Source organism: Candidatus Sericytochromatia bacterium (assembly GCA_035285325.1).
In the GTDB taxonomy this organism is placed as follows: Bacteria; Cyanobacteriota; Sericytochromatia; order S15B-MN24; family JAQBPE01; genus JAYKJB01.
The window spans coordinates 1-55463 of sequence record JAYKJB010000085.1 but is presented as its reverse complement, the minus strand read 5'-3'; the positions used below and the strand labels follow the sequence as shown (position 1 = coordinate 55463).

Below are 55463 nucleotides of genomic sequence, written 5' to 3'. Positions count from 1 at the left end.
GTTCGAAGGCCTGACGGTCCTGCTGAAACTGTCGCACCAGTGCGAACACCAGCAACTGGCCAAAGGCGTAGGCGTAGTCATAAAAGGGGTGGTTCAGGATGTGGTGGAAGGTCAACCATTCCCAGGCGTCCCACTCGCTGCGACGCACGCTGTCGCCATAGAGCGAGGCCAGGCGATCGTCCCACATCACGCAGAACGTCTCGGCGGGAATCACCCCCTGTTCCCGACGCTTGTAGGCTTCCAGCTGGAAGCGGGTCAGGGCGACCGACTTGAAAATCTTCAGGATCGCCGATTCGAGCTGGTTGCCCAGCAGGGCCTGACGCACCTCCGGTCGAACCTCTCGGTAGATCAGGCGTTGAAAGGTGAGCGTCTCGGCAAAGGTGGAGGGCGTCTCCATGAACAGGGTCATGCGGTCACTGTTGGTCAGATTGTGGTGCCGCCCTGCCACCACGTTATGCACCCCGTGTCCCAACTCGTGGGCGGTCGTGATCACGTCCTTCAGGGTGAAGTTGTAATTGAGAAACAGGTAGGGGTGGAAGACCGGCCCCGCGCTCAGGCAATACGCCCCCGCCCGCTTGCCGGTGCGGGAGAAGGCGTCGATGTAGCGGGCTTCGAAGAAGTGGGCGGCCACCTGGCCGAGGTCGTCCGAAAAGGAGGCAAAGGTGTCCAGGACGATGTCCCGTCCCTCCTCGTAGCTGATGAAGCTGTTCTGCCCGCTGTAATTGGCGCGGATGTCGTGACTGGCAAAGTCGTCGTAGCCGAGCAGCCGGGCTTTGCCGCGAAAGTAGCGCTGGACCAGTTCGTGGCGCGATTCAACGGTCTCGATCAGCGTCTCGATGGTCTCAGGCGTGACCGCCTCCTCCACCAGCAAGGGCGAGAGGGGGTGCGCATAGCCTCGCAGCAGAATGGTGTGCCGCCAGTTCTCGAACAGGGCATTGTAAACCGGGGTCAGCACCCGGGACTGTTGCCTGTGCAGCCTGAGCGTTTCGTTGAAGGCCGCCTCCCGCTCGTGACGTTGGCCGGTTTCACGCACGGCATAGGCCTGGGAGAGCGTCATTTCCTCCGGGTGTTCCGGCAAGCCGAGATGAACCCGAAAGTCGGCCGTGGTCTCGTAGTAGAGCTGGGTCCAGGCCTGGGAACCCGTGGCTTCCTTCATGTTGAGAATCTTTTCGGCCAGCTCGTTCAGGGCATGGCTGGCCAGGCGCCGCATCCGGCGCAGGTGGTCGTGGTAGCTGGCCAGTTCGGGAGCGGCCAGCAGCGCATCGAAGCGTTCCTGACTCAGGTTCTGCAGTTCGAGTTCCAGCCCCACGATTTCCTGGCGGATGTCGGGGATCTCGCTTTGAATGCGCGCGTAGAGGCGCTTGTTGTCCTCGGTCTGGGTATCGGCGGAGAACAGCAGGTAGGCATACCCGAAGAGGCGGGCAGACAGGCTCGCGATCGCATCCAGCCCGTCCAGCAGGTGTCGGATCGCGCTGGGCTCCGCCTGGGCGATGCGACCATGGTAGTCTGCCTGTAGCGCCTTGGCCTGGCTGCGCGCCTGCTCCAGCTCCGCGTCGATGCGGGGGTCGGCAGGCGATTCGTACAGCCGGGACAGGTCCCATTCGTGGGACGTATCGTGCGAATCTGGCTCGGTGGCGGGGGACGTTGTCATGGGGGCTTCACAGGGCGAGGCTGCCTGGCTGAGGCAGCCTTGCTATTGTTCCCTGTCCCGGGCGCTTCCCCACGCAAGTGGGGCAATGCCCCCAGGGGCGCGCGGCCGCGAGTGAGCGGTTCGTTCGACCAGCGGCCCCCCTCAGGAGGCCGCGTCGCGGAACAAGCGGGCCCGTGCCGCCAGTAACGCTTCCTGACGCTCGCAGACCATCTCGCACAGGCCGTAGACACTGGGGTCGCCGATCGCATACCAGGCGTGTGTGCCCTGCTTCCGTCGCACCACCAGCCCCGCTTCCAGCAGGATTTTCAGGTGTTTGGAGGCATTGGCCTGGTTGCAATCGGTGGCCTCCATCAGTTGCATCACCGTGCGCTCCCCTTCGAACAGGGCGTGCAGCAAGCGCAAGCGCACCGGGTCGGCCAGCACCTTGAAGAAGGTCGCGATCTGGTCGAACCCCTCGGCCGTCAGTTGCTTTCTGCGCGGGGATGGCGCGTCTTGTGGCATGGCTGATCCTCTAGGTTCGTTGTACCCAGGCTTGACAATGTGAATTATATAACTATATAGTAATATAGTCCAGTGAGACACGGAGGTGAGCCTTGACTTTGTTCAACAACCAGTCTGTCGTGACCACCCAGCAGCTCCACGATGCGCTCGAACATGGCCACACGGCCTTCGTTCTGCTCGATGTCCGCAACGCCGAGGAGTTTGCGAGCTGGCGCATCGAGGGCCGACACGCCCCAGCGGCGGTGCGTCATATCCCTTATTTTGATTTTCTCGAAGACGAAGCAGCTGCGGTCGCGGCGTTGGAGGCCGATCGGGCTTTGCCCATCGTCGTGGTGTGCGCCAAGGGCGGTTCCAGCGAATTCGTGGCTGACCTGTTGCGGGAGCGAGGCTTCCACGTGAGCAACCTGGAGGGCGGCATGAGTGCCTGGGGCGATCTGCTGGTCGAGGTCGATGTGCCGACCGGGACCTCCCTGGTGGTGAAGCAACTCAAGCGTGTCGGGAAGGGCTGTCTGGCCTACGTGGTGGCGGATGGCGGTCAGGCCCTCGTGATCGACCCTCATCGACACGTGGACGCGTATCAGGCGATCGCCCAGCGACTGGGGGCCCGCATCACCCACGTCTTCGACACCCACTTGCACGCGGACCACATTTCGGGTGGCCAGCGTCTGGCAGAGGCCACCGGAGCGACCTATCTGATCGACGCGCATGATGCCGAGGGCGCGAAGTTCGACTATCGGGCGATTCAGGCCGGCGAGACCATCATGCTGGGTAACACGGCGATCACCCTGATGCCCCTGTACACACCGGGGCACACGCCCGGCAGCGCCTCCCTGCTGATCGACGGACGCTTTCTGATCAGCGGCGACACGCTCTTCGTGGCCTCGATCGGACGTCCCGACCTGGGGGGCAAGCTCCAGGAGTGGGGGCGGATGCTGTATCGGACGCTGGGACCAGGGGGCGAACTGGCCAGGCTGGGCGACGACGTCTTGGTGCTGCCAGCCCACTACGCAGGCCTGGAGGAGGTCCGGGCCGATGGCCTGGTCGCCGGCACGCTGGGGGCGATTCGCCAGACCAACGCAGCTCTGCGCTTGCAGTCGGAGGCCGACTTCGTCCGCTTCCTGGAAGAAAACCAGCGCGAGGCCCCTGCCATATACCAGGAAATTCGCAAGGTCAACCTGGCCTGGTTGCAAATCGACGAGGAGCGTGCGCGCGAGCTGGACCTCGGCAAGAACGAGTGCGCCGCGAGCAAGGCGTGTGCCAGCGCGCAGAGACATTGAAAGTGGCCAGGGGGGCGTCAGATGGCTTCAGGGGGGTGCCGATTCGATCAGAAATGGACGGCTGCCTGAAGGGGCCACTGGCAACCGTGGGAAACTGACAGCCAAGGACCCGATTCGCGTGTATCGCAAGGTGCCCGCGCTGACTTGAACACTGAGAAGGAGACAATCATGAGTGAAGCCAATATCACGGAACTCGACGTGCGCGGCGTCAAGTGCCCCATGCCGATCGTCAAGGCCAAGAAGGCGCTGGACACGCTGCCGGCAGGGCACACGCTGAAGGTGGTCGCGACCGACAAGGGCTCGGTGCTCGATTTCCAGGGCTGGGCCAAGACCAACAAGGCCGCCGACCTGACCCGGCAAGAGACCCTCCAGGAAGGTGGGACAGAGGTGTACGTGCACTACCTCACCAAGAAGGCTTAAGGAGGCCCCCGATGGACACGATCACCACTGCTCAGGCCAGCGTGCCCGATGCCCAGGCCATCTTGGCCCGACTCTCGGCCTTGGAGCAGGCCACGGCCGAAGCCCAGCAAAGGGCCTCTTCCGCCGAGCAACGCGTGGCAGAACTGGAGGCGCGCCTGCCCAAGGACAAGCTCAGCATGGTCGTGTTTTCGGGCGACCTCGACAAGGTGCTGGCCGGTTTCGTGATCGCCTCCGGCGCCGCGGCCATGGGGCTGGAAGTGACCATGTTCTTCACATTCTGGGGCCTTGCCGCGATCCGTCAGCGCAAGGACTGGGGAGGCAAGGACATCAAGGAACTCATGCTGCAGGTGATGACGCCGGGCGCTTCGACCGGCTTGATTCCCTCCAAGCTGGGCTTTCTGGGGGCGGGTTCGCTCATGCTTCGTCAGATGATGAAGGAAAAGGACGTGGCCTCGCTGGAAGATCTGATCGCGCTGGCGCGGGAGAGCGGGGTGCGTTTGGTGGCGTGTACCATGAGCATGGATGTGATGGGGGTGCGTCAGGAGGAACTGATGCCTGAGGTCGAACTCGGCGGGGTCGCGATGTTCGTCGGCGAAGCCCAGGAATCGAAGGCTTCCCTGTTCATCTAGTCGCAGGGCGTCGTCCACGCTCACAGCACGCTGGACGATGCCCATCATCCGTTCGAAGGAGAACCCATGTCAGCCATTGTCGAAGAATCGTATGGTCTGGGCCGGACGATCTCTCTGCCCTATGCCGCGGCCGTGGACGCCATCAAGGAGAGCCTGAAGGGGGTCGGTTTCGGGGTGCTGTGGGAGATCGACGTTCCGGCCGTCTTGAAAGCCAAGATCGGGGTGGAGGACTTTCGCGACTACGTCATCCTCGGGGCCTGCAACCCGCACCTGGCCCATCGCGCCTTGACGGCGGAACTCGACCTCGGCCTGCTGTTGCCTTGCAACGTGGTGGTCTATGACGCCGGCGAGGGCCGCACGGCCGTCAAGGCGATCGAGCCGCACCGCATGATGGGCGTGGTGGGCAACCCGCACCTGGTTCCGATTGCCGAGGAGGCGCGGGCCAAGCTGCAAGCGGCGCTGGATGCGCTTCCTGCCTGAACGTACCGATTTGAGTGTCCCGTCTCGTCGAGTTCGCGAGACGGGGCATTTTTTTACGCGTCAATTCCCAGCAGGCCGCGGCTTGAATCTGGACGCGACGACATGGAGCTAGGCAGCCGGCGTGCCCGGCTTGAGGGTGCGTTTCAGCCAGGCGCCCAACCAGGCCAGTGAGCCGATGGCGATCGCCACCAGGGCCACCGTCACGATCGTCCCCGCGACACCCGGCGCCAGCGCCATCAGACCGGCTGCGCCGAGCCCGAGCCAGACGCGCGCGAACCAGGCTTCCGAGAGCCAGGCCTGGCGCTGCACCAGCCAGCGACGCAGCAGCCAGTAACCGAAGGCATAGCCACCCACGATCGGAATCGAGAGCGGCAACACATAGGCCACCAGCCAGATGGCGGAGTTGGCGAGCCAGGCGAGCACACCGGCCAGGGCCCGCTCCACGTCGCGCAGCGTGTTCTCCACGCCCTCCGGGATGCTTCCCCAAGGCGAAGTGGAGACCACCTTGACCTTTTCGGACAGCGTCACCTGGATCGTCGCCATCGAGACCATATTGCCCAGGTGGCGCAAACGCCCCTGGGCTTGCTCGATCTCGCCCGTCACGCGCGACAGCTCCCGTTCCACGGCCAGCACGTCCGTCAGCTTGCCGGAACGCGCCAGCAGCCCACGCAGCGTGGCCTCCTCCTGCCGCAGGTTGCGGATGCGACTCTCCGTGTCGATGTAGCTGAGCGTCACGTCCTCGCTCTCGATGCGGCGCTCGAAGATGGTGCCGACCCCGCCGAACTCGTCGAGCAGGGCGTCGAAGCGCTTGGCCGGCACCCGCAGCGTCAGGCTGGCCCGCGGGGCGTCGCCCTCGGCGGAGGTGAATTCCGAATCGGCCACGAGGCCGCCGACCCGGCTCACGATCGCGCCCACGCGGCGGATGCTCTCGCGCACGTCCTTCACCTGCAGGGTCAGCTGAGCCTTGCGGATGATGTACATCCCGGCGGTGGCCGCTTGCTGGTCCTTGTGCTCGCGGCTCTGGCCGGGCGCCTCGTTGCTCGCCTCGTCGAGGCTGGCCTCCGCCGCGGCGCCTCGACGGGCTTCGTCCGCACCCTCACTCACTTTGGCCGAGCTTCCTCCCAGCGCTGAATGAGCGCCCGAGGGGGCATCCATGGCCGCTTCCGGAGCCGGCGGCGCGTCACCGGCGCTGCCGGCCTCGTCGGGGCGATCGCCCGCGCAGCCGCTCAATGCGAGGGCCACGAGCACGCTCAGGACCAGGCGGATTTTGGCGGGGGATGGGCACATGGGCGATACCTCGAAGGGCCGGTGGTCCTGAAACGCTTGGGAAACAGGTTGGGCTGGGAGAACGGCGGCTGGTTCAGCGCTGGCGGGGCAGGTCGAGCGGGCGAGGCTGGTAGGGCGGCTGGTCGGGCCCATAGTGGCGGGCCAGGTAGGCAGCCAGGAGGCGCTGTTCTTCGGGCGTCAGCGGGGCGCCCCACTTGACCATCTTGTGTACCTCCTTGTCCCACTGGGCGGGCGTCAGGCGCTGGGCCACGATCAGCTCGGCCTCGTGGCAGAACAGGCAGCGGCTGGTGACCAGTGCCTGGCCAGGCCCCGCCGGCCAGGCCACCGCCTGGGGGCTGGGCGAGTGGAAGCCCCCCGGGGGCAGTGGCGGTGAGCCCTGGCGGGCCCCCAGCAAGCACGGCAGGCTGATCAGCAGCAAAGCCCACCAGCCACGGCGAAAGTCAGGCATCGAGCGTCACCTCGACCGTGTCGGCCGTGTTCCACTGGTAGCCGCTGGGGTTCCAGGGAGACGGCTCGGTCGGCTGCACGCGCCCGCGCGCATCGGTGGCCCGTGCACGAAGCCGCAACAGGCCGCCAGGTTGGCCCGCCGCCGGCATCCAGTCGAAGGCCCAGCGTCGCCAGGCATAGGGCTGCGCCTCGCCCAGCAAGGTGGCATCGGCCCAGTGCAAGCCGTCGTCGACGGACACTTCCACCCGGGTCACGGGGATGCCGCCGCCACTCCAGGCGACCCCGCGGATCGGGAGGCCGGCGCGCGGCACCCGAGCCCCCTGCAGCGGCCCGGTGATCAGTGACTTGACCACCAGTTCGTCCATGGGGCCCATGTCCTCCGGCTTGACGGCACTGCCTGGCGACACGGGCTGGCGCGGATAGCGATAGGCCGTCTGATAAAAGAACCCGTCGAAGGGATCGGCTTGCACGCGCAGGGTCGTGAGCCACTTGACCCAGTCGTCTCCTACCCAGCCTGGCACGACGGCGCGCACCGGATGCCCGTGCAGCACGGGCAGCGGCTCGCCGTTCATCTCGTACGCCAGCAACGTGTCGGGATGCAAGGCCTTCGCGAGCGGGATCGAACGCCCGAAGCGCGGCGTGCTGGGCAGCACCGGCTGATCCGCCCCCTGCAGCACGACGTGGGCGGCCTCGGCTTCCAGCCCGCAGGCCTCCAGCACATCCCGCAGGCGCGCGCCACGCCAGCGGGCGTTGCCGACCGCGCCGCGTTCCCAGGGCACACCCGGCACGCGCGGCCGGTAGAAGGCCCGTCCGTTGCCGGAGCATTGCAGCACGGCCGTGACCTCGTGGGCCGGCAGCTGGCGAAGATCTGCCAGGGTCCAGCTGCGCGGACGGCGCACCAGCCCTTCCAGGGCCAAGCGCCAGTGGCTGGCCGTGATCTGCGGTTCATCATGGTGGGTACGCACGAAGAAATGCGGGATCGGGGTCAGGTCGTCGCCGAGCAACCCCATCGGCGTTTCGAGGTCCAGCGGGCGCCGGGACCGGACCAGCAAGCCCTGCTTGACCCAGGGCCCTGACGGGCGAGAGGCGGCCCCCGCCGCGCGTTCACTCAGGGCGATCGCCGCGGGCAAGACCGTCAGCGCCCCCAATCCTTGCAGGAAGGCGCGGCGGTTCAGGAGAGGGCGGCTTTTGTCATCCAGCATGTGAGGCTCTTATGCCCGGGGAGCAACGATTTGCCACGGCCCGTTTTTTCGAGGCCAGGCTGGGCCGGGGGCACGCCGCGCGGCTGCTGATGGGGATACCTGGTCAGCCCTTTGCCTCGCAAGGGCTGGGTCACACGTGCAGCAGCCGGATCATGGCGTAGACCATCACGAACAGCGTCAGGAAGCCGACCACCCCTACCGCGATCGCCGAGAGACCGGCCTGGCGCACCTGGCGCAAGTCGGTCAGCAGCCCCATGGCGGCCATGGCGATTGCCATCAAGCCGATGCTGGCCTGGGTGAGCCCCCAGCGCAGCGTCTCCGAGAACAGGCCCAGGCTGTTCAGCGCCCCGACCGCCAGAAAGCCCAGCACGAAATAGGGGATCGGCGGGTTGGCGAGCGAATAGGCGGCGTGGCCCGCCTCGTGCCGGGTGGCGCGTCGCCAGTACCACCCCACCAGCACCAACGCCGGTGCCAGCAGCACCACCCGCGTGAGCTTGACCATCGTGCCCGCGTCGCCGCTGAGCTCGCCCCAGGTGAAGGCGGCGGCGACCACCTGGGCCACCTCGTGCAGGGTCGCGCCGGTGATGATGCCGAGTTGCTGAGGGCTCAGGCCCAGCCAGGGTGCCAGCCCCACGTAAAAGAACACGCCCGCGGTGCCGAGCAGCCCCATCAGCGCGACGGCCAGCGTCGTGTCCTCTTCGCTGGCGCGCGTCACGGTCGAGGCGGCCGCCACCGCACTGGCGCCGCAGATGCCGGTGCCGACCGCCATCAGCATGCCGAGTTCGCGCGGCAGGCCCACGCGGCGCGCCAGGGCGTACATTCCGATGATCGCCACACTGATGACGCTCACCGCGATGCCCAGCAGCTTGGGCCCGGCCGCCAGCAGCACGCCGTAGTCCAGGCGGGCGCCCATCAACACGATGCCGGCGCGCAGCAGGGGTTTGGAGGAGAAACGAACGCCAGGAGCCAGTCCGGGCGAGACTCCCACACCGCTGCGCCAGGCGATGCCGATCAGCAAGGCCAGCGAGAGCGGCCCCATGACGGCCAGGCCTTTCAACTGGGCCCCCGCATAGCCCGCGGCGGCCAGGCCGAAGGCGAGCAAGAAGCCGGGCAGCTTGCCACGGGGAGCCACCGGGCCGGTCGGCGAGGCCGGTTCGGAGGGGGACCCGGAGGGGCCGGAAACGGAGTGCGCCAGATGGGCCATGGAATCAACCTGCAGATAGGGGGACTTGATAAATTACTATATAGTAATATAGTATTGTTTGCAAGTGCAGGGGCCACGGTTCAGGCCCGCTGCTGGTGGCGCTGGTCAGCACCGATGAGGCTGGCTGAACACAGGGGCGCTTCGCTGGATCGGCGAGGCCCAAGGAGGCACACATGCTCAACTGGTTATGGGGTGGAACCGCCGGCGAGGCCTTGACGACGGCGAAGCTGGCCGAGCGATTGGCTGGCCCGGAAGCGCCGTTTCTGCTCGATGTGCGGGAACCGGGAGAGTATGCCGCCGGGCACGTGGCCGGCGCGACCCTGATCCCACTCGGGCAACTGGGCGGGGAACTGGCGCGCTTGCCAAAAGAGCGGGAAATCGCCGTGATCTGCCGGAGCGGCGCACGCAGCGGACGGGCCGTGGCCCTCCTGCGCCAGGCCGGCTTCGAGGCGCACAACGTCGAGGGGGGCATGCTGGCCTGGCAGGGACCGGTCGAAGGCGCCTGAAGGCCCGTTAAATGCCAGGGGGCGACCCGGCTGGAGCCTGGCCAAGCGAGTGGCGCGCTCAATCGGAGGTCGCCCCACGGCGTCCGCCCATGAACACGGCATAGCTCAGGCCTGCCACGGCGAAGCCGGCAAACCAGCCGTAGGGGACCAAGGGGCTCAGCGCTGGAATCAATTTGCCTCCCCAGGCGGCGAAGCACCCCGCCAATGCCGCGGCCACGCCCGCCAGGTTCCAGCCGCGCCAGTAGCGATAGCGACCGTGCGTCTCGTAAAGGCCCGGCACATCCAGTTCACAGCGGCGCAGCAGCCAGTAGTCCACGATCATGACGCCCGCGACGCTGCCCAGGCCACCGCTGTAAACCAGCAGCCAGTCGAAAATGTAGGCCTGGGCGTCGGCCAGCAGGCGCCAGGGCATGATCGCGATGCCCAGAATGCCCGTGATCAGCCCGCCGGTTTTGAAATCGATGCGTTTCGGCCACATGTTGGCGAAGTCGTTGGCGGGCGACACCACGTTGGCCGCGATGTTGACCGAGATGGTCGCCACGATCACCGTGAACATGGCGATCGCCACCACCCAGGGGTTCTGAAATTCGCCCACCAGCTGGACCGGGTCCCAATGCAGCTTGCCGAAGACCAGCGAGGAGGCCGAGGTGATCACGATGCCCATGGCCGAGAACACGGTCATGGCGGCCGGCAAACCCAGCACCTGTCCCCGCACCTGCGATTTTTGGTCTGCCGCAAAGCGAGTGAAATCAGGCATGTTCAGCGACAGGGTGGCCCAGAAACCCACCATGGCCGTCAGCGAGGGGACGAAGACCGGCCAGAAGGCTTCCAGCGTCGTAAACTTGCCCGGCTGGGCCATCAAGGGCCCGAGCCCATCGGCCGCTTTCACGGCCCAGATGACCAGGCCTGCCGTCATCAGCAGAACGAACGGCGCGGCCCAGCTTTCGAAACGCTTCAGCGTGTCCATGCCCCGGTAGATGATCCAGATGTTGGACAGCCAGAACAGGCCAAAGCTGACCCAGGCGCCGAGGGCGTATCCGCCGAGGCTGCCGCCCCAACCGGCCCAGCCGGGCCAGATGGCTGTCAGCAGGGTGTTGACGGCCGCTCCTCCGATCCAGGCATTGATACCGAACCAGCCGCAGGCCACCAGGGCGCGCATCAGAGCCGGTAAATTGGCCCCCCAGACGCCGAAGCTGGCGCGAGCGAACACCGGAAAGGGAATGCCATAGCGGGTGCCGGGATGCGAGTTGAGCAGGATCGGGATCAGCACCAGCAGGTTCCCGAGCAAGATCGTGAAGAGCGCCTGCCGCCAGTTCATGCCGGAGGCGATCAGGCCGCTGGCGAGCATGTAGGTGGGGATGCAGCAGGCCATGGCGACCCACAGAGAGGTGTAGTGCCGGGTGCGCCAGGTGCGAGCTTCGGGCGGGGTGGGCGCCAGATCATCGCTGTAAAGTGGGGATTGTGAAGCCACCAAGGTAGCGGTGGTATCGGCGGTCGTGGACAAGGGATTGACCTCCTAGGCGCGTGGCTTCAGAACCAGGAGCTTGGGGCGGGGGGGAGGGCGGCAGTGGGGGCGTGCACGGCCCGGGGAGTTGGAGTGAGCAGGCCTGCGACGGGTCGTTGGCGGCTCAGGGGGTCGCCATCGGAGCGGGCAACGCGAGCTTTTCTGCCGCGCAGATCTGCTTGACGACGCGCATCGCCGAGATCGCGGCGCCGTCCGAGTGCGTGCCCTCCGTGAAGTCGCCCGCCAGATAAAGGCGCCCCTGGGGACGGCGAATTTCATCCGAAAGCGCGTCGAAACGCGAGCGGCCGACGGGCCAGGAGGCGATCGCGCGCGGGTGGTAACGGACGAAGTTCATGTACTTCACGTGGGGCGTGATGCCCCGCCATTGTTTTTCCAGCGCGGCGCCGACCTCCTTGCGAACATCATCCAGAGACCCTGTGCGGGCGTTGAAACGCTCGGCGTGCTCGCCCGTGATCAGCAGGTTCAGCGCGGTGTAGCCCCTCTGAGAGCCGGAGTTGGCTCCGTAGATCACGCCGAGGGGACCACCGGTCAGGATCGGCAGGATCTCCTCCCCTTTCACGGTCCAGAACTTCGCCGCCCGGGCATCCAGCACGATGTGGGCGGTACAGTAGGCGCCCCACGTTTGGGTGCCGATGGCTTCCTGGACCTTGGCGGAAAGCGGGGGGTCGATCTGAACCTCATACAGGCGGAAGAGGGGGATGGTGCTGACCACGTGGCGGGCCCGAAAGTGATGCACGGCGTAGCGGGCCGTCTCCAGGGCCGTCACGTCGACGTGGTCGGCGAAGCGGGCGATGCGCGTGACCTGATGCCCGGTCAAAACGCGGTCGCGGCCGATGCGGTCGCGCAAGGTTTCGGCCAGCCGCTGATTGCCCCCTTCCACGTGGTGAGACCCGACGCCCGCACCCGCAAAAATGTGCCACTCGTCGATGCCGTCGAGCGCGCTGATGGCATCGGCCGTGGTGCCGAATTCGGGTTCGCTCATGGCGCGGATCATGGCCACGGCCAGCGGCGACAGGCGCTTGTCACGCGACAACCAATCCGCGAACGACACGTCCTTCAGCTTGGCCAGTTCGGCGGGTAACGGGCGCAAGCCGACTTGCTTGTGAAGCCGTTGCATATCGGCGTCCCACTGCCGGAATTTGCTCAGGTCGGCACGGCCGAGCACCGAGGCCACAAAGGCCTCGTTGGTATCCTGGGTGAAGGGGTACAGTTTGCCCTTGTGCAGGAAACTGGAGAATGCCGTCGCGGACTTCTCCATCGGTACGCCCAGTTCCTCGGCGAGGGCCACCGTCGGGTTGGTATCCCAGAATTCCTCCAGGCCGGCCTCCGCGGAGACGCCCTCCGGATACGAGACCGTCCGCATCCGACCGCCCACCCGGTCGGCCAGCTCGAGCACCACGCAGTCCACGCCGGCTTGACGCAGGCGGTAGGCCGTCGTCAGACCAGCCAGGCCCGCGCCGATCACCACCACCGTGTGAGGGCGGGAGGGAACGGCCAACTGGGGCTCTGGATGTTCTGGTTCCGGCGAAGCCGCCAGGACGGGACCGGGTAGGCAGATGAGGGCCGCGGCAATCAGCCCATTGAGCCAGGTCCTGGCTGTGCGTGGCATGGAACCTCCTGTGGGTCGGGGGGCAGGGCTGTCTGACAGCGAACTCCCGTGCGACGGTGAATGGACGTCCTCGTCGGCTGGGTGGAAATCCCGACGAGGGAATGACATCCACGCCACCAAAACGTTACCGGGTCGAATTTCGCGCATCGTACGCCAGTCGAGATTCCCTTGGCAAGGCAGTTTGACTTTCACCTCAAAGCGGCCTGAGGACGCTGGGTGAGGAACCCCTCAGGGCTCACAGGCGTGGCGGATTCAACTGAGGGGCGCTGCCACCCGGCGGCGCGGCAGGGGCGGGTGGCGCTCCAGGCACAGCGGGGGGCGCGGGTTGACCGCTGCCCTTCGGGGCTGGTGCGCCTGCCGGTGGCTTGGGCGGCGTTGGGGCAAGGGGGTCACTCAGGTCGATCGGCCAGCGACGGGTGGCCATGTCGCCCAGCCGGATCTTTTTCACGTTGGCGACCAGCTTCACGGGAACCGAGAGATAGGGAGTCTCCCCGGCCGGCAGTTCCCAGAGCTGGGCCAAAGAGACCGGCGTCTCCGGGAGCGGGCGCAGGAACTCGGCCGAAAACAGCTGCCCCTCCACCGGCTGAAAGTGGCTGGGGGCTCGGCTGTTCCAAACCTTTGTGGCCAGCAACACCTTGCCGCCGGCATCCACCAGGGTGGCGTCGAGACGACCATCGCCCTGGCGCGCATACTCCAGGCCTCGGCGCAAGGCGGCGGGCCCGAAGGGCTGCTTGATCAACTCGTCGTGAAAGGTCTTGTAGCGCTTGTACCAGTCCGGGTTGAAGGCCACACGCAGGCCCTCCAAGCGCACGCGCACGAAGCCAGCCAGGCTCGGGTCGAACTCAGGACGAGGGGTGAACTGGATGTCGAAGGCACCGGTGGTCCATTCGTCCAGCAGGGCCTTGAGGTCCTTCTCCGCCTTGAGGGGGGCCGCCAGGTCGAGTTGCAGCTGAACATCTTGTTCCTGCGCAGCCCAGGCCGGCGCCAGAGGCCACCAGCCAAGCGCCCATATCGCCAGCCGGCCACCCGCGCGCAGCCAAACGCCCGGCGGCCTCGGGCCGGAAGCGCGCATTCTCCGGAAGGGTCTCATCGCACCGGCGGCTGCAGGACGGACATCCCCAGGGCGGCCTCAACCCCCGCAATGCGGTCTTCCAACGAAAATTCGGAGACCACATGCAGGCGCGGCCCCAGGCGATGCTCCCATTGTTCGACCAGGTGCGAGAGCACCGCGTGAAAGCCCCGCTGAAACGACGGGTCGGTGATGCGCTCGCCATCGTCCACGATCGGGAACATGGGGGGAATCACCACCAGCAGGTCGTAGTGCATGACCCGCTCCTCGACGGCTTCGCGGTAACGGGTTGCCTCCTCCTCCGGCCAGCCATATTGCGGGCCGAACCACTCAAAGTGGCAGAGCGAATCGACCGGACAGCGGTCCGAGATGTAGCCGATCGTCTCGTGTTCGTGTTCCGCCGCCACCTGCCGGTCCAGGATCGCCCACTGGAAGGGCAGGCGCAGATCTTCCGGCATGTTGGCGGGCGTGTAACCCCATTCGCGCGCCACCTCGCGCGAGCGTTCCGGCAGCAATGGCAAGTCGAAACGCTCGGCGAGGGCACGGGCCATGGTGGTCTTGCCGACGCAGGGAGCACCGGTCAATGAAACGGACAGAACGCGTCCACGGGGCACGCGGGCGGGCATGAGGGCCTCCGGAGCAGGGGGGGGGGTAGACCCTTACATTCCCGACACAGGGAGATACCTCACACGCCCTGCTCGCTTGCCGCGGAACTTGCGCTGGTGCGTGATCTACTTGGGCGCGTTGGCCACGATTTTCAGTTTGACCGGGTAGGTCACGTCCTTGTTTCGGTGAAGTTTTTCAACCGCGGGGAAGGTCAACCCCATATCCTGGGTGAAGGCGTGCCAGTCGGGAGCCCCGGTCACGTGGATGTGGACCAGCTCGAACCGGTGAACGCCAGGAGCGTTGACGGTTTCCTCGATTGGCAGGCTGACCCGATAGCGCTGATTGGTAGGCTTGGGCAGGCGCATGGTTTTCTCCACGCCGTCCAGCTTGTAGACCATCTCCAGCTTGTCCGCGATATCACTCTCTGCCTGGATGTCGACCGACAGGGTCGGCAGGTTGGCCAGCAGCGACGTGTTGAACACCCCACCAGACACCACGTAGGTTCCCGACCCTGAGAAGGTGGTCCCCTCAGCGCCGGCACGAGAAGCCGTGGACGATCCGGCGGCCCCGCTGAGGCCCCAGGTTTTTGCCGTGCTGACGTCGCTGAAGCTCAGCTGGTCGCGCCCGGCCGGTTTGGCGGAGTAGCCCGAGACCGGGTGGCTGAAGGTGACGTTGGCGCCGGTGGCGGGCTGTCCGTGCCAACGTGTGCTGGGGCGCTGGTCTGCAGGCACGCTGCTGTCGTCGGATTGATAGCGGATCTCCGTCTCCACCGTCGTGGAGAACCAGGCCTTGGTGGCCAGGTTCAGGGTGGCGTTCCAGCTGACATCGAGGTTCCCACTCTCGAATTCCGCCCACTGGTTGGGGGCGGGTTGGGTGGCGCCGGCCACCTTGAAGGTGGTGTTGTTGAGCGTCAGACCGAAAGTCGGGCTCACCACCGGGTTGTTTGCCGCCTCCACGTTGAAGGCTCCCAGGTTCGTGGCGACGCTGTAGCTCGCCTGGCCGGGCGTGCCTTGCTTGTCCCACTGTAGGGTGACTCTGGGGCGTTTCTTGATCAGCTGGAGTTCGAATTGCCCGTAGTTGATGGTGTAATCGTCGGCAGTGCCGTTCACGGAGGCCTGAGACGGCCAAACCGCGCTGGCGAAACCAGGGGCGTACTCGGCTCCGAACGCCTCCACCAAACCCGCGGCATTCGTGTATCCACTGGTGGTCGGGTCATGGGTCGGCGTGCCGGCGTGCGAGAAGGACACGAAAGCCCCCTGCACCGGCTGACCGTCCAGTTCGGGGATGTCGGAATCCCAGACCACCTTGGCCGTGACCTTGCCGGTCACCCACACCTCCGTGTTCACGCTGACGGGCGGCGAGAAGGCGGGTTGGCCTGAAACTGGTGGGGCGGTCCACGGGGCCAACGCCGGGGGCAGGGAAGGCTGGCTGGGGGCAGTTGGAGCGGTGCCAGGCTTCGAGGGGGTGACGGGCACTGCCGTTCCCCCTCCTGATGAGGGTTTCTTCTTGGTCGGATAGACGATGTAGGTGCAATGGCCATTGTTCAGCTGGGGCGAGTGCACCACGAAGCCCCCGAGTTTCTCCCCGGCTGCTGCTTCCACCTTGCCCTTGTGTTTGGAGTCGTTGAATCCCTTGACGGATTCATTTTTCAGGGATTTTTCCACTTGCTTGAGGTAGGCCTCGGCTTCTTTCTTCGAGTCAAACTCGATCACGGTAGCCTTGCCCACCTTCGACACCTCCGCACTCTTGGGCGGCTTGGGCGGCGATGCGGGGGCCGGTTTGCTCGCTGGCGGTTTCGGCGGGGGCGGGGGCGCTGGCTTGCTGCCTCCGCCGCCACCCTTGCCGCCACCGCCTCCTCCTCCGCCCTTTTTGAGCAATTCGTACACGAGGGGTTGGGGCGGAGGCGCCGCCGGAGCGGGCACGGCCATCTCGAACCACCAGTTGCCGGCCTGGTCCTGGCGTGCGCCCTCTCCTTCGAAAAAGCCCGGATTCTCTTCGATCGCCGCCGCCAGTTCCTCCTCGGCCTTGAAACGCACCTTGACTGCCGCGCCGGGCGTGATCTTGGCCTCGCCGAGCTCCAGGTGGTAGCCATACGCACCCAGCGGGGTGGCCTCCTTCAGCGGGAAGCCGGTCGCTTTTTCCCAGGGAATCTCGGAATCAGGAGCGTCGTACCCGGGTAACACGTGAAGCGGCAGGTATTCGGGCGTGGGCACGTTTTGGGCCCAATGTTCGCTGAAACTCCGGGTCACCGCCACGTTCGCGTTCTGGCTGAGGGCCCCCGGCGGGAAGACCACCTCCATATCGCCTGCTGCGTTGCTGACCGTGGCTCCCGCTGCCGCCGTGACGGCGGTCCGACGAGCATCGATGGGTTGCAGCGCCAAGGCTTTGCCGGGCTCCAGCCGGAAGTAGCCCGGCACGTAGCCGGGAGCGGTCACGAGGGCCGTGATCGAGGCCTCTCCCTTCAGCACTGCGTCGGGCAGGTCGACCACGCCGCGCGCGTTGGTGCTGAGCAATGCCTTTGCGATGGTCACACGCACGCCCTCCAGCGGTCCGCCATCGGGCCCCTGGAACTGGAACTGGGAGGGCTTCACATCGGCATCGGCTGCCTTGAGGCCCCCTTGAGCGGCCGCAAACGTCTCTCCGGTTGCTCCATCCGCCTGGCTGGCGGCGGAACCCCGAGGTTTCTGGAGGGTGGTGGTGGTCAGATCGGTCGATAGGGGCGGGGCGACGCTACAACCTGCCACCGCCAGACAGGTGGAGGCCAAGATCACGTGTTTCCGCAATCGCATCATTTGATTCTTCTCCCAGGGATCGAGGGACCGTCACGCAACAGAACCCACCGCCCCCCTTATACCGCGGGGGGGAGCGGATAAACGCAGAAAAAGCCTCCCTTCTCAGATTCGGTATCGCCGCCACTGTCGTTTAAGTATTGATTAAGATTAGGTAATTGGTTTATGATGGGCAGGTCCGTCGATCAGGAGGTTCCCTGCCCATGTCGCCTGCTTCCCGTTCCCATCGCCTCGTCGCCACCCTGATGGGGGCGGCCCTGCTGAGCGCGTGTGGCACGCTGAGCCTGCTCCCGGCTGCCAAGAAGGCCACCCAGGGGGCACGGACCGCTGCCTCGACCCTGGACAATCCGCTGGATGGCGCGCGTGCGCTGGCGCATACCCGCTACCTCACGGATGCGGCCCTGGCGGGGCGTGGCACGGCGACGGCCGGTGACTACAAGGCGGACGACTACATCGTCAGGGAATTCGAAAAACTGGGTTTGCCGGTGATCAAGCAGGCCTTCCAGAATCCCCGCTTCAAGGGCACGGCCCACAACGTGATCGCCTTGTTGCCGGGTTCCGAGCGCAGCAACCGCTACCTGGTGGTCGGCGCCCACAAGGACCACCTGGGCGTGCGGGAGGGCAAGATGTACCCCGGGGCGAATGACAACGCGGGCGGCACTGCCGCTGTGCTGGAGATTGCGCGCGTGATGGTCGACCGCAACCAGAACCACGGCGATCGCCCCCGGGCGAACATCCTCTTCATGACCTTCTCCGGAGAGGAGCTGGGCTTGCTGGGCTCGACCTACTACACCAAGAATCCGGTCGCGCCCAAGCTGGACGGCGGCGCCATGCCGATCCCGCTCTCAGCCATCAAGGGCATGGTCAACATGGATTGCATCGCCGTGGGCAACACCAACACGATCGGCACCGATGCGGTCGAGGACCCCTTCACCTCTCGCGGCGATCTCAGCGCCATGGCGACGCAACGCGGCCTCAAGATGGTGTTCAAGCCCTTCAAGATCCCCCACACCCACGAGGTGGGTGGCCTGGCGCTGCCGCCGTGGGCCAGCAGCGACCACGCCGCCTTCCGCCGGGCCGGCGTGCGTGCCATCTGCTATTACGCCGAGCCGGTCATGAGCAAGTACCTGCACACGCCGAATGACACCCTGCCGGAGCGGGACACGATCGACAAGAAGCCGGCCGACCAGTTCAACATCGACAACCTGGTGCGGATCGCGGCGGTAGCCTACGACACGCTCAAGGCCTGGTCGAACGAGTAACGCCCCGAGGGGCTTTGGTCCGCGTGCCGCGCCTGCAGCAGGGCCACCAGCGTATCAGCATCGATGTCCAGCGCCTCGCGTCCCGACAGGACCAGGTCGAAACCGGCTTCCAGCAGGGCCAGGCGTGCGTTCGTGGGCAAATCCTGAGTGAGGGCCACCAGCGGCAGCGCGCGGTGGGCGGGGCGCTCCCGGACGATGCGGCCCAGGGCGCGGCCGTGACGGGCCAGGTCGAGCACTTCCACGAACAACAGGTCGAATCGGCGGGTCGCCAGAGCGACCAGAGCGGCCACGCCATGCGGCACCCGCAGCACGGGATGGCCTGCCATGGCCAGGTGGGCTGAGAGCCCTGGAGCCAGGCTCCATTCCGCATCCAGGCTGATGATCAGGCTTCGGGCCACCGACATGGCGTGCGCTCCTTCCCGCGTGCGGGCTTTTGTAAAGATATGTGAATAATATGTAAGCACAGCCGTGATCCGGGCGCAAGCCTCGGAGCGCCAAAAGCAGAAGCCCCTTCCCAGGCGGGGAGGGGCTCGTCAGCGTGGAGGGGTGGACCTGCTGTCAGCCGACGCGTTTCCCCATCACGAGGGCGAGGGCCCCGCCGCTGAGGTCACGAACCACGACGTCGGCCAATCCAACCTGCCGGCAGGTGTGGGCCAGCGTGTCCTGGTCGACGAACGCCAGCGCCGAGGCATGCAAGTAGCGGTAAGCGTCGTCATCGCCCGCCATCCAACGACCCAGCCAGGGCGCCAGGCGACTGTGAAGCGCCACGACGGCACGCATCCAGGCCTGTCGCGGACGGGCCGTCTCCAGGGAGCCGAAACGCCCGCCCGGTTTCAAGATTCGCGCGATCTCTTTCAGCGCGCGTTCCAGGTCGGCCACGTTGCGCAGGCCGAAGCCCACCGTGACGACGTCAAAGCTGGCATCCGGAAAGGGCAGGGCCAGCATGTCGCCCTGGAGCCATTCGATACCGTCGCTGCGGCGGGCACGAGCGATTTCCAGCATGCCAGCGGAGAAGTCCAGGCCAACGGTGCGACCCTCGGGGCCGACGGCCCGTTGGAGCAACAGGGCCAGGTCGCCGGTGCCGGTGGCCAGGTCCAGGGCCGCGTCTCCCGGCGCTGGTCGCAGCCCCCGTACGAGTTGCCGTTTCCAGAGGCGATGGAGGCCTCCCGTCATCCAGTCGTTGACGCGGTCATAGCCAATCGCGATGCGATCGAACATGCCCTGAACGTAGGCAGCCTTGTCCGCGGGCGCCGGCAACACCTCGGGGCTCATCGCAGGGCCTCCTCGACCCCAGCCTGGGCCGCCAGGTCCGACAACACCGTGATCAGCTCCTCGCGGGCCTCGCCCGCCGGAAGCTGCTGCATCCAGTGCTGCGCGCGCTCCGCCTCACTCATCACCAGGCGGATCGTTTCCGCGGCGGGAGCTTCCGCCATGATGAGCCCCCGCAGCGCCGGCGTGATCTGCGCGGGCCAGGGGGAAAGCGATTCTCGGAGGCGTTCCCCGACTTCCGCGTCGTCCAGCGCCACCAGCACCGGTAGGGTCAAGGTGCCGTCCAGGAGGTCTCGCCCGACCGGCTTGCCCAGCTCTGCCGCACTGGCTGACCAGTCCAGCATGTCGTCTACGAGCTGGAACAGGCGTCCGAGGTGGAAGCCAAACCGACGCGCCACGGCGATCGCCCGGGGATTCGCGCCGGCCAGACGCGCCGCTCCCTCGGTGGCCAGTTCAAACGGGGCAGCGGTCTTCTTGGCGATGCGGTCCAGGTAGGCATCCATCCCCACGTCGAGGCGATGGCGATGTTCATCCTGGAGCAACTCGCCTTCGCACAGATCGGCGATCATCTCCGCAAAGCGGTCCGTCAGTACCGAATCGCCGAGCGCGGCGACCCGACGGCTGGCCTGTGCGAGCAGCCAGTCTCCGGCCAGCACGGCCACCTTGGCATTCCACCGCACGTGGACGGAGGCCACGCCGCGCCGGGTATCCGCCTCATCCAGGATATCGTCGTGGATCAAGGAGCCCACGTGGACCAGTTCGATGGCCTCAGCCAGCGCATCGTGGGCGGCGATCGCCTGACCGTCAGGCATGTAGGCCCTGGCCACCAGATTCAGGACCCGCGGGCGCACCCCTTTGCCGCCGGCTCCGAAGAGATGGCGAGAGGCCTCCGTGAGCGTCGGGCTCTGCGCTTCCAGGCGGCGGGCGATCGCCGCCCGGAAGCTGCTCTCCTGGGGACGAACTTCCGTGGTCATGGCTGAGCCGCCTTTTCCAGCGTGGCCCCTTCGCGAGTCACAGCGCTTGGGAGCGAGAGCGAGCCGGGTTGGGTGACCGCCTGCAGCCGACGCAAGTCGGTGACCAGCGCGGCCAGGGCCTGAAAGTCCAGCGCCTGGAGGGCGTCGGAGCGGGCGCAGGCGGGGTCGGGATGGCACTCGACGACCACGCCGTGCGCCCCCGCCGCGATCGCCGCACGCGCCAGGGGCGCCACGTAGGGGGAGTAGCCGGCCGCGTGGCTGGGGTCGACCAGCACCGGAAACGCGGACATTTCGCGAATGAACGGCACCGCCGCCAGGTCCAGCGTGAAGCGTTTGAGCGGGTTCGCCGAGCGGGAGCCACGTTCGCAGAAGGCCACGCTCGGCGCCCCGGCCTCGAGCAGGTATTCGGCCGCTCGCAGCCACTCTTCGGGGCTGGCGGCCAGCCCGCGCTTGAGGATGACCGGTTTGCCGATCCGACCGACGCGTTGCAGATGACGGCTGGCGTGCATGTGACGCGCTCCGACCATCAACACATCGGCGAAGGCGGCGATCGCTTCGGCCTCCGGCGTGTCCGTCACCTCGGTGACCACCTTCATCCCATGAGCGTCGGCGGCCTCGCGCAGCCAGGCCGCTCCGCGCGCTCCCAGCCCTTGGAAGGCATCGACTCGGGTCCGGGTCTTGTCGGTCCCCCCGCGCAGCCAGCGGATGCCCAGACTGGCACAGAAGGCGGCCGCCTGGCCGATCATGTCGGGGTCCTCGACCGCGCAAGGTCCGGCAATCACCGGCACCTCACCCAGATGCCAGGCATCCAGGGCCTCGTCCTGGGGCCCTTGCCGGAGAACCCGCTGGGGGAGTGCCTGCGTCTCATCCAGGCAGGCCACGCCAGGGTCTGAACTCAGGGCGTCCTTGACCCCCCAGGGCATCCAGGGGTCCTGGACCAGCAGAGCCTGGCCCCGCTGAACCACGCGGGCCTCGAATCCGAGTCGGGTCAACCACGCCCTGATCCGGTCACCGTGCTGTGCACCCGTCAACGTGATCAACATAGGCGCCTTCCTTCCGCTGGCTTTCAGCGCTTGCAAGCGATGCGCTCGTGTGCTAGCGTAGCATCATCCTTCAGAACTTTCAAGATTTTTTGAAAGTTTAATCAGGCGTCAATGATGAGCCGCGAAGCCGACATCGATTCTTTGGTTGCTCCCGCCGCGTGGGGTGCCGCGCGGGCTGACGTGGCGGCCGTGAGCCCCTTTCGGTTGGCCGACGCGCCTGCCGGCGACGAGCTGGTGCTCTTCATCGAAGAGGACGGCACCGGCTGGGTCGGCGTGGGGAGTGTGTTGCGCTGGGCCGCTGGGGCGGCCCAGGGGGCGACGGTCCTGTGGGCGGAGGTCGCGGCCGCCTTGAAGGCCATCGGTGGAGAGGCGTCGGGGGTGCGGGCGTTCGGCCGCATGGTGTTCGATGCTGACCGGCCCCTGGACCCGTTCGGCGCGGAGATTCCGGCTGCCTCGTTTCACGTGCCGCGCTGGTTGTTGCGATTTCCTCCGCAGGCCACGTTCGGGGAAGGGGTGCCGGAGGCTTGGGTGCTGTGGTCGGCGACCGCGGGGCCGGAAGCCTTGGCGTCCGAGCTCGACCGTTTCCGGGCGTGGGTGGCCCGGGCGAGAAGGCCGGAGCGTCAACCGGTGGTGCGCGTGGTTCCCGACGAGGCTGAACGGGCCGATTTTGAACGGGCCGTCGGCGGAGCGCTCTCGGCGATCGCCCGCGGCGAGGCGCGCAAGGTGGTGCTGGCCCGCCCACGCTACCTGGAAGCCAAGGCGCATTTGCCGGTCCGACGCATTTTCGAGCAACTGGCGCGGCGAGCCCCCGGCACCAGCCGATTTCTCTTCGTGGCCCGAGACGGCGCGGCCTTCCTGGGGGCTTCCCCGGAATGCCTGGTGGCCTTGGATGGCCGGCGGGTGCGGGCCGACGTGCTGGCCGGCACCTGCGCGCGCGCCGCGGAACCGGCCGAGGATGCCCGGCTGGCTCACGGACTGCTGCAAAGCGACAAGGACCGACACGAACACGCCCTGGTGCGCGAAGCGGTGCTGGCGGCTCTCGCGCCCTTCGTCACGCAACTGGACGCGCCCGAGGAACCGACGCTGCTGCCCCTGCCCAACGTGTGGCATCTGCGCACGCCTGTGGCCGCTGTGCTGGCCTCCGAAGCGGGACTGGGGGACCTGGTGGCGGCCTTGCATCCGACCCCCGCCGTGGGAGGCGTGCCGCGCGAGACGGCGGTTCGCTTGATCGGGGAACTCGAACTGACCGGTCGGGGCTACTACGCGGGGCCGGTGGGCTGGATGTCCGCCGACGCGGCCTTTTTGGCCGTCGGGATCCGCGCCGCGCACGTGCGAGGCAATCGAGCCGCGGCGCTGGCGGGTGCGGGCGTGGTGGCGGGGTCGCGGCCGGACGCCGAGTGGCTGGAAACCGAGCGCAAGCTGGCCCCCATGCTGGCCGCGCTGACCGAGGCACCTCCCCCATGAGCAGTCGCGGCCTGACCAACCTGAACTGGGCCCACAGCGTGCTCGATACGTTGGTGGGCCAGGGAGTGCGCCACCTGGTCCTGTCGCCAGGGTCTCGCTCCACCCCGCTCGCGCTGGCGGCGCATCGGCATCCCCGGCTGTCGTGCGAGGTGGTGCTGGACGAGCGAGTGGCAGGCTTCGTGGCCCTTGGCATGGCCCGGGTGCTGGAGGCTCCCGTGGCGCTCGTCTGCACCTCCGGCACCGCGGCGGCCAATTACCATCCTGCGCTGGCCGAGGCCTCCGCCTGGGGGGTGCCGCTGGTGGCCGTGACGGCGGACCGCCCCCCGCGTTTGCGCGGGGTGGGGGCGGCCCAGACGATCAACCAAGTGGGCCTTTATGGCCCCACAACCTCGTTTCTGGAACTGCCCGTTCCGGACCCCGAAGCCTTGCCCCAGGCCTGCTTGCGGCTGGGACTGGCGGCGTCGTCGGCTATCGCGGCCGGCCGCCCGCTGCACGTGAACGTGCCCTTCGACGAACCGCTGGCGCCCACCCCGGAGGAACTTGCCGGCTGGGTGCCGCCTGCCCCACAGCCGTTACAGCGGCCTTCCTCCTCGGGACGAGTGCCTGAGGCGACCCTGACGTGGCTGGTTGAGCGCCTTCGGCAGGCCCAGCGGCCGGTTTTGCTGGCGGGCCCCGGGGCGGGCGATCGCCAGACCGCCGTGCCCTTGCTGCGCTGGGCCGCCCGGCTCGGGTTGCCGGTCCTGGCCGATGTGGGCAGCGGCCTGCGCGGCGCGGGCTCCGATGCTTTCGTGCTGCATCACGCCGACCTGTTCCTGCGTCCGCCGCTGTCCCGTGCGTTCGAGCCGGACTTGGTGCTGCGGGTCGGCCGTCAGATGACCAGCAAGGCGATCGCCACCTGGGCGGCAGGAAGCGGGGCGGAATGCCTGACGCTCTGGCCGGACGCCCTGGGACGTGACCCGGATGCGGCGGGCGGGACACTGGTGCTGGGGGACCTGGCGGACCTGTTCGTTCGCTGGGGGGAACAGGCTGCGGAGCCTACATGGAGCGCCTGGTCGGAACGCTGGCTGGCGCAGGAACGGCGGACCGCTTCCGCGCTGACGCGGGTCACGCCGGCGCCTCCGCTGGAGGCGGCGGCGGTGCGGGCGGCCCTGGCCGCCCTGCCCGAGGGCGCCCAATGCGTCCTGTCGAATTCGATGCCGATCCGGCACGCCGACGCCTATGCCGGGGCTGGTTCTCCGGGGATGCGGGTTCACGTGATTCGTGGGGCCAACGGCATCGACGGCGTCACCAGTTTCAGCCTCGGCGTGGCGCTCGCCTCACGGGTGCCGACCCTGCTGGTGACCGGGGACCTGGCCTTCCTGCACGACGTCGGGGCCCTGGCGCTCCTGCGGCGCCTGACGGTTCCCCTCGTCATCCTCGTCCTCGACAACCGTGGGGGCCTGATCTTTCATCACCTGCCCATCGCCGAGGCGGCGCCCGACTTCGAAACGCTGTTCGCCACGCCGCACGACCAGGACCTGGCGGCGGTGGCCGCCGGCTTCGGGTTGCCCGCCCGTTGGGTGACCACGGCCTCCGAGGTGGGCTATTGCGTGGGCGATGCGCTTTCCCGTCCGGGGCCCACCGTGTGGCTCGTGCCCTCTGAACGTCAGGCGGCGGTCGCCGACCATCGGCGCTTCCTGGCTGACTTGCAAGTCGGAGGAACGGTCGATGGATGAAGCCGAGCGCCTCCGTCAGACGGTCCCACCAGCACCGGGCCCCTCGCCCCGCTTGGACCGGCCACGCCGGCGCGGTGAGGCGCTTGGCCGCCTGGGCGGGACGGCTGACTGGGGCCAGCTGCGAGAGGTTCAGGCCGGCGGCCTGAGCTGGCGTCTGCGCGTCGGCGGCGACCCCGCCGCTCCACCTCTTTTGTTGCTGCACGGATTCGGCTGGGATGCTCGCGTCTGGGCGCCCTTGCTGCCGGCACTGGACCTGGCCTGGTCGGTCTGGGCCGTGGACCTGCCCGGTCACGGGGGCACCCAGCCTCCCGTGCCGGTGGCCGAATGGGAACTGGGGCGGGCCGCCTCGGCGCTGGGGAGCTTGCTGGATGACCTGGGCATTCCGTCGCCGACCGTGCTCGGTTATTCGCTGGGGGGCCGCCTGGCGTTGCATCTCGCGCTGCAGCGCCCCCTGGCGGGCCTGCTGCTGGTGGGGGCCTCACCGGGACTCGATGAACCCGAGGCGCGGGCGACCCGTGAGGCGGCCGACGCGCGTTGGGCCGACCTGCTCAGGCAGGGAGCTTCTGACTTCTGGCAGGCCTGGGACGCGCAGCCGGTGTTTGCCACCCGACGTGGCGGTGAAGGGGGCCTCTCGCCCGGGGCTCGTGAGATCCGCCTGAGTCAGGCGCCCGAATCGCTGGCGGCGGCGATGGAGGCCTTTGGTCTGGGGCGCATGGCGCCGTTGTCGGGACGTCTGGGCCAGCTGTCCGTGCCGACCATCGCCCTGGCCGGGCAATGGGATGCCAAGTTTCAGGCCCACGCCGAGACCTTCGCACGGGCCATTCCCCTGGCGGAGGCTCGTGTCGCGCCCGGGGCCGGTCACGACGTCCCGAACGAGGCCCCCGAAGCCCTGGTCCAGGCCCTCGTCGCGCTGGCTGCGCGGGCCTCCACGCAACCTTCCGAACCCAGGATCCCCCTCCCACGAAAAGGAGTGCACCCATGAACGGCATCGCTGCAGCGCTGGAATGGCGCTCGGTCAAAAGCTATGAGGACATTCGGCTCGAGAAGGCCGAGGGTATTGCCAAGGTCACGATCAACCGACCGGAGCGCCGCAACGCCTTCCGGCCGAAAACCATCATCGAACTGCTCGATGCCTTCCACCTGGTGCGCGAGGACCCCGAGGTCGGCGCCGTGATCCTGACCGGGGAGGGCCCGGACGCCTTTTGCGCGGGCGGCGACCAGAAGGTGCGCGGCGACGCCGGGTACGTGGGCGCGGACGGAGTGCCTCGCCTGAACGTGCTGGACCTTCAGAAGGTGATCCGCTCGCTGCCCAAACCCGTGGTGGCCATGGTGGCCGGCTACGCGATCGGCGGAGGGCACGTGCTGCACGTCGTGTGCGACCTGACCATCGCCGCGGACAACGCCCGCTTCGGTCAGACCGGGCCGCGCGTGGGTTCGTTCGATGGCGGCTTCGGGGCCTCTTACCTGGCCTCCATCGTCGGTCAGAAGAAGGCCCGTGAGATCTGGTATCTCTGTCGTCAGTATGATGCCCAGGAAGCCCTGCAGATGGGTCTGGTCAACGCGGTGGTGCCGCTGGCCGACCTGGAAGCCGAGACCGTCCGCTGGTGTCAGGAGATGCTGCGGCATTCGCCCCTGGCGATGCGCTGCTTGAAAAGCGCCTTCAACGCCGACCTGGACGGCCAGGCCGGCATCCAGGAACTCGCCGGCAACGCCACCTTGCTCTTCTACATGTCGGAAGAGGCGCAGGAAGGACGCGATGCCTGGGTGCAGCGCCGCCAGCCCGACTTCTCGAAGTTCCCGCGCCTGCCTTGAGGCAGAAAGGGGCCGCCCATGTCCGCCCTCCACACCTGGTTTCTGGCCTCCCGTCCGCGGACCCTGCCTGCAGCCGCCGTCCCGGTGGCCGTGGGCTCGGCCCTGGCCCTGAAATGGGGGGTCTGGCACCCCGGCGCGGCCCTGGCGGCCCTCGGGGGCGCGCTGGCCCTGCAGGTCGGTTGTAACTTCGCCAATGATTATTTCGACTGGAAAAGTGGCGCCGACGGCCCCGACCGCCTGGGGCCGACGCGGGTGACCTCCGCCGGGCTGGTGAGCCCGGCTCAGATGGTGCGCGCCACGGCGCTGGTGTTTGCCGTGGCCGTGCTGTTCGGTCTGGTGCTGGTCTGGCTGGCCGGTTGGCCCGTGGTGGCGATCGGGCTGCTCTCGGTGGCGGCGGCGATCGCCTACACCGGGGGTCCCTATCCCCTGGCTTACCACGGTCTCGGAGAAGTGACGGCCTTTCTTTTTTTCGGCCCCGTGGCCGTGCTGGGAACCTTCTTCGTGCAGCAGGTGGCGAGCTCGGGCATCCTGGCCTGGCCGCCATCGCTGGCCTGGTGGCTCTCTTTGCCCGTGGGCGCCTGGGTGGCGGCGATCCTGCTGGTGAATAACCTGCGCGACATCCCGACCGACGCCCTGGTTGGCAAGCGCACCCTGGCGGTGCGCCTGGGGGCCCGCTTCTCGCGCCTGTTGTACCTGGGATTGATGCTGGTCGGCTTTCTGGCCCCGCTGGTGTTGCTGCGCGGGGGGCAGCTCTGGGCGGCCCTGCTGCCCTGCCTGGCGCTGCCCCTGGCCTGGGGCCCTGTCAGGACGGTCTTCTCGGAGGCCGGGGGCAGCGCGCTCAACGGGGTCCTGGCCGCCACCGCGCGGGTCCTGCTGGTTGGCGGCCTGCTGCTCGCGGGAGGCCTGGCATGGGGGTGAGGCTCAGCTGGGCGGTTTTGCCCTATGACGCGGCCCTGGCAGCCCCCTTGCCCACGGCGAGGGGGGCGATCGCCCGTCGGCGGGGCTGGTACGTGGCCTGCCGCGGGGGCGGCCGCATCGGCCTCGGCGAGGTCACGCCCTGGCCCGCCTGGGGCACGGAAACCGAGGCCGCTGCCGAGCGGGCGCTGGCGGCGCTGCCGTCGGGGGTTGAAGCCCCTGAGACGCTGGACGACGTGCGAGCCTGCCTGACGGCCCTTGGCCTGGCGAGCGGCGGGGCGGCTGTGTGGGCGGGTCTGGAGGCGGCCTTGCTGGACTGGCTGGCCCGGCGCTTCGGGCAGCCCCTCGCCACTTTGCTGCGCGAAGGGCCGGGAGAATCGGCCAGGCAGGTGGCGGTGGCGGCTCTGATTGGTGCCGAGCCGCCGGAACTGGCGGCCGCGCGCGCGGCGGCGGCGGTGGCCGCCGGCCATCGAACGGTCAAGCTGAAGCTGGTGGGCGAGCAGGACCTGGCCCGCGCCCGTGCCGTGCGCGCAGCGGTGGGCGCGGCGGTGGCCCTGCGCCTGGATGCCAACGCGCTCTGGCCGGACGCCGATGCGGCCCTGCCCGACCTGCTCCCGTTTGCGGAGGTGGCTCCCGAATTTTTTGAGCAGCCCTTGCCGGCTCACGACCTGGCGGGCCTCGCGGCGCTCTCCCGACGCCTTCCCTTTCCGTTGGCTGCCGATGAAGCGCTCGGGACCGCGGGGGCTTTCGACGCGGCGATCGCCGCTGGGGTGCCGGTGCTGGTCTGCAAGCCCATGGTGCATGGGGGCTTGCTGGCCGCGCGCGACTTGATCGAGCGGGCGCGGGCCGCGGGCCTGCGGGTGGTGCTCTCTTCCTCGCTTGACCGTGGCCTCGGAAGCGCGGGCGTGCTGCACCTGGCGGCGGCGTTCGCGCAGGAAACGGGGTGTGCCGGCCTGGGGACGGTGGGCCTGTATGCGGATGGCGGGGCGCTCGCGGGTCTCACGCCGCAGGATGGCTGCCTGCCGTTGCCGGCGGGGCCGGGGCTCGGCTTGTCTCCCGCTGTCCCGGTACTTCGTGATTGGCTGGCAGGGTTGGACCAGCTGACGGGGGGCCACGCCACGTGATGCGGACAGGCCACCTCGCGACATTGCTGGCGCATGCCCCGGAACCGGGGGGTGTGATGGGATCGGCCGCCGAAGATCGCCTGGACCCCACGGTGTTCTCACGGCGGGTCGACTCGGGCGCCGCGCGTCTGCGCCAGGCGGGCGTGAGCGAGGGGGACCTGGTGGCGGTCTGGGGTCCCAACGCCCTCGATTGGGTGGTCGCGGCCCTGGCCATCTGGGCCTGTGGGGCGGCCTTGCTGCCGCTGCCCCCACGCTGGACCGACCACGAGGTGGCGAGCCTCGTTGCGAATCTGCCGCTGCGCGCCGTTCTCGCCCCGTCTGCCTATCGGACGCGTGCGCAGGCTCTGGGCCTGAACGTGCTGGATTGGACCCTGCGGGAGGAGGCTCCGCAGTCCCGCCCGACGAACCAGGTAGGCGCCACCGCGCGCACCTGGTCGCCGGAACTGGCGGCCCTGGTGGCGACCTCCGGCTCCACGGGGCGGCCCAAATTGGCCATGCTGAGTATCACGGGGTTGCGTGCCACGGCGATCGCCACCGCGGCACAGCTGGAGTTGGCCCCCGGGAGCGTGTACGGCTTGCCTTTGCCGTTGCATCACGTGGGAGGCCTGGGCGCGCTTTGCCGGGTGCTGGTCAGTGGGGCCTCCCTGGCCTTGGGAGGCGTCCCACCGGCCGATGTCGCGGGCTGGCATGGGCAGGCGGTGTCGCATGCCTCGCTGGTGCCCACCCAGCTGGGCGACTGTCTGGCGGTCTGGGGCGAGGCGGGCTGGCCGGCCTCCCTCAGGGCCGTCATGGTGGGAGGCGCGGCCCCGCCCCCCGATCTGGCGGCCCGCTGCCCCCAGGCCTTCGCCACCTACGGCCTGACCGAGGCGGGGGGCACGGTCACGCTGAGCCCGGCCTCCGCTCAACCGGGCAGTTCGGGCCTTCCCCTGCCCGGTGTTGCGATCCAGGTGCGCCGTGACGACGGGGGGCTGGTCCCTCCTTCCGAGGTGGGAACCCTGTGGGTGCGTGGCCCCGGGCTCATGATGGGCTACTGGGATGATCCGGCCGCCACGGCCCAGGCCCTGCAGGATGGTTGGCTGCGGACCGGTGACGTGGGCTTTCTGGACGCCGCTGGCGCGGTTCACGTGCTGGCGCGTCGGCAGGATCTGATCGTCAGCGGGGGCGAGAATGTCTATCCGGCTGAAGTCGAGGCGGCGCTGGCGCGCTTGCCGGAAGTCGCTGAGTCGCTCGTGCTCGGTCTTCCCGACCCGCGTTGGGGGCAATGCGTGGTGGCGGTGGTGGTCCCGCGAGACCATCTTCCGGCGCCGAGCCTGGAGAGTTTGAGAACGGGACTGGAACCGTATCTGGCGCGCTTCAAGCACCCTCGACGGCTGCTGACCCTCCCCGCGTTGCCACGCCTGGCGAATGGCAAGCTGGACCGGGTGGCGGTACGTGCGTGGGCCGAGGAGGTTCGGGTATGAAACAGACGACGTGGGCTCCCCCCATCGCCCGAGGAGGCACCAAGCTGGAACACGCTGAGCCGTTGTCGCCAGAGCTCTACCGGGCCTGCGAAGCCGTCGGCCAGGTGGTCGAGCTGTGGGGCTTCAAGCGGGTACACGGCATGATCTGGATGTACATGTACCTGCGCGGTGAACCCGTGACGACCAAGGACATCCAGGCCGCGCTGGGCATTTCGGCGGGCCTGGTCTCCATGTCGCTGGCGGAATTGCAGCATTGGGCGGTGGTCCATCGTCATTCAGCGCCGGGGGAGCGCAAGGACTTCTACACGGCCGAGGCCAACATTGGACGCCCGATCTTGAAGGTCTTGCGGGAACGCGAAGCCTATCAACTGGGGGTCATGATCGAGGCCCTGCGCGTGGTGCGGGAAGGCCTGGCCAGCAAGGCGGAACCGCTGGCGGCGGAGGCGGTGGCGATCGCCCAGCTGGATGGCTTGATTCATACGGGCGTGCTGGGCAAGGAGTTGTTCAATCGCTTCCTGGATCTGGGGGCCTTGATTCTCTTGCGAGAGGGGACCTCGCCCAGCGTGATCAAGGATGTGGGCAAGACCCTGCTCGCATTGCGGGAGTTCCTGCTCAGCCGGTCTGTGCCTGACGGCGAGACGGGCCCCGGACGCAAGAGAGCCGGGCCCTGAACGGGAGGGGCGAGGCGGCGCGGAGGAGGGGCCCGGCGCGAGCCGAACGCCCGGCCGCGGCGGAGGGGGTCAGTCCGCGGGTTTGGGGCTGACGGCCAGCGTGCAGCGTGAAATGCAGACCAGTCGGTCCTTCGCGTCGCGGATGTGGACCTCCCAGACCTGGGTGGTGCGCCCACGGTGGATCGGGCGGGCCTCTGCCGAGACGCTGCCATCGCGCACCGCCCGCAGATGGTTGGCGTTGATTTCCAACCCCACCGCGATTTCCCGTTGCTGGTCGACATTCATCCAGGCCCCGATGCTGGCCACCGTTTCAGCCAGCACCACCGAAGCACCGCCGTGTAGCAGGCCGAAAGGTTGGTGAACGGCGCGCGTGACGGGCATGCGAGCTCGAACCAAGTCTCGCCCCACCGCAAGCAATTCGATGCCGAGCACGTCTGTCAGGGTACCCTGCGAGGCTTGTTGCATCGCGGCCAGCGCGGTCGCATCCGAGGCAAGGGTGGGGTCTGACGACATGGCTGTCTCCGGGTTCCCGTGGCCTGGGTATGATAGGGGGCGATCAGGGTTTCGTCCAGCGTTTCCCGTCGCCCGTGCCAGCTGGCGCCAACGACGGGCAACGCGAGAGTGGCCCTCGCCCGGAACGGGCGTCGGGTGTGAGGAGAAGCAAGCGCGTGATGGCGAAATGGCTCTTGACGGTTGGGATGACGGTTCTGGCGCTTTCGCCGAGCCTCACGGCGATGGCGGCGCCGGCTCGCTCCGCACCCGCAGGCCTGATGGGCCAGTGGATCTATGACCCGGCGCAAAGTGACGACGTCGACCAGGCGATCCAGCGGGCCGCCGAGAAGATCAACTACATTCTGCGCGGGTTTGCCCACGGTCGCTTGAAGGACACCAATCACCCCTATCGCACGGTGGCGATCACGCAGCAGGGGGCGGACACCCTGGTGAAGAAGGACGATCGCCAACCCCTGACAGCCCCGACTTCGGGGGCCTCCACGAAGTGGAAACGGGAAGATGGTCAGATTTATGACGTCACGCTGCGCTGGCAGGGCCAGGGGCGTCTGGAAGAAAGCATCGGTAACCATGAAGGCAAGCGCATCAATCTGTACAGTTTGCGCGCCGATGGTCGGACCATGGATCTGCACGTCTCCGTCAGCAGCACCCGCTTGCCTGTGCCGCTGAGTTACCGTCTGGCCTATCGTCGCGTGCCCTGAGCCGCACGGTGCTTGACGGCGCGATCCCCCCGCGCAAGAGGCCGCCGGCCTGCTGGCTGTGATGAGCCAGAGGCGGCTGGCGCGTTGGCTGTGCTGACAGAGAAAGGGACCTGCCCCTCGCCCTTGTGACCAACTCGGGTTGGCCAGGGCGCCCTGTTGTTTCCCCCGCCTGACGCGCACACTCGTGCTTGCCGGTTGAGGGTAACGAATTGTCGCAGGCCAATCTGGCGCCCGCTCGCCAGCTTCATGTCTCCGTTGCGCTGAGGGGCGTCTCATGGCTGGCCCTGGCACAGGGCTTGTCCTATCTCGTGCAATGGGGCGTGCTGGTGTGCGTCGCCCGTCAGCTCGGCCCGGAACATTACGGCAGTGCTGCACTGGCGCTGTTTTGCCTGAGCGGCCCGCTGGTGCTGCAGGAACTGGGCCTGGGGCAGGCGCTGATGCACCGGCGAGCAGTCGAGTCAGGTCATCTGGCGGCCAGCCTGCTGGGCAGCCTGATCGTGAGCTTGCTGCTCTGGCTTGTTCTGGGGATGCTGGCCCCCCTGTTGGCGGCCGTCTTCGCCACGCCCTTGCTGGCTCACTTGCTGCCCATTCTGGCCGCGGCCTTGCCGCTCTCGGCCCTGGGAACGGTGCCGCGGGCCATGCTGGAGCGTGCGTCTCGCTTCAAGGCCGTGGCCGTGCTGGAGTCGCTCGGCGCCGTCTTGGGGGGAGCAGCCAGCCTGGCCACCCTGATGTCCGGCGGCGGCATCTGGGCGGCGCTGGTCGGCCCCATGGTCAGTGCGGCGATGGTGTCGCTGGGGGCCTGGGGCCTGCAGGGTCGTTTTTCCTTTCAGGGCTTGAGTCGGTGTCATTGGCAGGAACTCTGGCAGTTCGGGGGGCCGGTCTGTGCGTCTCGCTGCCTGGGCTGGTTGGTGGTTCAGCTGGATACCATCGTGATCGGATGTTGTCTGGGGCCCGCGGCCCTGGGCCTCTACGGGATGGCCACGAAGCTGGTGTTGCTCCCGACCTCGCGCCTGGCGCAGGTGCTCTTGCGCGTGGCCACGCCCCGCTTTGCCGCGGCCCGGGAAGAACAGGCGCGGCTGCGCCAACAGTATGTTCGCCTGATCCGCGGCCTCGCGTGGATCACCTGGCCGTGGCAGACCAGCCTGCTGCTGCTGGCCCCCGCGCTATTGCCCGCCTTGCTGGGAGAGGCCTGGCGAGAGGCGGTCTGGCTGACCCAGCTGCTGTGTGTGGTCGGCGCGTTCAAGGGGCTGGTCTGCTCCGTGGGACTCGTCTTTCAGACCGTCGGAGCGCCACAGCTGGAACTCCGCCTGAACATCCTGAGCGCTGGTCTGTTACTGGCCTGTCTGTGGATCGGTCAGCACTGGGGGTGGTCGGGCCTGGCCATCGGCTTGCTGGTCTCGACCTTGCTCGGCGCCCCGATGCAGCAGTTGGCGGCCAACCGCGCCTTGAAGTTGCCGTTTCAATCCTTTTCGAGCGCCCTGTACGCCCCGCTGCAGGTGAGTGCGGCTCTGGCCTTCCTGCTGACGCTCGGCCTCTTCTCGATGGGGGCAGGGGAGCCGAGCGCGCTGGCCACGCTGGGGCTGTTCGTCCTGGGAGGGGTGGGGGCCCACCTCTGCCGCTTGGGGGTGGGAAGCACCTTCCACCGACGCCATTCGAGGCTTGAGATTTAAAAGCTCGGCATCTTATCGGTGCTCCTGGTTGTTTTTTTTTTTTTAGTCAAAAACATGGGGGTGGATACCGATATTTTTAACGGATGGTTGTCTGGGGCCGTGTTTAACCCACGTGATTTGCGGTAGTATGTCTGAGGAAACAATGAATGGACAGTCTGTCCGCGATGCCCTTCACTTCCGTGAGTCCTGAGGTCCTTGCGGTCCGCCCATCCCTGCCAGACGAGGTTTTGAGGAATGACGATGCTGCCACAACCCAAACGCGTTCACCTGATCTTCGGTGATGGAGATTCTCTGCTGGTTGACGTGCTGGAGGAAATCTCGCGCGAGATTTTTCGTTCGTCGTGTGAATGCGCCGAAGATATCTCGTTGACATCCTTGGGGCTTCAGGCCGAGCGGGGGGTCGAGGCACCCCAGGTGTGTCAGATTGCCTGGCCGGACGGCCGGACGGCGGTGTTTCATCTGGCCAACAGCATCGACTTGCCGCTGGGGGGCCATTACCTTTCGGGCGAACTGGTGCCCCACCGCTGAACCCGCTCCTCTGACGGAAAAATCTCCCCCGGTGGCTCGACACGATGAGGGGCGGCTGAGGCAGCGGGCGAGAGCGGTCGGCGCCCGCCGGGGAATCGCAGCTTGGGGCCGGGATTGGAGCAGCCTGGCGGGGTATGCTAGGGGCGGCCCACGCTCGGGCCGCCGCATGGCTTTGTCCCGTCCGTTCGAGGTCTCTCATGCATCCCGTCTGGCTTTCTCACTATCCGGCTGGTGTCTCTCCCTCGATTGACCCCGCGCTCCACCACTCCATTCTTGACTTGCTGGATGCCAGCGCTCGGGACTACCGGGACCAGCCGGCCTACACCTGCATGGGCAAAACCTTGACCTTCGGTGAGGTGGATCGCCTCGCTCGCCAGTTTGCCGCCTTTCTGCGGGGGGAATTGGGCCTGCAGCCTGGTGACCGCATCGCCTTGCAGATGCCCAACACGCTGCAGTATCCGGTGGCGCTTTATGGGGCCCTGCGGGCAGGGTTGGTGGTGGTCAATACCAACCCCCTCTATACCGTGCGGGAGATGGCCCATCAGTTCAACGACAGTGGCGCCAAGGCGCTCGTGGTCATGGCGAACTTTTGCCAGAATGTGCAGGAAGTCTTGCCCGAGACAGGCCTTCAGCACGTGATCGTGACGGAAATGGGCGACTTGCTGGGATTCCCCAAAGGGCCGATCGTCAATTTCGTGGTCCGGCACGTCAAGAAGCTGGTCCCCGCTTACACGTTGCCGCGGGCGATCTCGTTCAAGGAGGCCCTCTCGCGAGGAGCAGGGCGTCCGCTGCCGGAGAGCAGGCTGGGGCGCGAGGACATCGCCTTCTTGCAATACACCGGCGGGACGACCGGCGTGAGCAAGGGCGCTGTGCTGACCCACGGCAACATTCTGGCCAACGTGGCCCAGATTGCTGCGTGGATGTCGCCGCGGCTGGACCCCGGCCGAGAGGTGGTGGTCACCCCGCTGCCGCTCTACCACATCTTCTCTCTCACGGTGAATTGCCTGGCCTTCTCCACCTTCGGCGGGCACAACATCTTGATTCCCAATCCCCGCGATATGGCGGGTTTTCTGGCCGAGATGAAGCGCTACCCCTTCACGGTGATGACGGGCGTCAACACCCTGTTCAACGGCATCATGAACCACGCCGATTTCGACGCGGCCACCTTCCGGCACTTGAAGTTTGCCGTCGGGGGCGCGATGGCGGTTCAGCGCAGTGTGGCGGAGCGCTGGAAGTCGATGACTGGTTGTCCGATCGTCGAAGGATACGGCCTGACCGAGTCCTCGCCGGTGGTCACCTGCAATCCGGTCGGGGGCGGCGAGCAGATCGGCACGATCGGGCAACCGGTTCCGAACACCGAGATCAAACTGGTCGATGATGATGGAAACGAGGTGGCAGAAGGGGAATCGGGTGAGTTGTGCGTGCGCGGTCCGCAGGTGATGCAGGGGTATCACAACCGCCCGGACGAGACCGCCAAGGTGATCCGGGATGGCTGGCTGCACACCGGTGACGTGGCCGTGATGCAACCGGACGGCTTCTTTCGGATCGTGGACCGCAAGAAGGACATGATTCTTGTCTCCGGCTTCAACGTGTATCCCAACGAGGTGGAGGACGTGATCGCCAGCCACCCCAAGGTGCTCGAGGTGGCCGTGATCGGCGTGCCCCACGAGGCCAGTGGAGAAGCCGTCAAGGCCTTCGTGGTCAAACGCGATGGCTCATTGACGGCGGAAGACGTGATCGCCCACTGTCGTGACGGCTTGACCGGCTACAAGGTGCCGCGCACCGTGGAATTCCGCGACAGCCTGCCCAAGACCAACGTAGGCAAGATCCTCCGCCGCGAACTGCGGGAACCGGCCAAGGGGTGAGGCCCCCCGGCCCTGCTTGCAGCCTCACCGGGAGGGCAGGGTCGGGGCTCTGCCCAATCAGGCGTGCAGGGCGCGCCCCAAGGCGGCGAGGGCCGCTTCCTTGACCACCTCCGAGAGGGTCGGATGGCCATGGGTGGTGCGCGCCAGATCCTCCGCCGAGGCGCGGAATTCCATCAGCGCGACGGCCTCGGCCAGCAGTTCGGAGACATTGGCGCCGATCATGTGAACGCCCAAGATCTCGTCGCTTTCCGCGTGGGCAATCACCTTCACGAAGCCGCGCGGATCCCCGTGGCCCAGCGCTCGGCCGTTGGCCGCAAAGGGGAAACGCCCGGTGCGAATCGGAATTCCCGCTGCCGTGAGGTCCTGCTCGGTGCGGCCGACCCAGGCGATCTCGGGGCTGGTGTAGATGACCCAGGGCATCGCATCGTAATTGACGTGGCCCGCCTGGCCGGCAATCGTTTCGGCCACGGCCACGCCTTCGTCTTCGGCCTTGTGCGCCAGCATGGCGCCGCCCACCACATCCCCGACCGCCCACACGTTGGGCAGGTTGGTGCGCAGGTGCGCGTCCGTCCGGACGAAGCCCCGGTCATCAAGGGCCAGGCCGACGGCCTCCGCCCCGAGGCCGGACGTGTAAGGCACCCGCCCGATCGAGACGATCAGGCGATCGACCTCCAAGGTTTTGGGCGTGCCGGCGTCCACGTAGCGCACAATCACGCCGGAACCGCTGGCATCGACCTCGGCAATCTGCACACCGAGGGTCAGATTCAGACCTTGCTTGATGAATTCACGCTGAGCCTCCTTGGCGATCGCCTGATCCGCCGCCGCCAGGAAGGCGGGTGCGGCCTCCAGAATCGTCACGTGAGAGCCCAGGCGACGCCAGACGCTGCCCAGTTCCAGCCCGATCACGCCCGCTCCGATCACGCCGAGCCGGGCGGGCACGCTCGCGAACGAAAGCGCCCCCTCGTTGTCGACGACCTTGTCGCCGTCGAACGGTGCGATCGGCAGGGTGCGGGGCACGGAGCCGGTCGCCACGATCACGTGGGTCGCCAGCACTTCGGTGCCACCCGCATCGATCAGCCAGGCATCGGCTTCTCGGCGCACGAAGCGTCCCTTGCCGTGAATCCGCGTGACCTTGTTCTTCTTGAACAAGAATTCGATGCCGCCCGTCAGCTTATCGACCACGGCCTCCTTGCGGGCGAGCATTTTTTCGACGTTCAGCGTCACGCTGCCCTGCACCTCGATCCCGTGGTGGATCGCTTCGTGCTGCAACTGTTCGAAGCGTTCGGAACTATCCAGCAGCGCCTTGGAGGGGATGCAGCCCACATTCAGGCAGGTGCCACCGAGGCTTCCGCCCCCTTTGCGGGTCCAGGCATCCACACAGGCCGTCTTGAGGCCGAGCTGCGCCGCCCGGATGGCCGCCACATAACCGCCGGGGCCACCGCCAATCACCAGGACATCAAAGCGATCCATCGTCTCTACACCTCGAGCAGCATGCGGGCCGGGTCCTGCAGGGCATCACGCACCTTGACCAGGAACTGGACGGCGTCCGAACCGTCGATGATGCGGTGGTCGTAGGAGAGGGCCAGGTACATCACCGGGCGAATCACCACCTGGCCATTTTCCGCCACGGGCCGTTCAACGATGTTATGCATTCCGAGAATGGCGCTCTGCGGCGCATTCAGGATGGGAGTGCTCAGCATCGACCCAAAGATGCCGCCATTGGTGATGCTGAAGGTTCCGCCTTGCAGGTCATCCAGACTCAATTTGTTGGCGCGGGCACGCGTGCCGAACTCTGCAATCTGCTTCTCGATGTCCGCCAGGCTCATCCGCTCGGTATCCCGCAGGATCGGCACGACCAGGCCACGGTCGGTGGCCACGGCGATTCCGATGTCGAAGTAACCGTGGTAGATGATGTCCTTGCCTTCCACCGAGGCATTGATCACGGGATGGGCCTTGAGGGCCTCGGTCACCGCTTTGACGAAGAAGCTCATGAAGCCCAGCTTCACCCCGTGTTTCTTGGTGAAGGCATCCTGATACTTCTTGCGAAGGTCCATCACGGGCTGCATGTTGACTTCATTGAACGTGGTCAGCACCGCCGCCGTGTTCTGAACTTCCTTGAGCCGATCCGCAATGCGCTGCCGGATGCGGGTCATGGGGACGCGCTGCTCCGGTCGGCTCACCTTGCCACCCGTCGCCAGATGAGCCAGCAGGTCGCCCTTGGTCACACGTCCCGCCTTGCCAGAGGCGGCCACCCCGTTCAGGTCGACGCCCGACTCGGCCGCCAGTTTGCGCACGGCAGGTCCGTGGGCGGCGGCGGTGGCTGGCGCGGCCGCTGGGGCGGTCGGTGCGGCGGCCGTTGCTACGGCGGGAGTCGGCGCCTCCGCGGCCGCCGTTGCCGCCGCTGGAACTGGCGCGGGCGCGCTGGCCGCGGCGGGGTCCAGCGACAGGATGACCTCGCCGCTCTTGACCACGTCCCCCTCGGCCTTGAGCACGGCCGTGACGGCTCCAGCCTGCTGGGCGGTCACCTCCAGCACGACCTTGTCGGTCTCGATCTCGGCGAGCAGTTCATCGCGTTCCACGCGGTCGCCCACCTTTTTCTTGATGGAAACCAGGGTGCCTTCGCTGATCGATTCGGAGAAGGGAGGAACTTTGACTTCGATGGCCATGGGGGCTCCTTGGTGCGTTCAGGTGTGTCGATGGCGGGGCTGGGTCTCAGTCGGATTTCGCCCCACCGGGCAGGGTTTCAGGCGTTGGCGGTTTCCGGCGTCGGGACACGGGCACCGAACAGGGCTTGCTCGATCAGGGCCGCTTGCTGTTCGTTGTGCCGCGCCGTGCTGCCCACCGCCGGGGAGGCGGCACGCGGGCGTCCGGCGTACCGCAGGGTTTGCCCCGGGGCCAGGGCGGCCTCCAGTTCATCCCGAATGGTCCCCCAGGCGCCGTTGTTTTGCGGCTCTTCCTGCGCCCAGACGATCGTCTTGGCCCCAGCATAGGTGGCCAGTTCGGTGACAATCCGGCGGGACGGGAACGGATAGAGCTGCTCGATGCGCACCAGGGCCACGTCGGAGAGTTGATGCTTGGTGCGCGCCTCTGCCAGCTCGTGGTAGAGCTTTCCGCTGCACAGCACGACACGGCTGATGCTGGAGGGGGGCAAGTCGTCGCCGATGACTTCCTGGAAGCGGCCTTGCGCCAAGTCTTGCAGGGACGAGGCGGCCGACTTCATGCGCAGCATGCTCTTGGGGCTCATGATCACCAAGGGCTTGCGCAGCCCCCGCTTCACCTGACGGCGCAACAAGTGAAACATCTGAGCGGCCGTGCTGGGCACTGCCACTTGCAGGTTGTCGTCGGCACAGAGGCTCATATAGCGTTCCAGGCGAGCGGAGGAATGCTCCGGGCCTTGCCCTTCGTATCCGTGGGGCAACATCATCACCACCCCGCTCAGCCGCTGCCACTTGACCTCCCCGGCCGCGATGTACTGGTCGATGACCGCCTGAGCCCCGTTGGCGAAGTCGCCATACTGCGCTTCCCAGATGACCAGGGCGGACGGTTCGGTGGCGGCATAGCCGTATTCGAAGGCCAGCACGGCTTCCTCGGACAGGGTCGAATCGATCACGTCGACCCGCGCCTGCCCTTCAGCCAGGTGTGCCAAAGGCAGGTGCGCTTTCTCGGTGTAGTCCAGCCCGGCCCGCTGATCGTGCCAGATGGCGTGCCGGTGGAAGAAGGTGCCGCGCCCGCTGTCCTGACCGCTGATACGCACGGGGTGACCTTCCGTGAGCAGCGAGGCATAGGCCAGATTTTCGGCAAAGCCCCAATCGATGGCGAGTTCAGAGGCCAGCATGCGCTTCCGGTCTTCCAGGATGGCCTGAATGCGCTTGTGCAGTTGGAACCCCTCCGGGGGGGACGTCAGTTGGGTGCCCAGCGACAGCAGGCGGTCCAAAGCCACCCCGGTATCGGGCGAGGAGTGTACGTCAGCCGGGGCGGTGACGAAGGGAGCCCACGCCTTGGCGGCCTCGGAATGCAAGTCCGTCTCGACGGCCTCGATGGTGCGCGCCCCCAGGTCGAGCAGGTCGCGTGTTTCTTCGATGGCCTTCTGAGCAAAGTCTGCCGACACCACCCCGCCGGCCACCAACTTGTCAGCATATAGCTGGCGCGTTCCCGGATGGGCGTCGATGGTGTGGTACATCTGAGGCTGCGTGGCGCGCGGTTCGTCCGACTCGTTGTGGCCGTGGCGACGGAAGCACAGCAGGTCGACGAAGACGTCCTTGCCGAAAGCCTGACGGTACTCGAGCGCCAGGTTGACCGCAAAGAGGCAGGCGTCCGGGTCGTCCCCGTTGACGTGGAACGCCGGCGCATCGACCATCTTGCCAATGTCGGTGCAGTAACGGCTCGTGCGCGTATCCCGCGGGTCGCTCACGCTGAAACCCACCTGGTTGTTGACCACCAGGTGAAGCGTGCCACCGGTCTTGAAGCCCCGCAACTGGGACAGGTTCAGACACTCCGCCACGATGCCCTGGCCGATCACGGCGGCATCGCCGTGAATCAGGACCGGCAACACGGAGGCTCCGCTCGCATCCCGACGACGGTCCTGACGGGCCCGCACGCTGCCCTCGACCACGGCGTTGACCAGTTCCAGGTGCGACGGGTTGAAGGCGAGGGTCAGGTGCATCTTGCCGCCAGGAGTTTCGACGTCCGACGAGAAACCCATGTGATATTTTACGTCGCCGGCCAGATGCGCCGGGAGCGCCTTTTTACCCTCGAATTCGGCGAACAGGTCACTCGGCTTTTTGCCCAGCACGTTGATGAGCACGTTCAAGCGCCCCCGATGGGCCATCCCGATGACACATTCCCGCACTCCCGTGGCGCCGCCCCGCTGAATCAGCTGGTCGAGCATGGGAATGAGCGCCTCGCCGCCTTCCAAGGAGAAGCGCTTCTGGCCGACATACCGCTTGTGCAGGTAGCGCTCGAGGCCTTCTGCGGCGGTGAGTCGCATCAGCGCCCGCTGGCGCGTGGTGACATCCGGCAATTGCGTGCCGCCCCAGGCTTCAATTCGCTGCTGGAACCACGCGCGCTCGGTCTCCGGCAAGTGACTCAATTCGAAACCAATCGGACCGCAGTAGGTCGCCAGCAGCTGGTCCAGGACCGACTGCAGCGTCCCTCGGAAAGGACCGGCCGAATAGGGGGCCGCCAGATCTTCCTGCCCCAGACCGTGGTGGGCCGGCGACAGGGTCTCCACGGCTGCCGCTGGGAAGAGCGGGTTGATGGCCGCCTGCAAGTGCCCCTGGGTCCGGATGGCCTCGACCAGCGCGTCCCCGCGGGCGCCCTGGCGGTCCGTCGCAGGAGCAACCGCGATCACCGGCGAGGGCCCCATCGCAGCCAATTCGGCGAAGGCGGCCACGACGTCGCGGTGGGGAACGTCGGCCGCTCCGTTTCGCTGGCCATCGAAAAATTGCCGCCAGGCGTCAGGCACCGCGTTCGGGTCGGTCAGGTAATCTTCGTACAGCGCCTCGACATAGGCCGCATTGGAACCGTCGAGAATGGTGAGCAGGTCGGACATGGCGGTGTGGGACTCGAACGAGGTGAAAGTTGGGGTGGGCGGAGCGACAGGCCCCGGTCGGGACCATTTCGGCCTTTATAGCTTACGCTGCGTGAGCGGGATTGTCCAAGGGGCAGGCGGACGGGGTAGAATGGCGCGCCATGCCTCCCCAGGACCCATCGCCTTCGGGCATCCCAGCGCATCTCTCGACCCGGTTGGGAGAGCGGCGCGTGCAGGCCTTTCTCGATGCCGCCCACCAGGTGGGGCGGACTCACTTGCCTGGCACGGACCAGCCCGTGTTCGCCTTTATCCAGCGGGTGCTCGCTCGCTTGAGCCAGGCCGGGGAGGGACAGGGCTTGTTGTTCCCCAAACAGGATGGCCTGACCTATGCGCCGTTCTTCGATTATTGCGACGCCCAGGGGAACATCTGGGTTCTGCGCGAGGGCCCTTCACCCGGTGCAGTCCCGTTCCTTGCGCATTGGTTCAGGGAGGTCGATCTGGGTGACCCGGAGATGACTTACTTCGAACTGAATGACGGGGCCGAACGCGAGGTGGCCTTGGCCTTTCTCGAAGCCCTTCACCACGTGATGGCCAAGGTTTAGACTTGCCTGAGCGTTCGTCGCCCACGCCCGCACGAGGGTGAATTCTCCGCTGCATCCGGGCGGGGGCGAGGTGAACTCAGCTTGTCAGGTCAGCGTGCGCCGACGGCAGCCGATTCCCGGAAATAGGCCTTGGACTTCTCCGTGTCGGCAATCATGGCCTTTTCGCCGGGACGCCAGTTCGCCGGGCAGACCTCGCCGTGCGTCTCGAAGTGGGTCAGCGCTTCCACCATTCGCAGGGCCTCGTCGACCGAGCGGCCAAGCGGCAGGTTGTTGATGGTGATGTGCTGGATCACGCCGTCCTTGTCGATCAGGAACAAGCCACGGAACGCCACACCGCCCTTCTCCTCGAGCACCCCGTAATCACGGGAGATCGACTTGGTGAAATCCGCCACCAGCGGATAGGCCAAGCCTTCGATGCCACCTTCCTGGCGCTTGGTGTTGGTCCAGGCCAGGTGAGAAAAATGGGAGTCGGTCGAGATACCCAGTACTTCCGTGTTCCGCGCTTTGAAGTCGCCGATGCGGTCCGAGAAGGCCAGAATCTCAGTGGGGCAAACGAAGGTGAAGTCGAGCGGATAGAAGAGCAGGATCACGTTCTTGCCCCGATAGTCCGCGAGCGAGACCTGTTTGAACTGACCATCGACCACGGCTGTGGCGGTAAATTCCGGGGCAAGGTGCGTCGGTTGCAGCATGGTTCCTCCTGATCGTAAGTGGGGGTGAGCACCGGTTTGGCCGCGGTTTGGGCCCACGGCCTGAGCGCCTTACAACGACGGCGCGGAAAGGGGTTGGTCCGGGGTGACATGCACGTTCACCGCCAGCCACCGTTCGGCATCGATGGCCGCCATGCAGCCGGTTCCAGCTGCCGTGACGGCCTGACGGTAGATGGAATCCGCCACATCCCCTGCGGCGAAGACGCCTTCCACACTGGTGCGGGTCGTCCCGGGGAGGACCCGCACGTACCCGCTGGCGTCCAGGTCCAGTTGCCCTTCGAACAGGGTTGTAGCCGGCTTGTGGCCGATCGCCACGAACAGTCCCTGGACCGGCACTTCGCGGGTGAGGCCGGAGTGGACGTCTTTCACCCGCACCCCGGTCACCAGATCCTCGCCCAGCACTTCTTCCACGGTGCTGTTCCACAAGAACGAGATCTTGGGGTGGTTGAGCGCTCGCTGTTGCATGATCTTGCTGGCCCTGAGGGTGTCGCGACGATGGATCACCGTCACCTTGGCACACATCTGGGCCAGGTAGGTGGCTTCTTCCATGGCGGTGTCGCCACCCCCCACCACGGCGACTTCCTTGCCGCGGAAGAAAAAGCCGTCGCAGGTGGCGCAGGCCGACACGCCACGGCTTTGCAGGCGCGTTTCCGACTCCAACCCGAGCCATTGTGCACTGGCCCCGGTCGCCACGATCACGGTGTGCGCTTGGTAGCGCTCCCCCTTGCTGTCCCAGACCTGGAACGGGCGGCTTGTGAAGTCGACACGAGAGACCAGGTCCGGCACCAGTTGGGTGCCGAAGCGCGCGGCCTGATCACGAAACCGCTGCATCAGTTCAGGGCCCGTCATGGCGTCTGGAAAACCTGGATAGTTTTCCACATCGGTCGTGATCATCAGCTGGCCGCCCGGTTGAGGCCCCTCGAACATCAAGGGTTGCAAGTTCGCGCGCGCGGCATAAATGGCGGCCGTGTAACCGGCGGGACCGGCTCCGACGATGATGACATGGTGAATCATGCGGGTTTCTCCGATGGGGGAATGTCGGCGGCACGCGTGCCGCGCACGAAGACGGTGGCATTATGAATCTGGAACTCGGGGCCCAGGTCGACGGCCACGTGAACGAGCCCCGGGTCCAAATCGTGCACTTCGCCGCTCGATTCGTCCAGAAAATGGTGGTGGTGGGCCGTGTTGCTGTCGAACACCACCGCGCCGCGTTCGGGGATGCGCAGTTCCTTTAAAAGGCCCGCCTCGACGAATGCATTGAGTGTGTTGTAGACCGTCGCCAGGCTGATCTTGGGGAAGTTTTGGTCCACCCAGGCTTTGACTTCCTCGGCGGTGGGATGATTGGCCTCGCACAGCACATACCGGCCGATCACGATGCGTTGCGCCGTGGGCTGTACCCCGCGTTCGCGCAGCACCGCCTCGATTTGCTGAGGAGACAGGCAGGACGCTTTTTCAGGCATGTTTTTAGAATAGTTCTAGGGTTTGATCGTGTCAATCAAACGGGCGGCCCCTTCGCTCGCGGGAGCGGCTGACCCCATCGGGGCGTTGCCGCTTCCGTTTTCGGGGCGAGGCAGGCACTCGCGGGAGCGCTTGCCTCAGGGGCGGAGCAAGGCCTGAAAACGATGTCGGAATTTGGCCACTTTCGGGCTTACCACCGCCTGGCAGTAGGGCTGTGCCGGGTTTCTCGCCAGGTAGTTCTGATGGTAGGCTTCCGCCGGCCAGAAGCGCGTGAGAGCCTGGATTTGCGTGACGATCGGCGCGTCGAAGATCTGGTCGGCCTCCAACCGGCGCACGACCTGTTCAGCGACCGCCCGCTGCGCGTCGTCGTGGACCAGCACCACCGAGCGGTACTGGCTGCCGACGTCGGCCCCCTGACGGTCCGGCGTGGTGGGGTCGTGGGTGGCGAAAAACACCTGGAGCAGGGTGTCGTAGCTGATGATGGCCGGATCGTATCGCACCTGCACCACCTCGGCGTGGCCGGTCCGGCCCTGGCAGACGGCCTCATAACTTGGTTCGGGCTCAGTCCCGCCGGCGTAGCCGGACTGCACCGACTCGACCCCCGTCAACTGGAGAAAGATAGCCTCGGTACACCAGAAGCAACCACCTCCGAAAGTGGCCAGCGCTTGTCCCGGATTCATGGTCAACCTCCCCGGATCCCCGTCGGCATTGTAGGGGCAGGTGGCCCGCGTCTGTCAAAAGACGGCAAACTGTGTTTATGATCACACAGGCAGGGTATGGTCCAGGTGAGAACCATCGTGGTGTGAAGGGGTTGTGTTCAATGAAGCAAGTGGTCTTGAGCCTCGCCGTGTTATCGGTCGCGGCTGCCTGTACGACCCAGCTGCCCACGGGGCCGTCCGCCACGTTTGCGCTTCAGGACGACGCCGCGGCGCTGCGCCCGGATGCTCCCGGGGCGGAGACGCTCGGGGGGCGCCTGCATTTCAACTTGTTGGCCACGGAGGGCCCAGGCAACCTGATCGTGCGCTACAAAAAGACCCCAGCCGTGGCGGGGGCACGGTCCCTGGCCGACCAGCATATGGTGGCCATCCGTTCCAGCGACCGGCGCCAAGCCATTGTGGACCTGCTGGACGATCCCAACGTGGAGATGGTGGAGCCGGACGCCCCCGTGCGCGCGCTCTTCATCCCGAACGACCCCCGATACACCCAGCAGTGGGGCGTCATCAAGATGGCCGCGCCGGCCGCCTGGGACGTGACCTTGGGACAAGGCGGGCCTCTCGTGGCCGTGATCGACACCGGCATTCTAGCCACTCATCCGGATCTGGCGGGCCAAATCGCCGGGGGAAAGGACTTCGTCAACAAGGATGACGATCCGACCGATGACAATGGTCACGGCACCCACGTGGCAGGCATCGTGGCCGCGATTGGGAACAACGGCGTCGGCATCAGCGGGGTGGCTCCCAAGGCCCGCTTGTTGTCGGTGAAGGTGCTCTCGGCCTCGGGGGCGGGTTCCAATGCGGGCGTGATCGAAGGCATCAACTACGCCGTTGCCCAGGGCGCCAAGGTCATCAACCTGAGCCTCGGGTCGGGTTTCAAATCGTTGGCCATGGAATCCGCCGTCAAGGCCGCGCAGGCGGCCGGATGTCTGGTGGTGGCCGCTGCTGGGAACGATGGCGTCAGCACGACGTCTTATCCGGCAGGCTTCGCCGGGGTGGTCTCCGTCGGCTCCACCACTTCGGCTGATACGCGATCATCCTTCTCCAACTTCGGCTCTTGGGTCACGGTGGCCGCCCCCGGTAGCTCGATTCAGTCGACCTACAAGGCAGGCTACGCCTTCCTGAGCGGCACCAGCATGGCGGCGCCGCACGTGGCGGGCCTGGCCGCCCTGTTGATGGCCGCGAAGCCCGCCTGGTCGGTTCAGACGGTCAAGCAGGCCATCGAAACCACGGGCGATCCCACCTCCGGCTTCACCCCCTCGCTGCGGCGCATCAACGCGGCCAAAGCCCTGGCATTCGTGCCCCCGGCGGCCCCCACGGCTTCGCCGACGGCCAAGCCTACCGCGTCGCCTTCGGTGGCCCCTACGCCGACGCCCGCGCCGAGCGCGGCACCATCAACTGGGCCGACACCCACGCCCCGACGGAGCACGGCCCCCTCGGTCACTCCGACCTCGACGCCCAAGCCCAGTCTGGCTCCGTCCGCGCCCCCTACGCCGAAGCCCAGCACGGCACCGTCAGCGGCGCCGACCCCGACCCCCAGGCCTGTGCCCACTCCGACGCCGCGTCCGTCCGCAAAACCGGTTGAGCCGCTGTCCGTCCAGTTGCGCGCAGTCCTGACCAACAATGGCACGATGACGGTCCTGTGGACCTCCAGTCAGGCCAGCGTGGGGGTGCTGGAGGCGGGGCCGGCACCCGACCGGTTCACCATTCGGCTCGAGGACCCGCGGGCTCGCTTCGTTCACCAGCGGGCCATCGTGGACCTGCAACCCCAGTCGACCGTTTATATCCGGGTGACCAACCGCCTGCCGTCCGGCGAGACCGCCGTCTCGCCCGTGGCCAAGGTCTCGATCAGGTAGGCGGCCGCTCCGGGGCCCGCGTGGCGGAACGCTCAGACCGAGGCTGCCTGCGTCTGAGCGTTCGTGAACGCGGGGGTGGCACCGCTACCCTGTCCGCTGCGTGTCCCTGGCGCGAATGAGCGCCCCCGGCGGAGCGATTCAGATGCGCGACTCGTCGTTCCAGATGCCGACGGTGCGGGCGAAAAAGCCGGCTGCGGCCAAGCCCGCGCCGACCAGCGGCAACACGGGCGACAGCGCAGCGCCACCCAATAGCAAGGCGCCGCCCGCCACCATCGCGGCATCCGAGCCGATTCGAACGTAGTTGTCCCAGTTGCGGGTGTTCTTCTCATGCTTGAGGCTCTTGATGTCCTTGTAGCCGTTGAAGGCGCCCATCCCGATGTCAAAGACGCCGACGCCTTGAAGCGGCAGGGCGCGAATCAGGCCCGCCAGGAACGCGGGGAGCGGCACGATCTGGCCCACGTTGGTCAGGCCGTAAGTGATACTCTGGAAGATGTCGCTGCCGAAGGCGGCGTCTGCATTTCGCTTTTTGATGCTCTTGCTGGGGCTCACCAGGCCGGACGACGCTTCGGCGGGCCGCGCAACGGCCGGTGTGGAAGCGGTGGTCTGGCCCTGCGGCAGGGGGCTCGCGGGGAGCGTGAGGGGACGACGCGACGGGAGGGTGGAGTGAATAGGCATCGATGAAACTCCTTCAGGACTGCGTGTTAAGATTGGTTATAGGCATGTTTAATAAAAGCTTGCGTCCATGAGCCATTGGCCCCACCTTCAGCGTCTTGCTGCTGCGTACGAATTGAACCTGAATGAGGCGGAACTGAGCCAGTTTTCGCTGTTTCATCGGTTGCTGATCGCGGCCAATGAACGCGTGAATCTGACCCGCATCGTGGAGGCCGATGAGGCTGCCGTGAAGCATTACCTCGACAGCTTGCTGTTTCTCAAGGGGCTGCCGCCCGAGGGGCGCGAGGGTGCCCAGCGAGTGGTTGATATCGGCGCCGGCGCCGGCTTGCCCGGGATCCCGCTGGCGATCGTTCGACCGGACTGGCACATCACGCTGGTGGATGCCGTGCGCAAGAAGGTCGACTTCATGAACACGGCGATCGCCGAACTGGGACTCTCCAATGCGGTCGCGCTGCACGGTCGCAGTGAGACATTGGCGGCGGGGCCGCCGCATCGCGATAGCTATGATCTCGCCCTGGCGCGTGCCGTGGCCGGCTTGCCGGAATTGCTGGAACTGACCTTGCCGTTCCTGCGCTCCGGCGGTCGCCTGGTGGTGTCCAAGGGCAGCAAGGGACCGGAGGAACTGGCTGGGGCCAGCAAGGCCTTGAGCCGTTTGCGCGGACGCGTACTGGCTGCAGAGACCTTCGACCTGCCTGCGGAGGCCGGTCAGCGCCACCTGTATGTGATCGAGAAACATGGCGCCACCCCTGCCGGATTCCCGAGAAAGGCCGGCACTCCCCATCGGCAGCCTCTGGTTTGATTCCAGAAAATTGTGCCTCCCTGGTTAGGATTCAGATCCGACGGGTATGAAGTGGGTGTGGAAAAGGGTTTGTAACCCAGCAGGGACGGCGTTCTGAGGCTTTGCGTCCGCTGTTTCGCGGGTCAGCTTCGCACACGCATCAGTCGGTGTCACTCGGACATCGCCTTGGTGGGAGATGGGTCTGATGAAGAATTTTACCGTTGTACAGGAACATTTCCGGAAACTGCGTTGCGCCCACTGCCAGCATTCGTTCACGCCCGAGGGGGTGAAACTTCTCCGGGAAGAGAAGGATTACTGGGTGGTTCGGGTGCATTGCACCGCTTGCCAGCAACCGGCGGGCGTTGCCATCGTCGGAGTCGAGTATGAGGCGGGGGAAGCGACCGCCCCCGAACGCGTGGAGCGGGAACCCGTGGGTGCTGGGGCTGGGGCGTCGCTTGCACAGCGGATTCGGGGGGTCTTCAGTTCCCGGCGCGAGGAAGAGAAATTCTCCTCGATGACGCCCATCTCGAGCGACGACGTGCTGGATGCCCACGACTTCTTCTCGCGGCTGGGCAGCGATTGGATGCGGCATCTGCCGCCGGGCCGAGGGCTCTGAACGAGGCCCTTTGGCGACACACCTCCGTTCCTCCGGGCCCACGCGTGCGTGGGCCTTTTTGCTGCCATGATGCCCATCTGACATGGCTCGGGGGCGACGAATCCTGTGTATGCGCGGCGCTGGCCGGGTACGATAAAGGCAGCGAGCCCTTTTTGAGCGGGTTACGACCATGGATGCGCCCTCCCCGTCGCGTGAGCCGGTGCTCGATCTGGTCATCGTGGTACCGAGCTTCAATCAGCGCAGTCGATTGGCCGCCTGTCTGGATTCTGTGGCCGAGGAACTGCGCCGCACAGACCTCGTCGCCTGCACGGTGGTGGTGGACAACGCCTCGTGGGACGGCAGCGCGGAACTGGTGGCGCGCGCTTATCCCGCCGTCAGCTTGCTCGAGAATGAGGTCAATCAGGGGTTTTCTGTCGCCTGCAACCAGGGGGGACGCCTCCATCCGGCCCGCTATGTGCTGGTGCTGAACAACGACGCGCAACTGGAGGCCGGCAGCCTGCAAGCCCTGGTCGAGATGGCGGACACCCGCCCGCGTCTGGCTGCCGTCACGGGACGCCTGCTGGCGCCCGATCGTCGGGAACGCTTCCCGGTGTCGCACGTCTGGCAGCGCTGGTTACCGCCCCCTCGCCGACCGGTGACGCTCTCGTGGGTGCCCGGCACCGCGACCTTGTTCCGACGAGAGGCCTTGGATGCCGTGGGCTGGTTCGATGAGGACTTTTTTTTCTATCACGAAGACCTGGACCTGAGCTGGCGTTTGCGGCGCGCGGGGTGGGAACTCTGGTACACCCCCGCGGCTCGCATCCGCCATCACGAGGGGGGCAGCAGCGCCCTGATCCGTGATCGGCTGGTCGTGGAGGCTTATCGCGGTGCCATGTTGCTGGCCGGGAAGCACCACGGTCGAATGGGATACCTGGTCACGCGGGCGCTGTTGCGATTCGACGTGAGGATGCGGCTGGCCGCCCTGCGTCTGCGGCGGCGATGGTGCGAGCCCAACCAGGCCATGGCGGCTCGCTTGCTCGTTCTGGAGGCGGCCCGCGAGGTCTTGCGGCTGGGGCTGGCCCCCCGTCACCCCGTGGGCGTGGCGGCCAGCCCGGAAGCGTGATGGCCCCCACGATGGGGCGCTGGACCGGCCACACCTTCCAACGCCGGTGTTCCGCCGCCTACACGCGTTGCAGCACCAGCAGCTGGACCGGCTTGCGACCGGTTCGCTCGCTGAAGAAGCGAGCCAGCGCGTCACTGATCTGTTTCTCCAGGCGCTCCTGATTCCATTCTCCACGACCCTTTAACTCGTCCACGAGTTCCACGACGCGACGCTTGCCCTCGTCGAGCAGCCACTGAGCCTCCTCGTTTCCTTCCAGAAAGCCGCGGGTCACCATGTCGGGACCGGCACACAAGGTGCCCTGGTCGTCGAGGGCCAGGACCGTCGTGACCATCCCATCCCGCGCCAGGCGCTGGCGTTCGCGCAGCAGGCTCTGGCCCACGTCGAGACCGGCCCGGCCGTCCACCAGGGTAGGGCTGGCCGGCACGCGGTCCACCACCCGACATTCCGCGGTTCCCACTTCCAGCACGTCGCCGTTGCGCAGAATCGCCACGCGAGTCTCCGGCACGCCCAGCGCGCGGGCCAGTTCGGCGTGTCGAATCAGGTGCCGCAGCTCGCCATGCATCGGCACGAAGAAGCGCGGTCGGGTCAGCGCGAGCATCAGCTTGAGTTCCTCCTCGCTGGCGTGACCGGACACGTGGGTGCCCAGGCGCTGGCTCTCGGAGACCACCTGGATGCCTCGTTCGAAGAACATGTTCACCAGGCGACTCACGCTGCGCTCGTTACCCGGGATCGGAATCGCTGAGATCACCACCGTGTCACCCGCCTCCAGCCGCACGCCGCGGTGCTCGCCGGCCGCCAGGCGCGACAGTCCCGCCAGCGGTTCTCCCTGCGAGCCGGTCGTGAGCACCAAGGCCTGCTCGCGCGGCAGCGCCATCATCGCGTCCGGCTCCACCACCAGACCCGCCTCCCAGCGCAGGTAACCAAGCGCCCGCGCGCGTTCGCAGACATTCACCATGGAGCGGCCGACCAGCGCCACCTTGCGGCCCTGACGCGCGGCCGCGTCCATGACCTGCTGCACGCGGTGAATGTTGCTCGCGAAGGTGGTGACCACCAGCCGTCCGGTGGCCTTGGCAAAGACCGCGTCGAGCGCGGGCCCGACCGCTGCCTCGGAAGGCGTGAAGCCGGGGCGCAACACGTTGGTGGAGTCGCTCAAGAGCAGCAGCAAGCCTTCCTCGCCGAGCTGACTCAACCCGTGGTAATCCGCCCGCTGGCCGTCGATCGGGGTGGCGTCGAACTTGAAGTCTCCGCTGTAGAGAACCGTCCCGACCGGCGTCTTGACGCTGATGGCCACGGAATCTGGAATCGAATGGGGCACCCGCAGAAATTCCACCGTCAGGCTGCCCAGCGTGACGGGGTCACGCACGTCCATGCGCAACAGCGGAATGCGCCCGAGCAGGCCGTGTTCCTGCAGTTTGCCTTCGATCAGGCTGCGGGTCAGCGGCGTGGCATACACCGGCACCGGCACCCGGTCCAGCAAGTAAGGCAGGCCGCCAATGTGGTCCTCATGCCCGTGGCTGATGAAGACCGCACGCACGCGCTCGGCATTCGCCTCCAGGTAGCGATAGTCCGGCAACACGTAATCCACGCCGTGCATGTCATCGCTGGGGAAGGCAAAGCCGCAGTCGAGCACCACGATGTCGTCGCCTGCGCGCAGGCACCACATGTTCTTGCCAATCTCTCCCAGACCGCCGAGTGGTACCAGATGCAGGGTGCCGGGGGCTGGTGCGACGGTTTGGCCGGTCGGGGCGTCGCTCACCGCGCCAGCGCCTCGGGGGCGCGCAGGCCGGCCAGGGTCTCATCGATCGCCTGTTGCGCCCGCTCATCGCAGGCCAGCAAGGGCAGGCGCACGCCGCCGACCGGAAAACCCAGTTGCGCCAGCGCGTACTTGGTCGGGGCCGGCGAGGGGGCGCAGAAGAGCGTCTTGCCGATCGGATAGGTCCGTTCGTGCAGGCGCCGGGCTTCGGCCAGGTCGCCGCGTTGCCAGGCGTCCAGCAGGGCCTTCAGGTCGCGCGCGACCACGTGGGCCGAGACGCTGATCACCCCGTGTGCGCCGATCGCCAGATAGGGCAGGGTCAGCGGGTCGTCGCCGCTCCAGATCACGAAATCGGGGCCAGTGGCCAGGCGGTAGGCCGTCACGAGGTCCAGGTTGCCGGAGGAATCCTTGACGCCCACCACATGGGGCAACTGGGCCAGCGCCGCCATGGTGGCAGGCTCGATCGAGACGCCGGTGCGGCCCGGGTGGTTGTACAAGATCACCGGCAGCGCGGTCGCCTCGGCGACGGCCGTGAAGTGCGCGCGCAGCCCTGCCTGGTCCGGTTTGTTGTAATAGGGATTCACCACCAGCAGGCCATCACAGCCCGCGGCCGCGGCGGCTACCGAGAGCGCGCAGGCCACCCTCGTGTCGTTCGTGCCGGTGCCCGCGATGACCGTGCCACGGCCCGCCACGGCTTTCACCACGGTATGGAACAGGGCCACCTTCTCGTCGTCGGACAGCGTCGGGCTTTCGCCGGTGGTGCCACTCACCACCACCCCGTCGCAGCCCTCCGCAATCAGGCGCAAGGCCAGCTCGCCGGCGCGGTGGTGGTCCACCTGGCCCGCTTCGTCGAAGGGCGTCACCATGGCCGTGAGCAGCCGACCGAGCGCGTGCGTCTTCATGGTGGGGATTCTCCTTCCGAGGGTCAGGCGTGGGTGGGGCTGGCCAGCAGGCCACGGGCCACCAGGGCTTCCGCAATCTGGACCGCATTCAGGGCGGCTCCCTTGCGCAGGTTGTCCGAGACCAGCCAGAGGTTCAGCCCGCACGGATGGGAGACGTCCTCCCGGATGCGGCCGACGTAGGTGTCGTCGGTGCCGGCCAGTTCGCGCGGGCGCGGATACTGGTGCGTGGCGGGGTCGTCCATCACCGTGATGCCGGCCGTCCGCGCAAGCAGCTCCCGCGCGGCGCTGGGGGAGACGGGCGAGGCGAATTCGAGGTTGACGCTCTCGCTGTGGCAGATCATGACCGGCACGCGCACGGCGGTCGCCGTGACGCGCAGGTCCGGGTCTTCGAGGATCTTGCGGCTTTCGTTCGTGACCTTCAGTTCTTCCTTGGTGTAGCCGTTGGCGGTGAAGGCGTCGATGGCGGGGACCAGGTTGAAGGCAATCGGGTAGCGAATGTGCTGCGGCACGGCCTCACCGCCCGCCAGCAGCGTGGCGGTCTGGTCCCGTAACTCGTCCATGGCTTCCTTGCCCGCTCCGGAGACCGACTGATAGGTCGACACGACCACGCGCACCAGCGGCGCGAGCTGCCGAAGCGCGTTCAGCACCACCACCAGCGGCGCGGTCGAGCAGTTCGGATTGGCGATGATGCCGCGGTGACCATCAAGGGCGTGGGCGTTGACCTCAGGCACCACCAGCGGCACGTCAGCGCGCATGCGGAAGGCACTGGTGTTGTCGATCACCACGCAGCCGGCCGCCACGGCCGCCGGCGCCAGCGCTTCCGAGACATCTCCTCCGGCCGAACTGAGCAGGATGTCGATGCCACGAAAGGCTTCGGGCGTGGCTTCCTGGACGGTCCAGCTGTGGCCTTCGTGGGTCACCACCTGCCCCGCCGAGCGGGCGGAGGCCAGCAACGTCAGCTTGCTGAGTGGGAACTGCCGGGCCATCAGGGTTTTGAGCATTTCCTGGCCGACCGCGCCGGTGGCGCCGAGAATCCCAACGTGAAATCCGGACATGAATGGAAACCTCACAACAGGTGCTCGAGCCCGTGAACGAGGCCCGTGCGGTCAAGGATGCGGCGGATCCCGAGCAAGACGCCTGGCATGTAGCAGGCGCGTGAAAAGGCGTCGTGGCGGATGGTCAGCAGCTGGCCCTCGCCGCCGAAGAGCACCTCTTGATGGGCCAGCAGACCTGGCAGGCGCACGCTGTGGAGGCGCACCCCGCCTGCCTCACCCCCACGCGCGCCGGGGAGCAGCTCCTCACCCGCCACGCTGGGCGCCTCGAAGGCTTCCCGCTGCGCGCGCATGGCCTCGACGGTTTTGAGGGCGGTGCCCGATGGGGCATCGCGCTTGCGGTCGTGGTGCAACTCGACGATCTCGGCGTGCGCGAAATGACGCGCTGCTTCGGCGGCAAAGCGCATCATCAGCAGGGCGCCCAGGGCAAAGTTCGGGGCCACCAGCACGCCGAGTCCGCGCGTCTGGGCGGCCGTGCCCAGCCAGGTCAGCTGGGCTTCGGTCAAACCGGTCGTGCCGATCACGGGGCGCACATCGGCCGCCAGCGCCGCTTCCGCCACGGCAAAGGTGGTGTCGGGGCGGGTGAAGTCGACCAGCACGTCCGGCCGCGTCTCGGCCAGCGCCTGAGCGAGGTCGTCCCGCAGGACCAGCCCCAGCGGCGGGAGTCCGGCCACCAGACCAGCGTCCTGGCCCGCGTGGCGCGGGGCGATCGCCGCCACCAGCTGCATATCGGCCGCAGCCGTCACGGCCCGGACGACCTCCCGTCCCATCTGGCCGGCGGCGCCCGCCAGCGCCACACGTATGGGCGCGCTCACGCCCGCAACCCCGAGGAACCCCAGCCCTCGCTGCGACCCGTCTCGGCGACGGCCGAAACAGCCTCGAAGGTGGGGTGGGTGTAGCGTTCGATGCAGAGCTGGGCCACGCGGTCGCCCGGCGCGATGGCGAAGGGGTCGGCTCCGAGGTTGTAGAGCAGCACCTTGAGCGGGTGCCGGAACCCCTGGTCAATCAGGCCCGCGCCCACCTCGATGCCATACTTGAGGCTGAGGCCTGAGCGAGAATGCAGACGAGCCCGGAAGCCCTCCGGCAATTCCAGCACCAGACCCGTTTCGACCAGGGCGCGACCACCGGGCGGAATCACGCAGGGCACGCACGCCGAAACGTCCGCCGCCACATCGCCCGGTTGTGAAACACGGGGCAAGACGGCCTGCGGGTGCGTGAGCTGGATGCGAAGGTGAAGGGTGTCCATGGGCTGAAACCCGCCAGGAGGCGGCCTATCAGTATAACATAACCCAGCCGCCGAATGAGCGGCGCTTCCCTGATGCCGGCTGGCCGGAGGTGCGTCGGATCGCGGCCCTTCGCTAAGCGTCGAAGAGGTGCAGACCGAAGCGTTCCGAGAGCGCGCGGCAGACTGCGATGCCACGGACCGAGTTGCCGCGGGAGTCCAGCCGCGGCGAGAACACGGCGAGCCCCCAGCGACCCGGCACCACGGCGATGATGCCGCCGCCGACGCCGCTCTTGGCGGGGAGACCCACGCGAT

Annotated in this window: 53 protein-coding genes (1 of these 53 running past the window's edge); 23 read left to right on the top strand and 30 right to left on the bottom strand. The window is 67.0% G+C overall.

All coding sequences use genetic code 11. From position 1 onward, the window contains the following. Together VKP62_11390 and VKP62_11385 are read right to left on the bottom strand one after the other, a co-directional pair. Positions 1-1651, bottom strand: partial view of a M3 family metallopeptidase gene (locus VKP62_11390; protein MEB3197797.1) — the 5' portion only. The gene continues 158 nt to the left of window position 1, outside the view; 1651 of the gene's 1809 nt are visible here — the first part of the coding sequence; its start codon is at positions 1649-1651; its stop codon lies beyond the left edge, outside the window. 141 nt (positions 1652-1792) lie between these two features. After that, on the bottom strand, positions 1793-2152 hold the full coding sequence (locus VKP62_11385; protein ID MEB3197796.1) for a metalloregulator ArsR/SmtB family transcription factor: 360 nt from the start codon (positions 2150-2152) through the stop codon (positions 1793-1795). Between the two features lie 92 nt (positions 2153-2244). Between VKP62_11385 and VKP62_11380 the strand changes: the two genes are divergently transcribed. The 4 genes from VKP62_11380 (at position 2245) to VKP62_11365 (ending at position 4958) form a co-directional block, all read left to right on the top strand. Further along, a complete protein-coding gene (locus VKP62_11380; GenBank protein MEB3197795.1) occupies positions 2245-3429 on the top strand; it encodes an MBL fold metallo-hydrolase in 1185 nt (394 codons plus the stop codon). Between the two features lie 168 nt (positions 3430-3597). Beyond that, positions 3598-3849: a sulfurtransferase TusA family protein gene (locus VKP62_11375; GenBank protein ID MEB3197794.1), complete on the top strand. Its 252-nt coding sequence runs from the start codon at positions 3598-3600 to the stop codon at positions 3847-3849. An 11-nt stretch (positions 3850-3860) separates the two neighbouring features. After that, positions 3861-4478 carry a DsrE/DsrF/DrsH-like family protein gene (locus VKP62_11370; protein MEB3197793.1) on the top strand — a complete coding sequence of 206 codons (618 nt, stop codon included), beginning with the start codon at positions 3861-3863 and terminating at the stop codon, positions 4476-4478. A gap of 66 nt (positions 4479-4544) precedes the next feature. Next, complete coding sequence (locus tag VKP62_11365) at positions 4545-4958, top strand: DUF302 domain-containing protein (protein ID MEB3197792.1); 414 nt, start codon at positions 4545-4547, stop codon at positions 4956-4958. A 108-nt stretch (positions 4959-5066) separates the two neighbouring features. Here the strand turns inward: VKP62_11365 and VKP62_11360 are convergent, their stop codons facing one another. The 4 genes from VKP62_11360 to VKP62_11345 all read right to left on the bottom strand — a co-directional run bounded on the left by VKP62_11360 (position 5067) and on the right by VKP62_11345 (position 9098). After that, positions 5067-6245, bottom strand: coding sequence for a DUF4349 domain-containing protein (locus VKP62_11360; protein ID MEB3197791.1), 1179 nt, complete (start codon positions 6243-6245; stop codon positions 5067-5069). Between the two features lie 73 nt (positions 6246-6318). Then, a complete protein-coding gene (locus VKP62_11355) occupies positions 6319-6693 on the bottom strand; it encodes a hypothetical protein (protein MEB3197790.1) in 375 nt (124 codons plus the stop codon). Continuing rightward, positions 6686-7894, bottom strand: a complete 1209-nt coding sequence (locus tag VKP62_11350) for a sulfite oxidase (GenBank protein ID MEB3197789.1) — start codon at positions 7892-7894, stop codon at positions 6686-6688. Before VKP62_11350 ends, VKP62_11355 begins: the two co-directional genes overlap by 8 nt. Before the next feature lie 130 nt (positions 7895-8024). Further along, the gene (locus VKP62_11345) at positions 8025-9098 is read right to left on the bottom strand and encodes a putative sulfate exporter family transporter (GenBank protein ID MEB3197788.1); all 1074 of its coding nucleotides are present in this window, start codon (positions 9096-9098) and stop codon (positions 8025-8027) included. A gap of 173 nt (positions 9099-9271) precedes the next feature. Between VKP62_11345 and VKP62_11340 the strand changes: the two genes are divergently transcribed. Then, the gene (locus tag VKP62_11340) at positions 9272-9604 is read left to right on the top strand and encodes a rhodanese-like domain-containing protein (protein ID MEB3197787.1); all 333 of its coding nucleotides are present in this window, start codon (positions 9272-9274) and stop codon (positions 9602-9604) included. 58 nt (positions 9605-9662) lie between these two features. Here VKP62_11340 and VKP62_11335 read toward each other — a convergent pair whose 3' ends face one another. The 5 genes from VKP62_11335 to VKP62_11315 all read right to left on the bottom strand — a co-directional run bounded on the left by VKP62_11335 (position 9663) and on the right by VKP62_11315 (position 17205). After that, positions 9663-11108 carry an NCS1 family nucleobase:cation symporter-1 gene (locus tag VKP62_11335; protein MEB3197786.1) on the bottom strand — a complete coding sequence of 482 codons (1446 nt, stop codon included), beginning with the start codon at positions 11106-11108 and terminating at the stop codon, positions 9663-9665. Between the two features lie 124 nt (positions 11109-11232). Continuing rightward, entirely contained in the window at positions 11233-12738 is a 1506-nt protein-coding gene (locus VKP62_11330; GenBank protein ID MEB3197785.1) for an NAD(P)/FAD-dependent oxidoreductase, read from the bottom strand. A 235-nt stretch (positions 12739-12973) separates the two neighbouring features. Beyond that, positions 12974-13810, bottom strand: a complete 837-nt coding sequence (locus VKP62_11325; protein ID MEB3197784.1) for a hypothetical protein — start codon at positions 13808-13810, stop codon at positions 12974-12976. Between the two features lie 14 nt (positions 13811-13824). Beyond that, entirely contained in the window at positions 13825-14433 is a 609-nt protein-coding gene (locus tag VKP62_11320) for an ATP-binding protein (protein ID MEB3197783.1), read from the bottom strand. A gap of 105 nt (positions 14434-14538) precedes the next feature. Further along, entirely contained in the window at positions 14539-17205 is a 2667-nt protein-coding gene (locus VKP62_11315) for a hypothetical protein (GenBank protein ID MEB3197782.1), read from the bottom strand. A 200-nt stretch (positions 17206-17405) separates the two neighbouring features. Here VKP62_11315 and VKP62_11310 point away from each other — a divergent pair, with 200 nt between their 5' ends. Further along, positions 17406-18464 carry a M28 family peptidase gene (locus VKP62_11310; GenBank protein ID MEB3197781.1) on the top strand — a complete coding sequence of 353 codons (1059 nt, stop codon included), beginning with the start codon at positions 17406-17408 and terminating at the stop codon, positions 18462-18464. Here VKP62_11310 and VKP62_11305 read toward each other — a convergent pair. From VKP62_11305 to aroF, 4 genes are all read right to left on the bottom strand, one after another. Beyond that, positions 18431-18868 (bottom strand): hypothetical protein, encoded by a 438-nt coding sequence (locus VKP62_11305; protein MEB3197780.1) that lies wholly within the window; start codon positions 18866-18868, stop codon positions 18431-18433. The genes VKP62_11310 and VKP62_11305 overlap by 34 nt on opposite strands. Positions 18869-19022: 154 nt before the next feature. After that, positions 19023-19736 (bottom strand): bifunctional demethylmenaquinone methyltransferase/2-methoxy-6-polyprenyl-1,4-benzoquinol methylase UbiE, encoded by a 714-nt coding sequence (gene ubiE, locus VKP62_11300; GenBank protein MEB3197779.1) that lies wholly within the window; start codon positions 19734-19736, stop codon positions 19023-19025. Beyond that, entirely contained in the window at positions 19733-20707 is a 975-nt protein-coding gene (locus tag VKP62_11295; GenBank protein ID MEB3197778.1) for a polyprenyl synthetase family protein, read from the bottom strand. The genes ubiE and VKP62_11295 overlap by 4 nt, the downstream gene beginning before the upstream one ends. Continuing rightward, positions 20704-21750 (bottom strand): 3-deoxy-7-phosphoheptulonate synthase, encoded by a 1047-nt coding sequence (gene aroF / locus VKP62_11290; protein MEB3197777.1) that lies wholly within the window; start codon positions 21748-21750, stop codon positions 20704-20706. Before aroF ends, VKP62_11295 begins: the two co-directional genes overlap by 4 nt. Positions 21751-21861: 111 nt before the next feature. Between aroF and VKP62_11285 the strand changes: the two genes are divergently transcribed. Genes VKP62_11285 through VKP62_11250 form a run of 8 tightly spaced genes read left to right on the top strand, consistent with a single transcriptional unit; the run spans position 21862 to position 30911 of the window. Continuing rightward, positions 21862-23214 (top strand): isochorismate synthase, encoded by a 1353-nt coding sequence (locus VKP62_11285; protein MEB3197776.1) that lies wholly within the window; start codon positions 21862-21864, stop codon positions 23212-23214. Then, a complete protein-coding gene (gene menD, locus VKP62_11280; protein MEB3197775.1) occupies positions 23211-24929 on the top strand; it encodes a 2-succinyl-5-enolpyruvyl-6-hydroxy-3-cyclohexene-1-carboxylic-acid synthase in 1719 nt (572 codons plus the stop codon). The genes VKP62_11285 and menD overlap by 4 nt, the downstream gene beginning before the upstream one ends. Next, a complete protein-coding gene (locus VKP62_11275) occupies positions 24922-25911 on the top strand; it encodes an alpha/beta fold hydrolase (GenBank protein MEB3197774.1) in 990 nt (329 codons plus the stop codon). The genes menD and VKP62_11275 overlap by 8 nt, the downstream gene beginning before the upstream one ends. Continuing rightward, positions 25908-26741, top strand: a complete 834-nt coding sequence (gene menB, locus VKP62_11270) for a 1,4-dihydroxy-2-naphthoyl-CoA synthase (protein ID MEB3197773.1) — start codon at positions 25908-25910, stop codon at positions 26739-26741. The genes VKP62_11275 and menB overlap by 4 nt, the downstream gene beginning before the upstream one ends. 18 nt (positions 26742-26759) lie before the next feature. Then, the gene (locus tag VKP62_11265; protein ID MEB3197772.1) at positions 26760-27659 is read left to right on the top strand and encodes a 1,4-dihydroxy-2-naphthoate polyprenyltransferase; all 900 of its coding nucleotides are present in this window, start codon (positions 26760-26762) and stop codon (positions 27657-27659) included. After that, positions 27650-28780: an enolase C-terminal domain-like protein gene (locus VKP62_11260; GenBank protein MEB3197771.1), complete on the top strand. Its 1131-nt coding sequence runs from the start codon at positions 27650-27652 to the stop codon at positions 28778-28780. The genes VKP62_11265 and VKP62_11260 overlap by 10 nt, the downstream gene beginning before the upstream one ends. A 56-nt stretch (positions 28781-28836) precedes the next feature. After that, positions 28837-30240 (top strand): class I adenylate-forming enzyme family protein, encoded by a 1404-nt coding sequence (locus tag VKP62_11255; GenBank protein ID MEB3197770.1) that lies wholly within the window; start codon positions 28837-28839, stop codon positions 30238-30240. Further along, positions 30237-30911, top strand: coding sequence for a hypothetical protein (locus VKP62_11250; protein MEB3197769.1), 675 nt, complete (start codon positions 30237-30239; stop codon positions 30909-30911). Before VKP62_11255 ends, VKP62_11250 begins: the two co-directional genes overlap by 4 nt. 69 nt (positions 30912-30980) lie before the next feature. On the opposite strand, the gene VKP62_11245 is transcribed toward VKP62_11250, so the two are convergent. Continuing rightward, a complete protein-coding gene (locus VKP62_11245; GenBank protein ID MEB3197768.1) occupies positions 30981-31424 on the bottom strand; it encodes a hotdog fold thioesterase in 444 nt (147 codons plus the stop codon). A 155-nt stretch (positions 31425-31579) separates the two neighbouring features. On the opposite strand from VKP62_11245, the gene VKP62_11240 reads away from it, so the two are divergent. From VKP62_11240 to VKP62_11225, 4 genes are all read left to right on the top strand, one after another. Then, on the top strand, positions 31580-32122 hold the full coding sequence (locus VKP62_11240; protein ID MEB3197767.1) for a hypothetical protein: 543 nt from the start codon (positions 31580-31582) through the stop codon (positions 32120-32122). 209 nt (positions 32123-32331) lie between these two features. Beyond that, entirely contained in the window at positions 32332-33792 is a 1461-nt protein-coding gene (locus VKP62_11235) for an oligosaccharide flippase family protein (protein ID MEB3197766.1), read from the top strand. Positions 33793-34032: 240 nt separating this feature from the next. After that, positions 34033-34320 carry a hypothetical protein gene (locus VKP62_11230; GenBank protein ID MEB3197765.1) on the top strand — a complete coding sequence of 96 codons (288 nt, stop codon included), beginning with the start codon at positions 34033-34035 and terminating at the stop codon, positions 34318-34320. A gap of 197 nt (positions 34321-34517) precedes the next feature. Then, positions 34518-36185: an AMP-binding protein gene (locus VKP62_11225; GenBank protein MEB3197764.1), complete on the top strand. Its 1668-nt coding sequence runs from the start codon at positions 34518-34520 to the stop codon at positions 36183-36185. 57 nt (positions 36186-36242) lie between these two features. On the opposite strand, the gene lpdA is transcribed toward VKP62_11225, so the two are convergent. From lpdA to VKP62_11210, 3 genes are all read right to left on the bottom strand, one after another. Then, the gene (lpdA, locus tag VKP62_11220) at positions 36243-37655 is read right to left on the bottom strand and encodes a dihydrolipoyl dehydrogenase (protein MEB3197763.1); all 1413 of its coding nucleotides are present in this window, start codon (positions 37653-37655) and stop codon (positions 36243-36245) included. Positions 37656-37660: 5 nt separating this feature from the next. After that, positions 37661-38851: a 2-oxoglutarate dehydrogenase complex dihydrolipoyllysine-residue succinyltransferase gene (odhB, locus tag VKP62_11215; protein ID MEB3197762.1), complete on the bottom strand. Its 1191-nt coding sequence runs from the start codon at positions 38849-38851 to the stop codon at positions 37661-37663. A 77-nt stretch (positions 38852-38928) separates the two neighbouring features. Beyond that, on the bottom strand, positions 38929-41736 hold the full coding sequence (locus tag VKP62_11210; protein ID MEB3197761.1) for a 2-oxoglutarate dehydrogenase E1 component: 2808 nt from the start codon (positions 41734-41736) through the stop codon (positions 38929-38931). A gap of 209 nt (positions 41737-41945) precedes the next feature. Between VKP62_11210 and VKP62_11205 the strand changes: the two genes are divergently transcribed. After that, complete coding sequence (locus VKP62_11205; GenBank protein ID MEB3197760.1) at positions 41946-42317, top strand: hypothetical protein; 372 nt, start codon at positions 41946-41948, stop codon at positions 42315-42317. Positions 42318-42406: 89 nt separating this feature from the next. Here the strand turns inward: VKP62_11205 and VKP62_11200 are convergent, their stop codons facing one another. From VKP62_11200 to msrA, 4 genes are all read right to left on the bottom strand, one after another. After that, positions 42407-43006: a peroxiredoxin gene (locus tag VKP62_11200; GenBank protein MEB3197759.1), complete on the bottom strand. Its 600-nt coding sequence runs from the start codon at positions 43004-43006 to the stop codon at positions 42407-42409. A gap of 69 nt (positions 43007-43075) precedes the next feature. Beyond that, positions 43076-44038, bottom strand: a complete 963-nt coding sequence (trxB, locus tag VKP62_11195) for a thioredoxin-disulfide reductase (GenBank protein ID MEB3197758.1) — start codon at positions 44036-44038, stop codon at positions 43076-43078. Further along, positions 44035-44484, bottom strand: coding sequence for a Fur family transcriptional regulator (locus tag VKP62_11190; protein ID MEB3197757.1), 450 nt, complete (start codon positions 44482-44484; stop codon positions 44035-44037). The genes trxB and VKP62_11190 overlap by 4 nt, the downstream gene beginning before the upstream one ends. Before the next feature lie 135 nt (positions 44485-44619). Beyond that, the gene (gene msrA, locus VKP62_11185) at positions 44620-45162 is read right to left on the bottom strand and encodes a peptide-methionine (S)-S-oxide reductase MsrA (GenBank protein ID MEB3197756.1); all 543 of its coding nucleotides are present in this window, start codon (positions 45160-45162) and stop codon (positions 44620-44622) included. Positions 45163-45302: 140 nt separating this feature from the next. On the opposite strand from msrA, the gene VKP62_11180 reads away from it, so the two are divergent. After that, positions 45303-47051, top strand: a complete 1749-nt coding sequence (locus VKP62_11180; protein ID MEB3197755.1) for a S8 family serine peptidase — start codon at positions 45303-45305, stop codon at positions 47049-47051. A 138-nt stretch (positions 47052-47189) separates the two neighbouring features. On the opposite strand, the gene VKP62_11175 is transcribed toward VKP62_11180, so the two are convergent. Next, complete coding sequence (locus tag VKP62_11175) at positions 47190-47726, bottom strand: hypothetical protein (GenBank protein MEB3197754.1); 537 nt, start codon at positions 47724-47726, stop codon at positions 47190-47192. A 67-nt stretch (positions 47727-47793) separates the two neighbouring features. Between VKP62_11175 and rsmG the strand changes: the two genes are divergently transcribed. The 3 genes from rsmG to VKP62_11160 all read left to right on the top strand — a co-directional run bounded on the left by rsmG (position 47794) and on the right by VKP62_11160 (position 50219). Further along, positions 47794-48522, top strand: a complete 729-nt coding sequence (rsmG, locus tag VKP62_11170) for a 16S rRNA (guanine(527)-N(7))-methyltransferase RsmG (protein ID MEB3197753.1) — start codon at positions 47794-47796, stop codon at positions 48520-48522. Positions 48523-48706: 184 nt separating this feature from the next. Further along, positions 48707-49117, top strand: coding sequence for a hypothetical protein (locus tag VKP62_11165; GenBank protein MEB3197752.1), 411 nt, complete (start codon positions 48707-48709; stop codon positions 49115-49117). A 169-nt stretch (positions 49118-49286) separates the two neighbouring features. Beyond that, the gene (locus tag VKP62_11160) at positions 49287-50219 is read left to right on the top strand and encodes a glycosyltransferase family 2 protein (GenBank protein MEB3197751.1); all 933 of its coding nucleotides are present in this window, start codon (positions 49287-49289) and stop codon (positions 50217-50219) included. Between the two features lie 58 nt (positions 50220-50277). Here VKP62_11160 and VKP62_11155 read toward each other — a convergent pair whose 3' ends face one another. From VKP62_11155 to VKP62_11130, 6 genes are all read right to left on the bottom strand, one after another. Next, positions 50278-51975 (bottom strand): ribonuclease J, encoded by a 1698-nt coding sequence (locus VKP62_11155; protein ID MEB3197750.1) that lies wholly within the window; start codon positions 51973-51975, stop codon positions 50278-50280. After that, positions 51972-52874: a 4-hydroxy-tetrahydrodipicolinate synthase gene (gene dapA / locus VKP62_11150; protein ID MEB3197749.1), complete on the bottom strand. Its 903-nt coding sequence runs from the start codon at positions 52872-52874 to the stop codon at positions 51972-51974. The genes VKP62_11155 and dapA overlap by 4 nt, the downstream gene beginning before the upstream one ends. A gap of 23 nt (positions 52875-52897) precedes the next feature. After that, positions 52898-53929, bottom strand: coding sequence for an aspartate-semialdehyde dehydrogenase (locus VKP62_11145; GenBank protein MEB3197748.1), 1032 nt, complete (start codon positions 53927-53929; stop codon positions 52898-52900). Positions 53930-53940: 11 nt separating this feature from the next. Continuing rightward, complete coding sequence (dapB, locus tag VKP62_11140) at positions 53941-54741, bottom strand: 4-hydroxy-tetrahydrodipicolinate reductase (protein MEB3197747.1); 801 nt, start codon at positions 54739-54741, stop codon at positions 53941-53943. Next, complete coding sequence (dut, locus tag VKP62_11135) at positions 54738-55172, bottom strand: dUTP diphosphatase (protein MEB3197746.1); 435 nt, start codon at positions 55170-55172, stop codon at positions 54738-54740. Before dut ends, dapB begins: the two co-directional genes overlap by 4 nt. A 112-nt stretch (positions 55173-55284) precedes the next feature. Then, complete coding sequence (locus VKP62_11130; GenBank protein MEB3197745.1) at positions 55285-55458, bottom strand: glutaminase; 174 nt, start codon at positions 55456-55458, stop codon at positions 55285-55287. Positions 55459-55463 lie beyond the last annotated feature (5 nt).

Excerpts from the sequence above, each read along its gene's own strand:
- VKP62_11385 (MEB3197796.1), bottom strand. The coding sequence starts at position 2,152 with ATGCCACAAGACGCGCCATCCCCGCGCAGAAAGCAACTGACGGCCGAG.
- VKP62_11375 (MEB3197794.1), top strand. The coding sequence starts at position 3,598 with ATGAGTGAAGCCAATATCACGGAACTCGACGTGCGCGGCGTCAAGTGC.
- VKP62_11370 (MEB3197793.1), top strand. The coding sequence starts at position 3,861 with ATGGACACGATCACCACTGCTCAGGCCAGCGTGCCCGATGCCCAGGCC.
- VKP62_11365 (MEB3197792.1), top strand. The coding sequence starts at position 4,545 with ATGTCAGCCATTGTCGAAGAATCGTATGGTCTGGGCCGGACGATCTCT.
- VKP62_11360 (MEB3197791.1), bottom strand. The coding sequence starts at position 6,245 with ATGTGCCCATCCCCCGCCAAAATCCGCCTGGTCCTGAGCGTGCTCGTG.
- VKP62_11355 (MEB3197790.1), bottom strand. The coding sequence starts at position 6,693 with ATGCCTGACTTTCGCCGTGGCTGGTGGGCTTTGCTGCTGATCAGCCTG.
- VKP62_11350 (MEB3197789.1), bottom strand. The coding sequence starts at position 7,894 with ATGCTGGATGACAAAAGCCGCCCTCTCCTGAACCGCCGCGCCTTCCTG.
- VKP62_11345 (MEB3197788.1), bottom strand. The coding sequence starts at position 9,098 with ATGGCCCATCTGGCGCACTCCGTTTCCGGCCCCTCCGGGTCCCCCTCC.
- VKP62_11340 (MEB3197787.1), top strand. The coding sequence starts at position 9,272 with ATGCTCAACTGGTTATGGGGTGGAACCGCCGGCGAGGCCTTGACGACG.
- VKP62_11330 (MEB3197785.1), bottom strand. The coding sequence starts at position 12,738 with ATGCCACGCACAGCCAGGACCTGGCTCAATGGGCTGATTGCCGCGGCC.
- VKP62_11325 (MEB3197784.1), bottom strand. The coding sequence starts at position 13,810 with ATGCGCGCTTCCGGCCCGAGGCCGCCGGGCGTTTGGCTGCGCGCGGGT.
- VKP62_11320 (MEB3197783.1), bottom strand. The coding sequence starts at position 14,433 with ATGCCCGCCCGCGTGCCCCGTGGACGCGTTCTGTCCGTTTCATTGACC.
- VKP62_11315 (MEB3197782.1), bottom strand. The coding sequence starts at position 17,205 with ATGATGCGATTGCGGAAACACGTGATCTTGGCCTCCACCTGTCTGGCG.
- VKP62_11310 (MEB3197781.1), top strand. The coding sequence starts at position 17,406 with ATGTCGCCTGCTTCCCGTTCCCATCGCCTCGTCGCCACCCTGATGGGG.
- VKP62_11305 (MEB3197780.1), bottom strand. The coding sequence starts at position 18,868 with ATGTCGGTGGCCCGAAGCCTGATCATCAGCCTGGATGCGGAATGGAGC.
- ubiE (MEB3197779.1), bottom strand. The coding sequence starts at position 19,736 with ATGAGCCCCGAGGTGTTGCCGGCGCCCGCGGACAAGGCTGCCTACGTT.
- VKP62_11295 (MEB3197778.1), bottom strand. The coding sequence starts at position 20,707 with ATGACCACGGAAGTTCGTCCCCAGGAGAGCAGCTTCCGGGCGGCGATC.
- aroF (MEB3197777.1), bottom strand. The coding sequence starts at position 21,750 with ATGTTGATCACGTTGACGGGTGCACAGCACGGTGACCGGATCAGGGCG.
- VKP62_11285 (MEB3197776.1), top strand. The coding sequence starts at position 21,862 with ATGATGAGCCGCGAAGCCGACATCGATTCTTTGGTTGCTCCCGCCGCG.
- menD (MEB3197775.1), top strand. The coding sequence starts at position 23,211 with ATGAGCAGTCGCGGCCTGACCAACCTGAACTGGGCCCACAGCGTGCTC.
- VKP62_11275 (MEB3197774.1), top strand. The coding sequence starts at position 24,922 with ATGGATGAAGCCGAGCGCCTCCGTCAGACGGTCCCACCAGCACCGGGC.
- menB (MEB3197773.1), top strand. The coding sequence starts at position 25,908 with ATGAACGGCATCGCTGCAGCGCTGGAATGGCGCTCGGTCAAAAGCTAT.
- VKP62_11265 (MEB3197772.1), top strand. The coding sequence starts at position 26,760 with ATGTCCGCCCTCCACACCTGGTTTCTGGCCTCCCGTCCGCGGACCCTG.
- VKP62_11260 (MEB3197771.1), top strand. The coding sequence starts at position 27,650 with ATGGGGGTGAGGCTCAGCTGGGCGGTTTTGCCCTATGACGCGGCCCTG.
- VKP62_11255 (MEB3197770.1), top strand. The coding sequence starts at position 28,837 with ATGGGATCGGCCGCCGAAGATCGCCTGGACCCCACGGTGTTCTCACGG.
- VKP62_11250 (MEB3197769.1), top strand. The coding sequence starts at position 30,237 with ATGAAACAGACGACGTGGGCTCCCCCCATCGCCCGAGGAGGCACCAAG.
- VKP62_11245 (MEB3197768.1), bottom strand. The coding sequence starts at position 31,424 with ATGTCGTCAGACCCCACCCTTGCCTCGGATGCGACCGCGCTGGCCGCG.
- VKP62_11230 (MEB3197765.1), top strand. The coding sequence starts at position 34,033 with ATGCTGCCACAACCCAAACGCGTTCACCTGATCTTCGGTGATGGAGAT.
- VKP62_11225 (MEB3197764.1), top strand. The coding sequence starts at position 34,518 with ATGCATCCCGTCTGGCTTTCTCACTATCCGGCTGGTGTCTCTCCCTCG.
- lpdA (MEB3197763.1), bottom strand. The coding sequence starts at position 37,655 with ATGGATCGCTTTGATGTCCTGGTGATTGGCGGTGGCCCCGGCGGTTAT.
- odhB (MEB3197762.1), bottom strand. The coding sequence starts at position 38,851 with ATGGCCATCGAAGTCAAAGTTCCTCCCTTCTCCGAATCGATCAGCGAA.
- VKP62_11210 (MEB3197761.1), bottom strand. The coding sequence starts at position 41,736 with ATGTCCGACCTGCTCACCATTCTCGACGGTTCCAATGCGGCCTATGTC.
- VKP62_11200 (MEB3197759.1), bottom strand. The coding sequence starts at position 43,006 with ATGCTGCAACCGACGCACCTTGCCCCGGAATTTACCGCCACAGCCGTG.
- trxB (MEB3197758.1), bottom strand. The coding sequence starts at position 44,038 with ATGATTCACCATGTCATCATCGTCGGAGCCGGTCCCGCCGGTTACACG.
- VKP62_11190 (MEB3197757.1), bottom strand. The coding sequence starts at position 44,484 with ATGCCTGAAAAAGCGTCCTGCCTGTCTCCTCAGCAAATCGAGGCGGTG.
- msrA (MEB3197756.1), bottom strand. The coding sequence starts at position 45,162 with ATGAATCCGGGACAAGCGCTGGCCACTTTCGGAGGTGGTTGCTTCTGG.
- VKP62_11180 (MEB3197755.1), top strand. The coding sequence starts at position 45,303 with ATGAAGCAAGTGGTCTTGAGCCTCGCCGTGTTATCGGTCGCGGCTGCC.
- VKP62_11175 (MEB3197754.1), bottom strand. The coding sequence starts at position 47,726 with ATGCCTATTCACTCCACCCTCCCGTCGCGTCGTCCCCTCACGCTCCCC.
- rsmG (MEB3197753.1), top strand. The coding sequence starts at position 47,794 with ATGAGCCATTGGCCCCACCTTCAGCGTCTTGCTGCTGCGTACGAATTG.
- VKP62_11165 (MEB3197752.1), top strand. The coding sequence starts at position 48,707 with ATGAAGAATTTTACCGTTGTACAGGAACATTTCCGGAAACTGCGTTGC.
- VKP62_11160 (MEB3197751.1), top strand. The coding sequence starts at position 49,287 with ATGGATGCGCCCTCCCCGTCGCGTGAGCCGGTGCTCGATCTGGTCATC.
- dapA (MEB3197749.1), bottom strand. The coding sequence starts at position 52,874 with ATGAAGACGCACGCGCTCGGTCGGCTGCTCACGGCCATGGTGACGCCC.
- VKP62_11145 (MEB3197748.1), bottom strand. The coding sequence starts at position 53,929 with ATGTCCGGATTTCACGTTGGGATTCTCGGCGCCACCGGCGCGGTCGGC.
- dut (MEB3197746.1), bottom strand. The coding sequence starts at position 55,172 with ATGGACACCCTTCACCTTCGCATCCAGCTCACGCACCCGCAGGCCGTC.